At 67.9% G+C, this 47321-nt stretch carries 38 protein-coding genes and 1 pseudogene; 18 read left to right on the top strand and 21 right to left on the bottom strand.

What is annotated here, in order from left to right; translation table 11 throughout:
• Positions 1 to 151 (bottom strand): biotin/lipoyl-containing protein (locus tag ENSA7_RS08570; protein WP_342352817.1); only part of this gene is annotated, 151 nt, incomplete at its 3' end.
• A gap of 39 nt (positions 152 to 190) precedes the next feature.
• On the bottom strand, positions 191 to 2956 hold the full coding sequence (locus tag ENSA7_RS08565) for a 2-oxoglutarate dehydrogenase E1 component (RefSeq protein WP_106088730.1): 2766 nt from the start codon (positions 2954 to 2956) through the stop codon (positions 191 to 193).
• A gap of 89 nt (positions 2957 to 3045) precedes the next feature.
• Between ENSA7_RS08565 and ENSA7_RS08560 the strand changes: the two genes are divergently transcribed.
• From ENSA7_RS08560 to ENSA7_RS08535, 6 genes are all read left to right on the top strand, one after another.
• The gene (locus tag ENSA7_RS08560; protein WP_106088729.1) at positions 3046 to 4284 is read left to right on the top strand and encodes a pyridoxal phosphate-dependent aminotransferase; all 1239 of its coding nucleotides are present in this window, start codon (positions 3046 to 3048) and stop codon (positions 4282 to 4284) included.
• A 51-nt stretch (positions 4285 to 4335) separates the two neighbouring features.
• Complete coding sequence (locus ENSA7_RS08555; RefSeq protein ID WP_106088728.1) at positions 4336 to 5424, top strand: hypothetical protein; 1089 nt, start codon at positions 4336 to 4338, stop codon at positions 5422 to 5424.
• 7 nt (positions 5425 to 5431) lie between these two features.
• On the top strand, positions 5432 to 6505 hold the full coding sequence (locus ENSA7_RS08550) for a hypothetical protein (RefSeq protein WP_106088727.1): 1074 nt from the start codon (positions 5432 to 5434) through the stop codon (positions 6503 to 6505).
• Positions 6506 to 6623: 118 nt separating this feature from the next.
• Positions 6624 to 7301, top strand: coding sequence for a hypothetical protein (locus tag ENSA7_RS08545; protein WP_106088726.1), 678 nt, complete (start codon positions 6624 to 6626; stop codon positions 7299 to 7301).
• Between the two features lie 85 nt (positions 7302 to 7386).
• Positions 7387 to 8067, top strand: a complete 681-nt coding sequence (locus tag ENSA7_RS08540; RefSeq protein ID WP_146157474.1) for a hypothetical protein — start codon at positions 7387 to 7389, stop codon at positions 8065 to 8067.
• Positions 8068 to 8198: 131 nt separating this feature from the next.
• Complete coding sequence (locus ENSA7_RS08535) at positions 8199 to 9119, top strand: hypothetical protein (protein WP_106088724.1); 921 nt, start codon at positions 8199 to 8201, stop codon at positions 9117 to 9119.
• A gap of 40 nt (positions 9120 to 9159) precedes the next feature.
• Here ENSA7_RS08535 and ENSA7_RS43385 read toward each other — a convergent pair whose 3' ends face one another.
• The 3 genes from ENSA7_RS43385 to ENSA7_RS08520 form a co-directional block, all read right to left on the bottom strand.
• A complete protein-coding gene (locus ENSA7_RS43385) occupies positions 9160 to 9678 on the bottom strand; it encodes a hypothetical protein (protein ID WP_181233477.1) in 519 nt (172 codons plus the stop codon).
• A 246-nt stretch (positions 9679 to 9924) separates the two neighbouring features.
• Positions 9925 to 10932 carry a lysyl oxidase family protein gene (locus ENSA7_RS08525; protein ID WP_146157473.1) on the bottom strand — a complete coding sequence of 336 codons (1008 nt, stop codon included), beginning with the start codon at positions 10930 to 10932 and terminating at the stop codon, positions 9925 to 9927.
• Positions 10929 to 12314, bottom strand: coding sequence for a tetratricopeptide repeat protein (locus ENSA7_RS08520; RefSeq protein ID WP_181233475.1), 1386 nt, complete (start codon positions 12312 to 12314; stop codon positions 10929 to 10931). The genes ENSA7_RS08525 and ENSA7_RS08520 overlap by 4 nt, the downstream gene beginning before the upstream one ends.
• A gap of 156 nt (positions 12315 to 12470) precedes the next feature.
• Here ENSA7_RS08520 and ENSA7_RS08510 point away from each other — a divergent pair, with 156 nt between their 5' ends.
• Both ENSA7_RS08510 and ENSA7_RS08505 read left to right on the top strand, forming a co-directional pair.
• Positions 12471 to 14528, top strand: coding sequence for a RecQ family ATP-dependent DNA helicase (locus ENSA7_RS08510; protein ID WP_106088719.1), 2058 nt, complete (start codon positions 12471 to 12473; stop codon positions 14526 to 14528).
• A 120-nt stretch (positions 14529 to 14648) separates the two neighbouring features.
• A complete protein-coding gene (locus ENSA7_RS08505) occupies positions 14649 to 16418 on the top strand; it encodes a c-type cytochrome (RefSeq protein WP_106088718.1) in 1770 nt (589 codons plus the stop codon).
• A gap of 17 nt (positions 16419 to 16435) precedes the next feature.
• Here ENSA7_RS08505 and ENSA7_RS08500 read toward each other — a convergent pair whose 3' ends face one another.
• From ENSA7_RS08500 to erpA, 5 genes are all read right to left on the bottom strand, one after another.
• The gene (locus tag ENSA7_RS08500; RefSeq protein WP_244923756.1) at positions 16436 to 17293 is read right to left on the bottom strand and encodes a CAP domain-containing protein; all 858 of its coding nucleotides are present in this window, start codon (positions 17291 to 17293) and stop codon (positions 16436 to 16438) included.
• 126 nt (positions 17294 to 17419) lie between these two features.
• Entirely contained in the window at positions 17420 to 18523 is a 1104-nt protein-coding gene (gene queG / locus ENSA7_RS08495; protein WP_106088717.1) for a tRNA epoxyqueuosine(34) reductase QueG, read from the bottom strand.
• Between the two features lie 68 nt (positions 18524 to 18591).
• A complete protein-coding gene (locus ENSA7_RS08490) occupies positions 18592 to 19404 on the bottom strand; it encodes a hypothetical protein (protein WP_146157471.1) in 813 nt (270 codons plus the stop codon).
• Positions 19405 to 19583: 179 nt separating this feature from the next.
• The gene (locus ENSA7_RS08485) at positions 19584 to 20153 is read right to left on the bottom strand and encodes an NUDIX hydrolase (RefSeq protein ID WP_181233473.1); all 570 of its coding nucleotides are present in this window, start codon (positions 20151 to 20153) and stop codon (positions 19584 to 19586) included.
• 891 nt (positions 20154 to 21044) lie between these two features.
• A complete protein-coding gene (gene erpA / locus ENSA7_RS08480; RefSeq protein ID WP_106088714.1) occupies positions 21045 to 21449 on the bottom strand; it encodes an iron-sulfur cluster insertion protein ErpA in 405 nt (134 codons plus the stop codon).
• 313 nt (positions 21450 to 21762) lie between these two features.
• Here erpA and ENSA7_RS08475 point away from each other — a divergent pair, with 313 nt between their 5' ends.
• From ENSA7_RS08475 to ENSA7_RS08465, 3 genes are all read left to right on the top strand, one after another.
• A complete protein-coding gene (locus ENSA7_RS08475; protein WP_106088713.1) occupies positions 21763 to 23238 on the top strand; it encodes a hypothetical protein in 1476 nt (491 codons plus the stop codon).
• A 133-nt stretch (positions 23239 to 23371) separates the two neighbouring features.
• Positions 23372 to 25456 carry an NAD-dependent DNA ligase LigA gene (gene ligA, locus ENSA7_RS08470; RefSeq protein ID WP_106088712.1) on the top strand — a complete coding sequence of 695 codons (2085 nt, stop codon included), beginning with the start codon at positions 23372 to 23374 and terminating at the stop codon, positions 25454 to 25456.
• 260 nt (positions 25457 to 25716) lie between these two features.
• Complete coding sequence (locus ENSA7_RS08465) at positions 25717 to 26994, top strand: ADP-ribosylation family protein (protein ID WP_106088711.1); 1278 nt, start codon at positions 25717 to 25719, stop codon at positions 26992 to 26994.
• A 297-nt stretch (positions 26995 to 27291) separates the two neighbouring features.
• Here the strand turns inward: ENSA7_RS08465 and ENSA7_RS08460 are convergent, their stop codons facing one another.
• Genes ENSA7_RS08460 through ENSA7_RS43380 form a run of 3 tightly spaced genes read right to left on the bottom strand, consistent with a single transcriptional unit; the run spans position 27292 to position 30049 of the window.
• Positions 27292 to 27828: an SET domain-containing protein gene (locus tag ENSA7_RS08460; RefSeq protein ID WP_181233471.1), complete on the bottom strand. Its 537-nt coding sequence runs from the start codon at positions 27826 to 27828 to the stop codon at positions 27292 to 27294.
• A gap of 5 nt (positions 27829 to 27833) precedes the next feature.
• A complete protein-coding gene (locus tag ENSA7_RS08455; protein ID WP_219907929.1) occupies positions 27834 to 29462 on the bottom strand; it encodes a bifunctional GNAT family N-acetyltransferase/carbon-nitrogen hydrolase family protein in 1629 nt (542 codons plus the stop codon).
• Positions 29459 to 30049, bottom strand: a complete 591-nt coding sequence (locus ENSA7_RS43380) for an SET domain-containing protein (protein WP_181233469.1) — start codon at positions 30047 to 30049, stop codon at positions 29459 to 29461. Before ENSA7_RS43380 ends, ENSA7_RS08455 begins: the two co-directional genes overlap by 4 nt.
• Positions 30050 to 30519: 470 nt before the next feature.
• Here ENSA7_RS43380 and ENSA7_RS08445 point away from each other — a divergent pair, with 470 nt between their 5' ends.
• From ENSA7_RS08445 to ENSA7_RS08430, 4 genes are all read left to right on the top strand, one after another.
• A complete protein-coding gene (locus ENSA7_RS08445) occupies positions 30520 to 31161 on the top strand; it encodes an eCIS core domain-containing protein (protein ID WP_181233467.1) in 642 nt (213 codons plus the stop codon).
• Positions 31162 to 31204: 43 nt separating this feature from the next.
• A complete protein-coding gene (locus tag ENSA7_RS45730) occupies positions 31205 to 31930 on the top strand; it encodes a LuxR C-terminal-related transcriptional regulator (RefSeq protein ID WP_106088706.1) in 726 nt (241 codons plus the stop codon).
• A 193-nt stretch (positions 31931 to 32123) separates the two neighbouring features.
• On the top strand, positions 32124 to 32477 hold the full coding sequence (locus ENSA7_RS08435) for a nuclear transport factor 2 family protein (RefSeq protein WP_106088705.1): 354 nt from the start codon (positions 32124 to 32126) through the stop codon (positions 32475 to 32477).
• Between the two features lie 84 nt (positions 32478 to 32561).
• A complete protein-coding gene (locus ENSA7_RS08430) occupies positions 32562 to 32960 on the top strand; it encodes a TIGR02996 domain-containing protein (protein ID WP_181233463.1) in 399 nt (132 codons plus the stop codon).
• Between the two features lie 86 nt (positions 32961 to 33046).
• Here ENSA7_RS08430 and ENSA7_RS08425 read toward each other — a convergent pair whose 3' ends face one another.
• Positions 33047 to 33943, bottom strand: a complete 897-nt coding sequence (locus ENSA7_RS08425; protein ID WP_146157470.1) for a HEAT repeat domain-containing protein — start codon at positions 33941 to 33943, stop codon at positions 33047 to 33049.
• Between the two features lie 158 nt (positions 33944 to 34101).
• On the opposite strand from ENSA7_RS08425, the gene ENSA7_RS08420 reads away from it, so the two are divergent.
• Together ENSA7_RS08420 and ENSA7_RS43370 are read left to right on the top strand one after the other, a co-directional pair.
• Positions 34102 to 34722 carry an RNA polymerase sigma factor gene (locus ENSA7_RS08420; protein ID WP_244923755.1) on the top strand — a complete coding sequence of 207 codons (621 nt, stop codon included), beginning with the start codon at positions 34102 to 34104 and terminating at the stop codon, positions 34720 to 34722.
• A 247-nt stretch (positions 34723 to 34969) separates the two neighbouring features.
• Complete coding sequence (locus ENSA7_RS43370; RefSeq protein WP_181233461.1) at positions 34970 to 35512, top strand: hypothetical protein; 543 nt, start codon at positions 34970 to 34972, stop codon at positions 35510 to 35512.
• Positions 35513 to 35539: 27 nt separating this feature from the next.
• Here the strand turns inward: ENSA7_RS43370 and ENSA7_RS08405 are convergent, their stop codons facing one another.
• The 6 genes from ENSA7_RS08405 to ENSA7_RS45725 form a co-directional block, all read right to left on the bottom strand.
• Positions 35540 to 36439, bottom strand: a complete 900-nt coding sequence (locus tag ENSA7_RS08405; protein ID WP_106088700.1) for an efflux RND transporter periplasmic adaptor subunit — start codon at positions 36437 to 36439, stop codon at positions 35540 to 35542.
• Positions 36436 to 38592 carry a peptidase domain-containing ABC transporter gene (locus tag ENSA7_RS08400; RefSeq protein WP_106088699.1) on the bottom strand — a complete coding sequence of 719 codons (2157 nt, stop codon included), beginning with the start codon at positions 38590 to 38592 and terminating at the stop codon, positions 36436 to 36438. Before ENSA7_RS08400 ends, ENSA7_RS08405 begins: the two co-directional genes overlap by 4 nt.
• Entirely contained in the window at positions 38589 to 40538 is a 1950-nt protein-coding gene (locus ENSA7_RS08395) for an HlyD family efflux transporter periplasmic adaptor subunit (protein ID WP_106088698.1), read from the bottom strand. The genes ENSA7_RS08400 and ENSA7_RS08395 overlap by 4 nt, the downstream gene beginning before the upstream one ends.
• Positions 40535 to 41989, bottom strand: coding sequence for a hypothetical protein (locus tag ENSA7_RS08390; RefSeq protein WP_106088697.1), 1455 nt, complete (start codon positions 41987 to 41989; stop codon positions 40535 to 40537). The genes ENSA7_RS08395 and ENSA7_RS08390 overlap by 4 nt, the downstream gene beginning before the upstream one ends.
• A gap of 20 nt (positions 41990 to 42009) precedes the next feature.
• Complete coding sequence (locus tag ENSA7_RS46325; protein ID WP_244923754.1) at positions 42010 to 43197, bottom strand: hypothetical protein; 1188 nt, start codon at positions 43195 to 43197, stop codon at positions 42010 to 42012.
• A gap of 76 nt (positions 43198 to 43273) precedes the next feature.
• The gene (locus ENSA7_RS45725) at positions 43274 to 43408 is read right to left on the bottom strand and encodes a hypothetical protein (protein WP_280523986.1); all 135 of its coding nucleotides are present in this window, start codon (positions 43406 to 43408) and stop codon (positions 43274 to 43276) included.
• A gap of 152 nt (positions 43409 to 43560) precedes the next feature.
• On the opposite strand from ENSA7_RS45725, the gene ENSA7_RS08380 reads away from it, so the two are divergent.
• Positions 43561 to 46434: a serine/threonine-protein kinase gene (locus ENSA7_RS08380; protein ID WP_106088695.1), complete on the top strand. Its 2874-nt coding sequence runs from the start codon at positions 43561 to 43563 to the stop codon at positions 46432 to 46434.
• 167 nt (positions 46435 to 46601) lie between these two features.
• On the opposite strand, the pseudogene ENSA7_RS43365 reads toward ENSA7_RS08380, so the two are convergent.
• Positions 46602 to 47321, bottom strand: a pseudogene (locus tag ENSA7_RS43365) (hypothetical protein); the annotation flags it as partial.

Genomic DNA, 47321 nt, shown 5'->3' with positions numbered 1-47321 from the left:
CGGGAGCGGGCACCTCGACGGTGATCTTGTCGGTCTCGAGCTCGACGATCGGCTCGTCGGCGCTCACGCTGTCGCCGGGCTTCTTCAGCCACTTGGCGACGATCGCTTCGGTGATGGACTCTCCGAGGGCAGGGACTTGGATGGTTGCCATGATGATGATCTCGTGGGGTTGGGGGATGCCTGGGCAAGCTCAGGCGAAGGCGTCACGCAGCAGGCGCGCGAGCTCGACCTTGTGGGCTTCAGACGAGCCGGTCGCTGGTGAGGCGCTCTCGACCCGACCGACGTACTCGATGACGAAGCGCTGACCAACCAGCGCCTGCAGGCGGGGCTGCATGAACGACCACGAGCCCATGTTCTTGGGCTCTTCTTGGACCCACCGCACCTGCTTGGCGTTGGGGTAGCGCGCCAGCGCGGCGCTGATCGCCTGGCCGGTGCGGGTGAAGGGGTACAGCTGCTCGACGCGCACCAGCGCGACATCGTGGCGGGCCTGATCGTCGCGGGTCTGGTCGAGGTCGTAGTAGACCTTGCCGGCCGACAACAGCACGAGCTCGACCTTGGCCGGGTCCGGCTTGGTGTCGTCGATGACGCGGTGGAACTCGCCGTCGGTGAACTCGCTCAGCGGGGAGAACGAGGGCCGGAACCGCAGCAGACTCTTGGGCGACATCATGATCAGCGGCTTGCGCCACTTGCGAATGACCTGACGCCGGAGCGCGTGAAACAGCTGCGCGGGCGTGGTCAGGTAGCAGACCTGCATGTTGTCTTCGGCGCACAGCTGCAAGAAGCGCTCGAGCCTGGCGCTGGAGTGCTCGGGACCCTGGCCCTCGTAGCCGTGGGGCAGCATCAAGGTCAGGCCCGACAGCCGGTTCCACTTGTCCTCCGAGGACGACAAGAACTGATCGATGATCACCTGGGCGCTGTTGGCGAAGTCGCCGAACTGGGCCTCCCAGATGATCAGACCCTCCGGGGTGATCAGCGAGTAGCCAAACTCGAAGCCGAGCACCGAGAACTCGCTCAGCGGGCTGTTGTAGATCGAGAACCGGCCCTTGTGCTCGCCGAGGTGCTGCAGCGGACACCACTTGGCGTTGGTCTCGGTGTCGGTGAACACCGCGTGGCGGTGACTGAAGGTGCCGCGCTGCGAGTCCTGGCCGGAGATCCGCACGGGCGTGCCCTCGGCCAGCAGCGACGCGTAGGCCGTGAGCTCGGCGGTCGCCCAGTTGAAGGGCCGCTCGCCGTCCGTCATCTTGCGCGACTCTTTTGAGAAGCGGGCGATCTTGGAGTGGACCGAGAAGCCCTCGGGCAGCGCGCCCAGCTTCTCGCCGTAGGCGCGGATCAACGCGGCGGAGACCCGGGTGTCGACGTCGGGGATGTTGACCTCCTCGCCGCCGCTGTACTCCTTCCACTTGCCGTGCATCGGCGCGAGCGCCTGCTTGGGATCGCTGGCCTTGGCTTGATCGAGCGCGGCCTCGAACTCGGCCTCGAACTGCTTGCTCATGCGCTCGCAGTCGGCCTCGCTCACGGTCCCCCGCTCGATCAGGCGGCGCTCGTACTGATCCCGAACCGAGGGATGGTTCTTGATGATCTCGTACATGCGCGGCTGCGTGAACGTGGGGTCGTCGCCCTCGTTGTGGCCGAACTGGCGGTAGCACACCACGTCGATCACGACGTCACGATGAAAGCGCGCGCGCCAGTCGACGGCCATGCGCGCGACGTGAGCGGCGGCCTCGGGGTCGTCACCGTTGATGTGGAACACCGGGACCCCGAGCACCTCGGCGACGTCGGTCGCGTACAGGCCCGAGCGAGACTCGCGGGGATCGGTGGTGAAGCCGATCTGATTGTTGATGACCACGCGGATCACCCCGCCCGCGTCGTAGCCCTCGAGCGCGGACATGTTGAGGGTCTCGGCGACCACGCCCTGGCCGGCGAAGGCCGCGTCACCGTGCAGCGTGACCGCGAGGCTGGCCGTGCGCCCGAGGTTGGGCTGCGCGTCTTGCCGGGCGCGGACCCGGCCCTGAATCACGGGCGTGATCGCCTCGAGGTGACTGGGGTTGAACGCCAGCGCCAGGTAGATCTCTTTGCCGCTCGCGGTCGTGTGGTAGCGGTGGTAGCCAAGGTGATACTTGACGTCGCCGGAGCCCATGTAGCTCTCGGCGTCGGTGTTCGAGAACTCCGAGAACACGTCCTTGGGCGCCTTGCCGAGCACGTTCATCAGCACGTTGAGGCGCCCGCGGTGGGCCATGCCGAAGATCACCTCGCCGACCTCGTGATCGGCCGCGCCCTCGATCAGGCAGTCGAGCAGCCCGATGATGCTCTCGGCCCCGGAGATCGAGAACCGCTTCGCGCCCAGGAATTTGCTGTGCAAGAAGTGATCGACGGTGTCGACGTTGATCAGGCTGTGCAGCAAGCGAAGCTGCTCCTCGCGCGCGGGCACGACCTCGTTGAGGCAGCCCTCCATGCGGGCCTGCAACCACGCGCGCTGAGTCGGATCCGCGAGCTGCCAGTACTCGACGCCGACGTGGCGACAGTAGGTGTTCTGCAGTCGCTCGATGATCTCGCGCAGCGTCGCCTGGCCGGGCGTCAGGCCGTTGGAGTGGAACAGGCGATCGTAGTGGGCCTCGGTCAGCCCGTAGTGGGCGGGGTCGAGCTCGCTGACGTCGGCTCGGCGGGGGCGTGAGAGCGGATCGATGTCGGCGCCGCGGTGGCCGTGCAGCCGGTGAGCCTCGATCAAATTGTCGACCTGGCTCTGCAGCGCGATCTGCTGGGCGTCGCCGGCCAGCGCGGGAGCGGATCGGAACGCCGCCGAGGCGCGCACGCTGGTGTTCACCGCGGGAGGTGGCTCACCCTCGAACAAGATCCGCAGCCACTGCGGATCCACGCTGGTCGGATCCTGCTCGTAGGCGTCGTAGAGCGCCTCGAAGAAGGCCAGGTTATGGATGCTGAGCGCGGCGTCGGCGGTCATGCGTGCGCGGAGTGTACAGCTTGTCGTGCGGCCCTCCCACACCCAACGGCACTCAGTTACGCGAATCCAGACCGTGTTAGTGTGCCCCAGTGACGCAACCAGAGCGCGATGTCCTCTCGACCCGCATCGCCGACTGCATTCTCGGCCAGCATGAGTCCTGGACCCGCCGCATGTTCGAGCTTGGCCGCCAGCTGCGGGCCGACGGCGGCGGTCCCGTCTGGGATCTATCCCTCGGTAACCCGAGCCTCGAGCCGCCCGAGCTGTGGGCCCAGGCGATCGTCGAGACCCTGCGCGACGAGCCCGCGGGCATGCACCGCTACATGACCAACAGCGGGTTCCTGGAGGTCCGCGAGTTCATCGCGCAGCGTGAGGGCGCGCGCTACGGGATCACCGGGCTCGAGGCCCACGACGTGACCATGACCGTGGGTGCGGCCGGGGCGATCAACGTGCTGCTCAAGTCGATCGTCGACGACGGCGACCGCGTGCTGGTCCCCGCCCCGTTCTTCTCCGAGTACGAGCACTACTGCGCGAACCACGGAGCCACGCTGGTCCCGGTTCCAACCGCGCCCGGCTTCGAGCTCGACCTCGACGCGATCGAGGCGGCGATCACACGAGATCCCGCCAGCGCGCGCATTCTGCTGCTCAACTCGCCCAACAACCCGACCGGAACCATCTACAGCGCCGCCTCGCTCGACCAGCTCGCCGCGCGGCTCACCAAGCTCGCGCTCCCCCGCCCGCTGTGGGTGATCGAGGACTCGCCGTACCGAGATCTGGTCCACGACGAGCGCGCGGCGACCGTGCCCTCCATGCTCGGGCGCTGGCCCAACACCGTGCTGGTCACCAGCCACAGCAAAGATCTCGGCCTGGCTGGCGAGCGCATCGGCTACCTGATCATCAGCCCCGAGGCGCGCGGTCGTGAGCTCCTGCACCGCGCTGTCACGTTCTGCAACCGGACCCTGGGCTTCGTCAACGCGCCCGCGCTGATGCAGCGGGTCCTGCCCAAGGTCCTCGGCCAGCCCGGCGGGCGCGTCGAGGTCCAGGTCTACGCCGCCAACTGCCACAAGATGGCCGCCGGGCTGCGCGAGCTCGGGTTCGAGCTGCCCGCCCCACAGGCCGGGTTCTTCCTGTTTCCGCGCCTGCCCCCCTCGCTGCGCGAGTCGCTGGGCGAGGCCGCCGATGTCACGCTGACCCACCAGCTTCGCGAGCAGCGGGCGCTGGTCGTGCCTGGCGTGGCGTTTGGTGTCCCCGGGCACCTGCGGCTGGCGATGTGCGTCGATCCGCCCGTCGTGGACGGCGCGCTAGACGCATTCCGCGCCGTATGCGCTTAATCACCGAGGCGGGAAGACTCGCACGCTGACACGTGGCACCCTCGCCTCGCCATGAGCGCCGGTAGCAAGAGCCTCTCAGATGTCTTGGCCCGTGACGTCGCGTACAGCGGCGAAGGAATCTCGGTCCGCTCTCTCGAAGACAACATCCAAGAAGAGCGCAACGTCCAGGACACGAAGGTCTCGGAGCTCAAGGTCCTGCGCGATCGCAACGTCGTGATCCAGACGGCGATGGCCGACGAGCTCAAGAAGCTCCGCAAGTTCAGCGACTACATCGACGGCACCGCGACCAAGGGCGGGTTCTGGGCCGGCTTCAAAGAGGTCGTCTCGTACATCCCGGGGTTCAAGTCGATCGCGATCTCGAAGCGCTCGATCGAGGAGCTGCTCAAGCAGCAGTACCAGGTCTCAGCCAAGCGCGTGAAAGAAGCCGCGGGCTACTGCGACGTGCTCAAGCAGTCCGAGCAGGAGCTCTACACCGAGATCAACCGGATCAACGGCAAGATCGTCGAGTCCGCCGAGAACGAGAAGCGCGCGCTCGACTACGTGCTGGATCTGCGGACCATGCAAGAGGAGCTCGAGGCCGAGCTGCAGACGATCGAGGCCGGCAGCGTCGAGGCGCGCAAGATCGAGACCGACCAGGACCGGATCCGCGCACTCCTGGCCGAGCACTCGACCAACGTCCAACTCTACGGCGCGGCCGAGAACCGCTACGCCAGCCTCAAAGAGAACACCCGCAAGCTGGCCGAGACCATCCGCAACCTCGCGCAGGACATCCAGCAGTACACCACGGCCGCCAGCATCAAGCTCGACATGGCCTCGGCGCAGATCCAGGCGATCGGTCGGGCCGCCGACGCCTCGGTCGTGATGCTCGAGATGAAAAAGTCGCTCGATGTCATGACCGAGTCGATGAACGTGACCACGCAGTTCGTCAGCGACACGCAGATCTTCTTCCGCCAGAACCTCGACAAGCTGGTCGAAGAGCTCGAGACCTTCGACGAGGGCACCTCGGCGCTGCTCGACGAGAACCTCAAGAAGTCGAAAGAGATCGAAGAGGCGCGGATCCAGTCGGCGATCGACAAGGCCATGAAGAGCCGTGAGAAGCAGGCCGAGGGCGGTGGCGCCAGCGCGCCCGCCGAGGGCTGATCCGGTCATGAACGAGCTCGTCACGCTGCACACTCAGGCGTTGCGGGGCGCGGTCGTCCCCGCCTACCTCGACAAGCTCATCGCGGCGCTGCGAGCTGCGCGGCTCAACAACACCTACCCGGATCGCCGTCGGGTCCAGGGCAGCCTCGAGACCATGAAGTTGGCGATGGAGGCCGGGCTCTACGAGCAGGTCTACGTCGACGCGCGCGCCGGGCTGCCGAACATGGCCAGCTTCACCCGCGTGCTCACCGATCATGAGCTCGCGGGCGGGTCGCTGGCGCGCATGAGCGAGACGGCGCACTACGAACAAAAGCGCGACGAGGCCGAGGTCTACGCGCGGCTGCTCGACAAGCGCCGCTACTTCGAGGCGATCCAGGGCCAGCCTCACGCGCCGCTCGACGAGCATCGCGTCCAGCTGCGCCGCCACGACCCGGCCACGGGGACCGCCGAGTTTCGCCTGGATCTGACCAAACTCGACGCCACCGGGCTCTACGTACGGATCACGATCGAGCTCACCCAGGTCGCCTCGGCGTGGCGGCGCAAGGTCATCGATCTCGACGCCGACGGTGAGAGCGCCGCCGCCAACGAGGCCTTCCACGCGACCGTGTACCGCAACGCCAGCTACGACGCCGAGCACCTGTTCATCCACATGCACGACATCGAGGGCGTGAGCGTGGATCGGGTCCAGCGCGGCGTGATCGGGCCCGTGTTGTTCCGCCTGCCGCACGAGCAGGGCCCCGTGGTGCCCGCGGAGCCGGACCAGGGCAACCCGCGCCTGGGTCACGCGTGGCGGCGCTGGCTCGAGTCGGCGAGCAGCGACGAGCCCGAGCTGCTGATGTGCTTTCAGAGTGACATCGCCGCCCGTGACGTGCGTGAAGAGAAGAGCAACGACCCAATCGAGGATCTGCTCTCGAGCAGCATCCAAGCCAGCGAGCGGGCCCGCTATCAGCACACCCGCGAGCGGTTTCCGTTCAAGGTGTTCAAGGACCGCAAGTTCGTCGTCACCCGCGGAACCGAGGGTCTGGTCCGCGCGGTCTGCCAAGCGGCCGGGACCAAGAACTTGATCTATCGATTGCGGTAGGCCGCGCCGCGCGACGGCCTACATGCAATGTCTGCATGGGCCGCATTGTGCGTACGCAATCAGTCGCGAGGCAATTATTGCCACGTGACAAGTGGAATTGATCGGCAACGCTCGAAGCATGCGTCGCGTCAACACATTTCATCGGTTGTGCCCAATCGTCGTGCCCGCGCTGGTGGCAGCGCTGTATATGGGCGTCCACCAGTCCGAAGCAGAGGCCGCGCCGCCGCCTGGTGCGGGCTTCAACGACGGTGGAGGCTACGTCACGATCACGCCTGGTGCGCTGGTGCTCACCGGTCAGAACGACTTCACCGAGGTCAACCCAAGCTACGGATGGGGCCTCGGTGGCGGCTACATGTTCGCGCCGGGAGCCCTGTTCAAGGGCACGATCGGGGTCGGGTTCGAGCACAACGTGCTCATGCTCGACGGCTACCGCTTCAACGAATTCGGCGCCCACGCCCTGCGTGTCATGCCCGAGCTGCGGCTCGGCCTCGGCGGCAACACGATCTGGGCCTATGGCTTGGTCGGCGCGGGATTCGCGGCCACGATGTGGTCGTGGGATACGGACATCGGCTTCATCGACCGTCCGCGCGGACGCGACTCCGCGAGCGGCCTCGCCGTGCAGGCCGGCGTCGGCATGCAAGGGTTTGTCTACAGGAACTTCTTCCTTGGCGCAGAGGTCGACTTCGACGCCGGGTTTTTCTACGAGAAAGACAATGACACCTGGGGTAACAACGACGACGACACGTTCTCGCTGTACCAGGTCGGAATCGAGTTCACGCTCGGCTGGAAGTTCTGAGGCATTTGAGTAGGCCTGCTTGCAAAAACGGCACGCACCCGCGTGCCAGGTGACAAGGCGCGCGGTGTCGGTGAAGATCGGGTCGATGCATCGCGCCCGTTGGACCCGCAGGCTCGCTCCGATCCTCACGCCCATCCTCGCCGCTGCTGTCTACGCTGGGCTTCCGCAGGCCCAAGCCAAGGCCGCGAAGCCCCAGCGCGGTGGCGGCTTCGACGAGGGCGGCTACATCATGCTCACGCCCGGGTCGTTCGTGCTCCCGTTCTCGCACCGCGACTACCTGGACCTCGACCCCAGCTTTGGCTGGGGGTTTGGCGGCGGCTACATGTTCGCGCGCGGCAAGCTGTTCAAGGCCACGGTCGGCGGCGTGCTCGAGCACACCGTACTGGTGTTCGACGACTACGACTTCAACGACTTTGGCACCCACGTGGTCCGCTTCATGCCCGAGGCCCGGATCGGCCTGGGCACCAACAAGGTCTGGGGCTACGGCATGTTTGGGGCGGGGTTTGCGGGCGCGTTCTGGACCTGGGACTTCGACGTGCCCTTCTTCGACGACCGCCGCGGCGGCGACTCGGCGCTGGGCGCCAACGTGCAGGTGGGCGGTGGCGTGCAGGGGATCGTGTACAAGAACCTGTTCTTGGGCGGCGAGATCGACGTCGACCTGGGGTTGTTCTTCGACGACGACAACCGGGACTGGCGAGATAACAATGACGATGACTTCTCGATCTATACAGTCGCGTTCGAGTTCATGATCGGTTGGTATTTCTGATCTGAGATCAGCCGCGGAGGTGGCCCGCTGCCGGGCCACCGTCCCGCTGGCGGGCCACCTTCTATCCTCGCCTCGCCCGACATCATTGACGAATCGCCGTGGCACGTCGCTTGCCTTGGTGGTGCGTCACGATGCCAAGCACACTGCACCAGGGAGTGGTCTCGCTGTTCGCCGATGACCCCAAGCTCGCGTTTGATCTGCTGCAGTCGGTGTTCGATATCGAGCTGCCGCCGCTCACGAAATACACCGATCGCAGGGGGGAGCTCGATCGCTATCTGCCTCTCGACGGCGATACGGGGGAGATCCGCTTGGATCTCGCGCTGTCCGCCGAACTCCAACGACCAGAACATCGCCGGGCTGGGATCGCGGTGATCGTCGAGGTCCAAAAGCGGATCAGCTCGGTCAAGCGCTGGCGCCTGTGGGTCTACTGGGCGCTTCTCGCCGAGCGCCTCAAGCGTAACACCGCAGTTCTCGTGGTCCCGCTGTCCAAGTCCGTGGCGCGCTGGTCGCGAGGACTCGGAAAGCTGGAGATCCCGATCCGTGAAGGTTTGCTGGTTCTCGACCACGAGAACATGCCGCGCATCACCGATCTCGAGCTGGCCCGTCTGCGCCCAGCGCTGGTCGTGCTGTCGGCGGTGATCCACGCGATCAACGGCGATTACGAGATCGCACAGATCGCCTGGGATGTGGCTTTGGAGCTCGCGGACGAACGCCGATGGCGCTACGCTGCGATCATCCTGAGCGCCGTACCCAAGCACGAACGCGAGCGCATGATCGGAGACCTGAAGATGGAAGAACGCCACGAACTCACCGAACTCGAACTCAACAGCATCGCCTATCACGACGGGCGAGATGACGGCAAGCTCGAGGGCAAGCTCGAGGGCAAGCTCGAGGTCCTCGTCGAGCTCGTGTTCACGATGCTCGAGCTCCGCGAGCTCCCCGTCGATGCAGCGTCCAGCGCCAAGATCCGGGCGTGCAGCGACCCGGACCTACTTCAGCGCTGGGTCACCCGGGCCTCGCAAGCAAGCGAGACCGCGAGCATCTTTGGCTGAGCTGGGCGCGGCGGCCAGATCGGGTCTCCGATCAGAATCACTAGTTATGACATTCCATCCACTGGTCGCCCTTGTCCTCGATGGGCACGCAGCTGTAGCCGTTGGGACACTCGCAGCTGTCGGTGCAGAGGATCTGGCATGACTCGGTGAACACGAACCCGTTGAAGCCTTTGCAGGTATAGCCAGGTCCACACATGTTGAAGCTGCAGTCGTTCCCGATTTCGGAGGGGTCATCGGTGAACGGCATGCACTCGTCCCCATCACCATCCCCATCCCCATCCCCATCACCATCACCATCACCATCACCATCACCATCACCATCACCATCCCCATCACCATCCCCGGGGTCACCGTCACCGTCCCCAGGATCCCCGTCACCGTCACCGGGGTCACCGTCACCGGGGTCACCGTCACCGGGGTCACCGTCACCGGGGTCGCCGTCCCCATCACCAGAGGTCGTCGACTCGGTCGAGGTCTCGCCCGTGGGCACGTCATCGCCACAGCCAAGCGAGATCAAGGTCAGCACGAAGGGCAAGGTAAGTGAGGATCGGCTCCGCATTGGTAGACCCTACCTTTCTCCAACAGAAAAATGTGGGATGCCGGTAGGGCCCCCGTTCAAACCGTGCGTGCGATTTTCCCGCACACGGCTTACCAGTGGCCTCTCCGAGACGGGACTCGAACCCGCTGGAGCGGTGCAGCGTGAACGACAAACTCGCCTGGCTTTCGCCAGCCGCGCTCCCCGTTCGTCAGGACGCACCATCGCGTCAGTCTAGCTGATCACGTCCGCGTCGACAGGGCACCTCGTTCATTCGCACATCGCGTTGTCGTTTGGCGCGATCGAGCTGCAATCGGCCTCGTCCTGTGCGCAGGACCCAACTTGGTTGCACACCTCACACGCGGCGGCGGTCGGGTTGGGGCAGTCCGGATCAAAGGCCCCGCAGCCACAGTCACACACGTCGTTGGCGCCATACGTCGGCAGCGGACAGCTCCAGTCATCGGGCGGTCCGGGCGGCCCGCTGTCCACGTCGGTCAGCGAGATCGGGATCAGCAGCGTGTTGTCGCCATGGTCGCTCTCTTGGATCACCGCGTCGGGGTTGACGGTGATCTCGAGCTGGTACTCGCCGGCCGCGAGCCCCGTGATGTCGACCCATTGACAGTCGATCTGGCTGACGTAGGCGTCGGCCCAGCCCACGCTGATGCCCTGGGTCCCGTCGTGCAGTGGGTACTTGCCGGGCTCGGCGTCTGCCTGCCATGGGGCGAGATCCATCAGCGAGAACGACATCTTGTGGCCGCTGGCGACGATCTTCCCCCGCTCGTCGAGCAGCCGGTACGCGGCGTAGTTCAAGAAGTGCCAGTGCTCGTGGCACTCGTCCCACGTGAAGCGCTCGGGCTCCAAGGTGGGGCTGCCCCCGACGAAGTCGGCCACCCCAACGTTGGGCGTGTAGGTCGAGAACCGCAGCAGTCGACGCGCGCCGGGCTGATCGATGCAGCCCTCCACGATCGCGCAGTCGTCAGGCGCGAACTGTTGGGTGGTCGTCCACACCGAGTCCTCGACCAGATCCCGGGTCATGAGCACGTCGATGTTGGGCAGCGGACCTCCAGGATCGCCGTCGCCGTCGCCGTCGCCTGGATCACCGTCGCCTGGATCACCGTCGCCCGGCGCCGTGGTCCCGGTCGTGTCCGCGGCGGTCCCGAGCTCACCCCCTGGCGACTCGCGGTCGGTGCAAGCCAAGCCAGCGGCGCTCGAGCCCACGAGCACGACGGTCGCGGCAAATCGCCGTCGACCCGCCCGATCCATGCGTCGACCACTCAAGGCGCGACCGGCAGCCCGAGCAGCTTCGTGAGCGGGTAGCGCCCAGCCGCCAGCACCCACCCAGGAACGACGACGTTCGGGCCCGTGCGGTCGTACCCACCTTCGACCTTCGTCCACGTGATCGACAGCCCGCCCTCGTCGAACTCGAACGACGCGACCAGACCCTGGCTGGTCGGCACCCCGTCGTGGTCGATGCCCGCGAACTCGCCGTCCGCGTCCTCGTCCTCGAACTCGATCTCGCGTGAGTAGCGGTACTCCTCGACCAACGCCCGCGTGCAGTAAGCCCCGAGCTCATCACGGGCACACACGACGGTCGCGGCGTAGTTCTCGAATTCTATCTCGTTGAGGCCCATGTCGCGATCCATGCGGTCCTTGCGGACGTGCATGACCAGCTGGCTCCCCTTGGCCAGCAACGGCTCGATCGTCGACTCGCCGATCACCACCTCTTCGAACACGCCAAACGCCCCCGGGTTGTACTCGTAGAGCACCTCGACAAACGCGGTCCAGCCCGCGTCCGTCTGCACGACCGGGAACCACGCCGCTTGCGAGGGCATGCCTTCGCTGTGCAGGCTGAGCAGCCCCCAGCTCTGGTCGGCACCCGGGGCGGCGAGCAGCTGGGGCTCACAGGTGCATGACTCGCCCTCCTCCATCGTGTAGTCCTCGCAGCGGGTCGCGACGAGCAGCTTGCAGGCCGCGCTGAGGTCAGCGAGCTTGATGCCAAGGGTCTCGAGCGGGCGGTACATGTCCTCCGCGATGATCGGCGCGGCTGGCTGCGCGGTCGTGCTCGCGGCCACCAGCGCGTCGAGCCGCGCCTGCACGGTCGCGTTGCCAGGTCGGGCCGCGAGCGAGTCGCGGTAGTGCGTGATCGCAGCCGGAGCGTTGTTGCGGTCCTCTTCGACCCGGCCAAGGTTGTAGAGCAGCATGCCCCGCTGCTTGTCCTCCCGCACGAACTTGAGCGCGCCCACGGTGGTGCGATGGGCCAGCTCGAGATCGCCCGACCTGTACGCTGCCCACCCCAGCTCGCCGAGCACCGCCACGTCGCTGGCGTCGATCGCCAGCGCCTCGCGGTACTTGGCCATCGCCGGACCGTACTGCTCTTGCTTGGTCAGCTTGCGGCCCTCGTTGAGCAGCGCGAGCAGCTCGCGGCGAAGCTCGAGGGCCTCGTCGGGCTTGGGCTTGGCGGGCTCGGACTTGGGCTTCGCCTCGGGCGTGGACGCGGGCTCGGGCGTGGACGCGGGCTCGGGCTTGGCGTCGGCGCCGGACTTGGCGTCGGCGCCGGGCGTGGCCTCGCGTGTCGCAACCTTTTCGTCTGTCGTGGCTTCGCCGTCGCCGGGCTTGCACGCGAACAGCAGGATCAGTCCCATTGGCCAGAGGCGTCGCATCGGAGGAGCTTAGAGCAAGCCGAGATCGGCGGCGAGTGTGGCGGCGCGGCTGCGTGGATGTGACCAGTGCACCCATCGCCCCGCGCGATCGACGATCAGCGAGTTTTTTTGCCGTCGCTTGCAAATCCCCCTGACGGTGGCCGATACCGGACCACGATGGCTGATCCTCGTTCCAACCTCGAGCCACCTGATTGGCTGGATCAGGTCCCACTCGACGACTTCGACGAGGTCTTCGAGCACGCAGACGCCCCTGATCCGTACACCCCCGAGCGCGCCCCCCAGCGCGCGGATCCGCTGTTGCCTGCCCTCGAGGGCGGCGCACTCGATCTAGACGCAGGCCTGCAAATCTTCCATCACGAGCAATTCCGCCCCGGCCAGCGCGAGGCCGTGCAGGCGCTGCTCGAGTCCCAGCGCCTGCTCCTGGTCGCCCCGACCGGCGGCGGCAAGAGCCTGACCTACCAGCTGCCCGCCGCGCTGATGCCCGGCACCACCTTGGTGATCTCCCCGCTGATCGCCCTCATGCACGACCAGGTCGCGAGCATGCAGGCCTGCGGTGTGCCCGCGACCTTCCTGGCCTCGACCCTCGACAGCGACGAGCTGCGCCAGCGCATGCGCGACATCGCGGCCGGCGCCTACAAGCTGGTCTACGTCGCCCCCGAGCGCCTCACCTTCGGTGGGTTTCGCGGGCTGTTGTCGCGCATTCACGTCCCGCTGGTCGCCGTCGACGAGGCGCACTGCATCTCCGAGTGGGGTCACGACTTTCGCCCCGAGTACCTGCAGATCGGCGAGTTCATCCGCTCGCTGCCCGGCGGCACCCGGGTCTTGGCCTGCACCGCCACGGCCACGCCGATCGTGCGTGACGAGATCCTGGCCAAGCTCCACCTCGACGCCAACACCCCGCAGATCGTGCGGGGCTTCGCGCGTCCCAACCTGCGCCTGCGCGCGATCGAAGCCGGGCGTCCCAGCGATCGCCGCGACCAGATCGACGCGCTGCTGGGTCAGGCGCTCGGGCAACCCAGCGACCACAGCCCCAGCAGCTCCCCAGGCGCGGCGATCATCTATGCACCAACCCGCAAGATCACCGAGCAAGAGTCCGAGCGCCTGCAAGAGAAAGGTTGGAAGTGCGGGGCCTACCACGCCGGGCTCGACGGTGGCCTGCGCGAGCGCGTGCAGCAGGCGTTCTCCAGCGGCGAGCTGCAGGTCGTCGTCGCCACCAACGCGTTCGGTATGGGCATCGATCGCAGCGACGTCCGGGCGGTGATCCACTGGTCGCCGCCCGGCTCGGTCGAGGCCTACTACCAAGAGGTCGGTCGCGCCGGCCGTGACGGCGAGCCCGCGTACGGCCTGATGATCTACTCGGCCCAGGATCTACCTCTACGCCGCCGCCTGCTCGAGTACGACATCGACGGCCGCGCCCCCGACCCCGACGTGGTCGACCACAAGTGGGGCATGTTCCTCGAGCTGATCCGCTGGGCCGAGAGCGGCACCTGCCGCCACGACGCGATCCTCCGCTACTTCGGCGACGAGGACGAGCTGCTCGAGGGCTGCGGTCACTGTGACGTGTGCGAGGCGCTCGGCGACGACGACCAGGCCGAGTTTGACGACGAGCAGACCACCTTGATCGTCCGCAAGGCGCTGTCGGGGGTCGCCCGGATCCACCGAACCTACGGGCTGACGGCCGCCGTCAAGCTGCTCGCGGGGGTCGACGACAACCGCCTGCAGCGGGGCGGGCTCGATCGGGTCAAGACCTTCGGCGCGCTCTCGGAATTCCCGGAGCACTGGATCAAGAAGCTCATGCACCGCTGCGTCGCCGCCGGGTGGGTGGAGTACACGCCCGGTGATCGCCCGCTCGCGGTCCTGACCGACGCCGGCCGCGAGGTCATGATGGCCGCGCGACCGGCCCGGATCGTGCTGCCACCGACAGACCTGCCCGAGCGCCGCAGCCAGCCCCGGGAGCGCCGCCCCAACACCGACGGCAGCGAGCTCGACAAGGCCGCGCAGGCGCTGTTCGAGCGGCTGCGCGCCCATCGGCTCGACGTCTCCAAGGCCGAAGAGGTGCCGCCCTATGTGGTCGCCAGCGATCGGACCCTGCGCGAGATCGCCCTGCTCAAGCCGCGCAACCTCGCCCAGCTGCAGCAAGCCCACGGGATCGGCCCGACCAAGGCCGAGCGCTACGGCGAGGGGTTGCTCGACGTCGTCCGCGAGCACGGCTGAACCAGCCCGCCGGCTCGGGCCGATCAACCTAGGAACATCGACCCAAGTTCTGGTGAAAGATCCACGGCGCTGGACGGATGTCACAAAATCCGGTCATGCTACACCGGAGCTGGACTTCATATGCGCACGCACTTTGGTCTCGGACTGTTCGTTCTCCTATCTGCACTGACCGCCTGCCAGAGCCAGGATCCCGAGGTCCCGATCATCGTCGACAACCAGGCGCCGGTTGTCAGCGAGGTCCCGCCGCCCGCGATCAGCGGGGGCACGATGCTGGTCCTGTCCGACGGCCGGGTCCTGATCGCCGACGCCGATCGTGATCGGGTTCACATCGTGTCGATCTCGCCCGCGCGGTTCGAGGCGGACGCCTTGTTCGAGGAGGGCGCGGAGCCAGGGCGCAGCGTCGAGGGCAGCGAGGGGCTCGCCCACGTCGTGCTGCGCCAAGCTGGCGATGTCGCAACGATCGACATCAACTCCGGCGAGATCCTCGAGCGCCGTCACCTGTGCACGGATCCCCGCGGCATCGCGTTCAATGACGCGAACGCGCAGCTGTACGTCGCCTGCGCCGACGGCACCCTGGTCACCATGCCCGAGCACAGCGACGCTGGTGAGGTCCAGCGCCGCTTCCTCGAGCCAGACCTGCGTGACATCGTGATCGACGGCGACACCCTGCTGGTCAGTCGGCTCCGGTCCGCCGAGATCCTCGAGGTGGCGATGCCGGGGCTGTTCGTGACCGGGCGGCGCGCCCCTCCGGCGGCCGAGGCCGCGGTGCCGACCGTCGCGTGGCGAATGCTCGAGGTCGAGCCCGGCCGCGTCGCGATGCTCCATCAACTCTCGGCGACGACGGAGGTCCGGCTCTCCACCCCGCCCGGCGGCGAAGAAGGCGGCGACGACGACGGTGGCGGAGACTCGGGCGCGCCCTATGGCGGCGGGAGCTTCTGCCAGCCTCCAATCGTGACGGCCAGCGTCAGTACCTGGGTGGACTCGAACTCACCCACCACCACGCGGATGGCCGGCCCGACCCCCGCGGTCGATCTTGCGATCAGTCCAGACGGAGAGATCGCTATCGCCGTGGCCGGCGCGCGCGAGGGCGAGGGCGACGTCCACTTCAACAACGACGAGGACTTTTGCTTCGAGGGCTTCGGCGCCCTGTCGACCCCAGGCCAGCCAGTCTCCGTCGCCTACCTCCCCGATGGCCGGCTGCTCGTCCAAAGTCGCGAGCCGAGCGCGCTGTATGTCTACAACTCCTCGCGCGAGCACGAGCTCACGCTCGAGCTGAGCAGCAAGAGCCGGTTCGACACTGGCCACGACCTCTACCACCGCGTCACCGCGGCCTCGATCTCGTGCGCGTCTTGCCACCCCGAAGCCACGGACGACGGGCACGTGTGGAGCTTCGAGGACATTGGCCGGCGGCGCACGCAGAGCCCCGAGGTCGGCCTCGAAGGGTCGGCGCCGTTTCACTGGGACGGCGACATGACTGACTTCCAGACCCTCAGCAATGTGGTCTACAGCCATCGCATGGGCGGCGCGGTCCAATCCGACGCCCGCGCGGCCGCGTTCGAGCGCTGGCTGTTCTCGACCAAGCGCGCCCCAGCGGGCACGGACGTCGACGAGAGCTTGCGCGCCGAGGGTGAGGCCCTGTTCGTCGACTACGGGTGCACCACCTGCCACTCGGGCGCGCGCCTGACAAACGACCAGACCGTGGCGTTTCGCGGCAAGCCCCTTCAGGTGCCAAGCCTGCGACGCGTCGCCCTGCGGCCGCCTTACATGCACGACGGTCGCACCGCGGACCTACGCTCGGCCGTGCTCGACATGCTCGAGGCCACCCGGTCCGACAGCGAGTACTCGGGTCACGACGTCGACGCGATCGTGGCCTACCTGCGCACCCTGTAGGCCACGACTCAGGCCAACTACTTGCCGAAGTTCTGGGTCCAGTAGCTGCCGTACTGGCCGTTGCCAGACGCGTACCCAACCCCGATCAGCGTGAAGCTCCCGTTGAGCATGTTCGCGCAGTGTCCGTCGGAGTCGAGCCAACCCTGTACGACGTCGCTGGGGCTCGGGTAGCCAGCCGCAATGTTCTCGCCCCAGCCGCCGCCGTCGTAGCCGGCCTGGCCCAGACGCCACCCCGGGCCGTTGCCCTGCTGGTTGGTGTGCGAGAAATAATTATTGTCCGCCATGTCCTTGGAGTGGACACGCGCGGCGCAGGTCAGGGCGGCTTCCCAGGTCAGCGGCCCGGAGGGCGCAAAGTCGCCTTCGCTGCCACAGTTTCCGCCCTGGGCCCGAGCCATGTTGACGAGCTCGATGACCTCGAGCTCCTTGTCGACCCAGCTCTGCGCCCAGTCGGAGACCGGGTTGCAGTACGGGTTGTTCGGGAGCGGATCGCCTTCGCCGTCGCCGTCGCCGTCGCCCGTGCTCGGTCCTCCGGTCGTCGGATCGCCGTCGCCGTCGCCGTCGCCGTCTCCGGTCGTCGGGTCGGGATCGCCATCGCCGGTCGTCGGGTCGGGATCGCCATCGCCGTCGCCAGTCGTGGGATCGCCGGTCGTCGGATCGCCGTCACCGTCACCGTCGCCAGTCGTCGAGCTTGGATCCCCGTCACCGTCTCCCTGAGCACTGTCGGCCGCCTCGCTGCCATCCGTCTCGCCGAGCGTGTCTCCAAAGCCGCCGTCGAGGTACCACGTGTCGGGGTCGATCCCCGAGTAGCAAGCGCTCGAAGCCATCGCGCCCATGAGCACGACCAGGGTCTTCAACGGAGCAATTCGACGGGACACAGCGATCTTTTATAGCCCACACAAATATGATTCAAGCCAAACCTATCTCCCGGGCAATGATAGTGAAGCGAATGGAAATCGTAATGGGTTAGGCCACACATGTGGCTGCTAACTGCGTGTGCACAATTACTCTGGCGACTCGACACACCTGCGCGCCGCTGCCCACCGAGCCAGCGCGGCCAGCTCGGGTGACGGGTCGGCCATGGCCAGCCGCAGCGCCTCGGCCTCGTGCTCGTTCGCGGGTCCATCTCCATTTCCGAGCGCCAGGATCGCGTTGCGGCGCAGCGCGGCGCGGGGGATTCGATTGAGCGCGGTCTGCTTCACGAACTGCCGATGCTGGTTGTTGCCGACGTTCGCGAGGCGCGGCAAGTCGGGCACCCGCGCGTGTCCGGGCGGGGGGTCGAGCCACGCGGAAGCGGGCACGCGATCCTCGCGAGTGCTCGAGCGGTTGTAGGGGCAGACCTCCTGGCAGACATCACAGCCGGCGATCCGCTGGCCCATGCGAGTGGCGAGGGCCTCCGGGATCGGGCCGCGATGCTCGATCGTGAGGTACGAGATGCAGCGGCGCGGGTCGAGCTTGCCGGGCGAGTCGAACGCGTCGGTTGGGCAGTGCTCCAGGCACAGGCGACAGCTCCCGCACGCGTCCCATGGCGGGTGGCTGTGATCGTGCGCGTAGGTTGGGCTGCGATCGGTGCCAGTCCACTGCGCGGTCGTGAGCAGCACGGCGATCAGCACGTAGCTGCCCAGCCCCGGCACGATCAGGCAGCCGTTCTTGCCGAGGAACCCGAGCCCAGCCAGGACCGCGACGGCGCGCTCGAGGACCGGCTTGGTGTCGACGCAGATCAGGCTCTCGATGTCGGGCACGCGCGCGTGCAGGTGCTCGCTCAGGCGCTCGAGGCGACGGTGGATCTCCGTGTGGTAGTCGCTCCACTGCGCGTAGCGAGCGACCGGGCCCGGCTCGCCGGCGTAGGGCACGACGGCGACCAGGGCCGAGCGAGCACCCGGGAGCATTTGCGCGGGATCCATGCGGACCGCTCGGGTCCGCGAGAGGAACGCCATCTCGCCCTCGGCGCTGCGGTCGAGGTAGTCGGCCAAAGTCGCGCGGGCCGGGGCGAACCCGGGGTGATCGAGGCTGACCGCGCCAAGTCGGAGCAGCCCGAGATCGGCGGCGAGCTCGGCGAGCGCCGCGAGTTCGTCGTCGTCGAGCAGAGGATCTGGACGGGGAGTCATCGCCGACCCTCAGTCTAGCGGCGATTCGCAGCGGTCGCCGTTGACCCCCCAGTCCCCCGCTAGCGGGCTCAGGGCGGGGTCTGATCCGTGTTGGTCAGCCAGATCCTCGACAGCGCATAGGCCTCTTGCGGCCGATACCCAATCGTGAACGTGTGCGCGCCAGCGTCCCAGGTCTGAACCCACGGATCCTCGACGTACTCACAGCTGGGCTCCATCTGGTCGCGCCAGTTCAGCTCAGCCCACAGATACTCGGGACCGTTCGGTCCGGGGGTGCAGTCGATCTCGAAGATCGGCACGGGCATGGGACCGCCATCGACCAGCACGAAGTAGGAGTCGGCGTCCTGGTTGTCGATGCCGCGCACCCAGATGTGCCAGTCGTCGTCGCACGGGATGTCCAGATCGAACTGGACGTACGCGTTGGGCGACTCGTTGTCGTACGCCAGGATCAGCCCTTCGCCGAGCTGGCTCATGGTCTCATTCCAGCCGACGATCTCGTTCGCGTCCACAGCCTCGATCGCGATGAACTCGTCGCCGTTGCAGGCCGTGCCGCCCGTGTCGCCGTCGCCGTCACCGGTGTCGCCGTCGCCGTCGCCGTCACCGGTGTCGCCGTCGCCGTCGCCCGATGCCGGCACACACTCGCCGCCTTCGCACATCAGGCCAAGGTCACACGAGCCGCCGCCCGTGCATGGACACCCGAGCGAGCCGATCGGGCAGCTGGTGTCGGCGTCACCGTCGCCGGCAGGATCGCCATCGCCATCGCCCGTGTCACCGTCGCCATCGCCGTCGCCCGTGGGCTCGCCAGTCTCGGTGGCGGTCTCGCTCCCCGCGGTCTCGTCGTCGCCCGCGTCGGCCGAGCTATCGCCACAGGCAGACAGGCTCATCGCCAGGGCGAGAGGCAGCGACAGCAATACAGATTCAGTTGTTCGAAGTGTCATCGGTGTACAAGTCTCCAGTGCAGTGGTTGGTTGCCGCCGCACTCTAACCGAGCCGCCCTGACTCGTCACGAATCATAGCCTCGATGACATCTTGGTTCGAAAAATATGAAAGCCGGATCACCCTCTCAAGCGCGAATTCGTTCGAGGAGATCCCAGACCATCCGCGCCGTGGCACCCCACAGGGGTGGATCGGCGATGTCGAATTGATGCAGGTCGTAGCGCTCCCCTTCCCACTCGACGCTGCCCGTGAGCCGATGGATCGCCGGGTCCATCAGCGTGCGCAGTGACGGCATGAGGATCCGCTCGACCTCACCGCTCGCGGGCCGCGGCTGCCAGTCACCCAGCACACGCCCAACATATGGCACGATCATATAGCCGGTCGGAGTCGGCACCGGAGACAGCCGCCCCAGCACCCGCACCTGCTCCCGCGGCAGCCCGACTTCCTCCGAAGCTTCGCGAAGCGCCGTGTCGAGCAAGTCCCGATCCCCCGGCTCGACCTTCCCGCCCGGAAACGCGATCTGCCCCGCATGCTGGCGCAGCTTGCTCGAGCGCTCGATCAACACCAGCGCCGGCCCATCGAGCCCGGGATCACCATCGAGCAACAGCCCAATGACCGCGGCAAACCGAAGCCGCCCCGGGTCGCGCAGCTCCTCATGAACCCCATCGAGCCGAAGCCCAAAATCCTCCGTCAGCATTGTTTGTGACCCCCACAGGCAATTTGGCACTTCGGGGTCACTCGCTTCGCTCGCTCCCGCTTGGCCGTTTGTTCGCATCCGCATGTGTGGCCCCCTGGGAGGGGGCTCCTTCGTGTCTTGGACCCCCACAGGCGGCTTCCCACTTCGGGGTCACTCGCTTCGCTCGCTCCCGCTTGGCCGTTTGTTCGCATCCGCATGTGTGGCCCCCTAGGAGGGGGCTCCTTCGTGTCTTGGACCCCCACAGGCGGCTTCCCACTTCGGGGTCACTCGCTTCGCTCGCTCCCGCTTGGCCGTTTGTTCGCATCCGCATGTGTGGCCCCCTAGGAGGGGGCTCCTTCGTCTCTTGGACCCCCACAGGCGGCTTCGCACTTCGGGGTCACTCGCTTCGCTCGCTCCCGCTTGGCCGTTTGTTCGCATCCGCATGTGTGGCCCCCTAGGAGGGGGCTCATCTCCTCGTGAGCGGGGGACTCGTTGCTCGCGGGACTCGTTGCTCGCGGGACTCGTTCCGTTTGTTCGCTATTCCTGACTGATCGGCGCTCTAGGTCTAGGAGGAGGGCTCTGACCGCATTTCCGAGCAGCGAAGAAGCCTCGAGTCACGCAAGCAACGAGTCCCACGAGCAACGAGTCCCGGAGTCCCGCGAGCAACGAGTCCCCCCCGCTCACGAGGAGACAAGCCCCCTTCCAGGGGGCCACACATGCGGATGCGAACCATCGGCCAAGAGGGAGCGAGCGAAGCGAGTGACCCCGAAGTGCGAAGCCGCCTGTGGGGGTCCAAGACACGAAGAAGCCCCCTTCCAGGGGGCCACACATGCGGATGCGAACAGTCGGCCAAGAGGGAGCGAGCGAAGCGAGTGACCCGAAGTGCGAAGCCGCCTGTGGGGGTCTAAAACCTCACACGGAAAAGCTGCTGCCGCAGCCGCAGCTGCCGGTCGTGTTGGGGTTGCCGAACTTGAAGCCCGCGCCCTGCAGACCCTCGACGTAGTCGATCTCCGTCCCCATCAGGTACATGAAGCTCATCTGGTCACACACGAGCTTGACCCCGTGGACCTCGAACTCGTTGTCGCCCTCGGCGGACTCATCGAAGAACAGGTCGTACTGGAACCCGGCACACCCGCCGCCGATCACCTTCACGCGCAGCGAGTAGCTGTCTTCGATGTCTTCGGCCTTGCGGATCTCGGCGACCTTCTCGGCGGCGACGGTGGTCAGCGTCAGGCCGCCGGCCATTGGGTCCATCTCCATCGCATCCGGGCTGGGCTGGGTAAGCTCGGGGCTGCTCTGCGTTTGCGTCTCGGACATCGTGTTTCTCTTTCGATCCGCAACTCTTCCGTGCACGTGCGAGTTGCGGGGCAAGCATGGTCCCACGGGTGGCCACGGTCAACCGCCCAAACGGTGTAGCCGTACGTGTAGAGCCAGTTAGGTCAGGTTGCGCGCTGCACGGCAGGGGGTGACGGTTGCACGGCGCGCGGACGCCCCCGGCGTGGCGCAACGGCTCGAAAAGCCGTGTTATCGCAGGAACTTGTGGTTTGACAGCGCGGCCAGCGTCCGCCTAGGGTGAACGCGTCCACGCCACCTGATCGCGGGTTCTGGCCCGCCCCAAGACGAGTCACGAATGCAACGAATTAGCTCGATCGCGCTCACGATGACGGTGCTGACCGCCGTCGCTTGTACCAGCCGTGAAGATCGCATGCGCCAGCAGATGGCGTTCGACAGCATGACGCCCGACGACGGCAAGACCGCCGACGACGTGCCGAAGATCCCGCCGCACCCAACCCGCGACGCGCTCGAGCCGGTGCTCACGCTGCTCTACGCGGCGGACTCGCTGCCGGCCGTCCAGGAGGCGTCGGACGCGGTGCCCGAGGGGCAAGACTTCGCGATCACCAACCCCGGCGTGCTCGCGATCGTCAACATTCGCTCGGGCACGAGCAAGGCCGAGCAGGCCAAGGCGATCATCCGCGGCGTGGCCGAGGCCGACGCGTTCGCGGTCCGCAACGACGCGGAGCTGTACTTCCCCGAGCAGCTCAACAAGATCAAGTACGCCTTCAGCCCCGAGGAGCGCGATCTGATCCGCGTGGTGTACGGCGATCTGCGCCTGCTCGACTTCTTCTCGTCCGAGGGCGCCGACACGGCGATCAACGCGCTCGACGGCGAGCTGAAGACCGCAGCGACCGAGCTCAAGGCCGACTATCTGGCTCGCAAGGACGAGATCTGGGACAGCTGGATGGGCGTCAAGATGTACGCGCGGCGGGTCGTCGCCTACGACCAGCCGTTCAAGCCGGTGCTTCGCAACCTGCGCAAGACCTTCGAGATGAAGGAGCCGGAGCCTATCACCTGGGAGGCCGCGCACGACGCGGAGTTCGCCAGCTGGGCCAAGACGATCAACGGCGACGACGCCCTGTTCAAGATGTTCAACAACCTGGACAAGCTGCGCGAGCAAGAGGAGTTCCGCGGGGACACCCACGCGCGCTGGGCGATGCAAGGCTCGTCGCTGATCCCCGAGGGCGTCAAGGTCAAGCCCGAGCCCGAGCTCGGGTTTGGTATCCACCGCGAGGACCTCGGCGGCGGCTACCAGGAGATCACCTTCGTGTTCGACAAGAAGCTGCGCGGCGACGCCCTGCGTGAGGCTTACCTGCGCTCGCTGATCTACCGGCAGGTGTTCTCGGACTTCGCGACCTTGTCCGCAGCCGGCGGCGACTTCGAGACCGGGCAGGTGCCCGACGAGAACGATCCCGACTACGCCTACTGCGCCTCGCGCATGGCGCTCGACGGGGCGATCAACGACTTCGCCGACACGCAGCCGTTGCTCGCCGGGCTCAACTCGACCGAGAAGAACGAGGACAAGCTGGTGAGCGCCGCCGTCGACTGCGTGCTCGAGCGGATCCCCAAGGGCATCAACCGCGGCGTCGAGGGCGACGACGCGCGCCCGCCCGCCATGTACACCCGCACCGCCCTGTTCCAGATGCTGGCCCGGTTCACCAAGGTCGACGTCAACCTCGACAACATGAAAAAGGACGTCGAGAAGCCGGCCGAGGTCGAGGACGCCGAGGCCTTCCTCAAGGCCTACGACAAGAAAAAGCGCGGGCGCTGAACCCTGGTTGAATGAACCACCAAACGCCCGGATTCATACGAATTCGGGCGTTTTCGCGTGATCCAGGCGAGACCATGCAGACCGCGGAATTCGCTGGCTCGCGACGGTGCTTCGTTGGTATCGAGGTTCCGCAATGGCGAGCGCTGCGACCCCCGAACAGATCGAGTCCATGGACGAAGCCGCGATCGCGGCGGGGCTGGCAAGCTTCGACGCCGCCACGCTCGAGGCCCTGATTCGCCGGACCAACCGCGAGTACTGGGACAACAACGCGCCGACCATCTCGGACCCGCTCTACGATCGCCTGGTCGAGACCCTGCGCCGCGTGCAGCCCGACAACCCGGTGCTGAACGAGCTCGGCGAGACGACCCCGACCGGCCCGGTGATCGAGGCCGACGCGACCCGCAACATCCCGCCAGCGCAGCGGCTCGGCGCGCCGGTTCGCCACACCCGCAACATGCTCTCGCTCGACAAGGGCTACAGCATCGAAGAGCTGGCCGCGTGGGCCGACAAGTTCGAGGGCGACATCCTGTCGATGCCCAAGATGGACGGCGTCGCCTGCTCGCTGCGCTACACCGACACCGGTGAGCTGTTCCTCGCGGCCACGCGCGGCAACGGCAGCGAGGGCGAGGACATCACGATCAACGCGCTCGAGGTCGCCGACATCCCCAAGCAACTCGACAAGAAGGCGCTGGCCGGGCTCGCGGGCAGCCAGCTCGGGTTCGAGATCCGCGGCGAGCTGTTCATGCGCCTGTCGGTGTTCGAGCGCTACAAACAGCAGTACTCGAACCCGCGCAACCTCACCGCAGGCGCGATCAAGCACAAAGAGCGGGGCCGGACCGGCGCCTACACGCTCAGCTTCTACGCCTACGATCTGCTCAACCACGGCCTCAGCCACGAGCGCGAGAAATTCGAGCTGCTCGAGCGGCTTGGCTTCGCGATCGAAGAGTGCGAGTTCGTCGCCCGCGCCGAGCTGCAAGCCAGCTTCGAGTCGTGGTCGGCCCGCCGCGCCACGCTCGACTACGAGATCGACGGCGTGGTCTATCGCGCCGCCGACGCCGGCGAGCAGGCCCGGCTTGGCGAGACCGGGCATCACCCGCGCTGGTCGATCGCCTACAAGTTTCAGGGCGACACCGGGACCACGACCTTGCAAGAGGTGCTGTGGTCGGTCAGCCGCACCGGCACGATCACGCCGGTCGGCCTGTTCACGCCGATCGAGCTGTCGGGCGCGATGATCGGCCGCGCGGGGCTGCACAACCTCAACCGCTTCGACGAGCTCGACCTGACCGAGGGTGCGATCATCGAGGTCACCCGGCGGGGCGGGGTCATCCCCCATGTCGAGCGCATGATCACGCCGGGCCCCGGCGCCAAGAAATTCGAGGTCCCCAAGCGCTGCCCCGCCTGCGGGAGCGAAGCCGAGCGCCGCAAGAAGCGCGACGGTGAGTTCTTGTTCTGCTCGAAGCCCGAGCAGTGCGTGTCGGCCCGGCTCGGCGAGCTGCAGCACTTCGCTAAGGTCGTCGACATCCAGGGCTTCGGCCCCAAGGTCGTCACCCAGGCCGTCGACGCCGGCCTGCTGTCGAGCCCCGCTGATTTCTACACCCTCACCACCGACGACCTCGAGGGCCTCGACCGGCTCGGCCGGCGCAGCGCCCAGAACCTCGTCGACCAGGTCGAGGCCCACAAGACCATCGAGCTGTCGGTGTTTCTGCAGGCCCTGGGCATCGACCATCTGGGCAAGCAAAACGCCCTGCTGCTCGCCGACGAGTTCCGCACGCTCGCGGCCGTGCGCAGCGTCGACCGTGACGCGCTGCTCGGCGTCAGGGGCATCAAAGACGCGATCGCCGACGCGATCCTCAGCGGCCTCGAGACCCGCAGCGAGCTGATCGACGCCCTGCTCGCGCATGTGACCGTCGTCGACATGCCCGACAAGTCCGAGACCGAAGCGAGCGACGCCCCCCGTGAGGGTGTGCTCAACGGTAAGAGCTTTCTGTTCACTGGCACGCTCGAAGGCTTCACGCGAAAAGCGGCCCAGGAAATGGTCGTGGCACACGGTGGCATCACGGGATCGGCCGTCAACAAGGCCCTCGACTACCTGGTCGTAGGCGCTGGCAAGGGCGCCAAGTCGAGCAAGCAGAAGAAGGCGGAGCAGCTGATCCAGGCCGGTGCTCCGCTAAAAATCATCACCGAGACCGAGTTCCTCGAGATGCTGGGCGAATCGTGACCACGGGCGGATGACGCGATGCGCGTGGGACAGTGTGAGAACCTACTTACGATTCCACCGCGCCGAGCGCGGTTCCTGCAAAACGTACACTGCTGATCACAAAAGCTGCACGAGCCACACCTGCATCGGGCGCAACCGACCAGCGCATCGCGGGAAGCGACCGACCGACCGCGAGCGGTTGGCACGTGCGGGGCTGGCAGGGTTGTAAAACAACCCGGGGTCCAAAGCAGCCTCGGGTCAAAAACAGCTAGGGTGTTCATGTGGGGCAGTCGGACGACGAACAGCTCGAGGCGCTGCGGGAAGCCTTCAACCTCGAGGCCGAAGACTGCAAGCTCGCGTGCTGGGATCCGCCGTGCAAGGTCGAAGGTCTGGGTTGGGTCGCGACGATGTCGCTCATCGACGCCGAGACCTACCGTGGTCCGTCGGCGGATCTGGTGCTCGGCGACGCCGACACCACGCTCGAGGAAGCCCTCGAGATCGCGCTCGAAGCCGTCGGTCGGCTGGTCTCGATCGGTCTGCAAAAGGGCCTCGAGTTCGGGCTCGAGATCGCGTTGGACCTGCCGGCCCTCGATCACGATCAACCGGGCATCGTCGACATGCTCTGCGGGCCCGATGCCGAGCAGCGTCGCAGCACCGCGCTGCGGATCTGCACCGAGCGCTTCGACGCGGTCGCGGCCAAGCTCCGCGACGTGTTCGGCTTGATCGCGCCACGCCACTTGATCGGCTGGGCGGCGCTGGTCCGCAGCCTCAACAGCTTCGAGCGCCGGGGCCTGACGTACATCGGTCGCCGGACCGGCGGCATCATGATGTGGTTCGAGGACGGCGGGCTCGAGCGCACCCCCGCCGACGGGCTCGATCCGCGGCTCGACTGTCGGTTTCGCTGCGATCCGCCCGAGTTCGTGACGATCGCCTGGGGCGAGAGCGACGGTCTCCACTACGGACTCTGGTACGACGACCCCTCGCAGCCGCCATCCACGATCGTCGCCAACTATGCCCGCGACTCGGCCGAGACCTGGGACCAGCGCCAGCCAAGCATGATCCTGCTGCTCCGCAAGCAGATCGACGAGATGATCCGCAACGCCAACGAGCCCAAGCAGGCCAACCTGTCTGCGCTCGCGGCCGCCGTCGAAGCCTTCCTTCAGCCCGACGCGCGCCTGCGCGAGGCTGACCCCAAGTCGATCTGGGCCGGCGTTCGCCGTCCGCAGATCCTCGGCGACATGGGCCCCGCGCTGCGACCCAGCGACGGCGACCCGCGCGGGCGCCACGTCGACTCGCGCCAGCGCGCGGCCGCGTACCAGGCGCGGGGGTTTGAGGTTCAGGGCTGGATCAAGCGGGCGCGCGCGGAGCTCGAGGCCGGCAAGCCAGCGTTCGCGCTGGTGCTGGGCCGCGAGCTGCACTGGTTTGATGCGGATGATTATCGCGAGGTCGGGCTGGAGCTGTTGGTGGGTGCATACCGAGCCCTCGGCCGCGACGCGCTCGCCGAGATCGCCCTGGTCCACCACGCCAACCGCTCCCTAGGCTCTGTCGGCGTGTACTGACTTAGACCCCCACATACGACTTCGCACTTCGGCTGCACTCGCTTCGCTCGCTTGCTCTTTGGCTGGTTGTTCGCGGTCGTATGATTGGCCCCCTCCAAGGGGGCTTCTTCTCGTGCTTGCGGGCCCTTGCTTGGGGGTGCGGGAAGTCATACTCTTGCTTGGGGCTCCTTTTTGGGGGGTGCGGGAAGTCATTCTCTTGCTTGGGGCTCCTTTTTGGGGGTGCGGGAAGTCAATGTTTGCTTAAGGGCGCTTCTCGTGGTTGCGGCGAGTATCGGTTGTGGTGCGGTTTAATGTGCCCTATGAGATTGCGGCCAAATTTGGTTGGGTGGTGACTAGGCCGGCGATTCGGGCGGCTAGGTAGGTGGAAAAGTGGCCTTGGTAGCGGATCCATAGCTCGGGGATTTGCCAGTCGGAGCCGCGGACTCGGCCTCGGCAGCGGGGGGTGCCGCACTGACAGTCGAACTCGTCGTAGGGGCTTCCGTCGGCCATGGCGTAGTCGAAGCAGATCTCGTCGCCGGCTGGGATTGTGTGCATGGCGACGAGGCTGACCTGGCCGCGGAAGCCGGCGTTGGGCTGGCACGAGTGGTTGATCCAGTCGCCGGGGCCGTCGCGGTCGCTGAGGAGGTAGAGGTCTTCGTCGACCTGGAGGGCGTAGCGGCCGGCGCCGGGGCCTAGTTGGGCGATCTGTTGGGGGGTGACGATGCTGCCGCCGAACACGGCGATCAGCTCGCCGGGGTTGATCCGTCGGGCCGCGTAGACCGATCGCTGATCCGAGCGCGGGTCGACCCGCCCGATCGCGCAGTCTGACAGGAAGCTGGACGCGGATTTGCGCATGTTCATCATTCCACCGAAATGATCTCGACAGGCACTTTTGCCCTGACTTCGTAGAGGTCGGAGCGACGATCTTGGAGGGGGCGGACGGTTCCGTCTTGACGTAGCACACTCAGCGCGTGGAGATCGAGATCGGCGACGACGACGGTCTCCACGTTGGGGTCGGCCTCGGCGATGACGGCGTCGTCGGGGAACCCAAAGTCGCTAGATGTCAATACGGCCGAGCGCGCATAGTTGAGTAGATAATTGCGCGCGGGCAGGTTGCCGGCGTTGCCGGCCAGGACCACGTAGACACAGTTCTCGATCGCCCGAGCGGCCGACGCGTAGCGGACCCGCTGGTAAGCTTTGCGCTCGTCGGTGCTGAACGGGACGAAGATGACCTCGGCCCCAGCCAGACCCAGCATCCGCGAGAGCTCGGGAAATTCGATGTCGTAGCAGATCTGGATGGCGACGCGGCCGAGCGGCGTGTCGAACACCCTGAGGCCCTCGCCGGGTCGAATGCCCCACGCGCTGCGCTCGCCTGGAGTGACGTGCAGCTTCTCTTGTGCGTAGGCATGTCCGGTGGGCGAGACCAGATATGAAACATTGCGCATCTCACCGTCGGTGACCACTGGGATCGACCCAGCGACGATGTAGAAATTGAATTCGCGGGCCAGGCCCCGCACGAGCTCCAGGTAACGCTCGGCAAAGGTGGCGACGAACCGGAAGGCCTCGATCTCGTCGCAGCCGCGTGGCGCCAGCGGCAACAACACGGCGATCACGAGCTCCGGCAGGACCAGGAAGTGTCCGTTGTACTCATCGGCGACCTCGGCGAAGAACCGTATACTCGCCGCGAACGCGTCCCAGTCGTCCACGCGTCGCATCAGGTACTGGGCCGCGCAGACCCTGAGCTTGCGGACCGGTCGGCGCAGGGGCGGCGCCGCGATCCGGCGTCGCTGTGGGTTGAACTCGAGGTTCTCGAGCTCGAGGAAGGTCGCCCAATTCAAGCTCGGGGCGTCGTGCATGATCTCCAGGCTGACCCGCTTGACCCGGTAGCCAGCCTTGAGGTGCGCGTTCAGGGCCGGGTCGCGCAGCTCGCCGCGCTCGACCGCGGCGACGTACTCGGCCGCGGTCATCTTCCCGGCGTGCTCGGGGTACCCGGTGATCCGCCCATACGCGACCATCCGGCGCAGGTTGTACTTCTTGAGCAGCTTGTGGCGGTGAATGTAGAGTTTGCCCGCGACGCCCTCGCCACGAAACGCCGGGTCGACGGCGATGTCGGCCCCGTACAGGGTGTCACCGCCGGGCGTGTGGGTGCTGAAGGTGCCCGAGCCGGTGAGCTCGTCGTATTCGTAGGCGCCGGGTAGATCCTCGAGCTGGACGATCAGAGAGGTCGCGTAGCCAACGACCTTGCCGCCGATCTCGGCCAGAAACTGGCCCTCGGGGAACGCGTGCAGCTGCATCTCGTAGTTGCGCGCGTCGTACATGCCCGATGATGTGTAGTCGTCGTAGGCCTTGCGCTGGCACTCGACGATCGCCGGGACGTCCTCGACTCGCCAGCGACGGACCCGGACCTGGACTTCCTCGTGCTTGGGTGCGGGTGTGGCTTTGGATGGTGGCTCGGGCTTGGACTTGGACTTGGGCCTGGGCTTGGTCACTTGCCACCTTTGTACGCGCATTGATCCCGAAACGAGATCGGATCCTGCTGCCCCTCACGGAGCGCCTCCGCTTGGGCTGGATCGAGCAAGTAGGGCCACAGCGGCTGGTTGACGGTGCGCAGCAGCCCGGCGAGCTCCCGGGCCTCGGCGTCCCAGGGCCCGGCATGGCGGAGCAGGTCCCGGCCGTGAACCTGGCCGCGGCACGCTGGATCTGCGCACTCGCACATCAGCGCCTCGTCGAGGTTGCACTCGGCGTAGTCACAGGTGATCTCCTCGCCGGCCGCGATGTCGCGCCGCGCGACCATGAACCACGGGCCGACCCCACGCAGCGCCGGGTCGCAGTGGTGGTTGACGTAGCGGCCGGCGTCCCAGCACAGCACAGCGCGACCCAGCGCGTCGCGGTGGGCGTAGCGATCGACCTGGGCCCGAATGGCGGGCGGGAATCGGTCTAACGCCGCCTGATCGAACACCTGGTCGAGCGCGTCTTGGGTCCACACGATGGTCCCGCGGGGAATGTCCGCGAGCGCGAGGACCCCGTCGCAGACCAGCTCGGAGATGAAGCTGACGCGAGTTCGTGGATGGATCACGAGCCGGCCAGGCTGCGCATCCAACGCAGCTGATGGAGGGGGTCGGAGCCAGTGGGCCGCAGGCGGGCCCGGGGAGGTGTCGGGGTGGGATCGGAGAGCACCTTGGCTGATGTAGAGCCACGGTCGGAGCTTTTGGGTGCAGGAGAAATGCTCGCCGGAGGCTGACCGAGTTGTGCGGGTTCTCCGTGAGTCTGGAGACGTGGGCGGCGGGAGCCGTCGCTGCCGCTGTGCTCGCGGCGCGACATGGCGCGCGGGTTCAGGTCCGACCCGCCGGACCTGGGCGGACGATTCGGGGGTGCTCGGCGCTGGCGTGGCAGCGGCTCGCGTCCCAGTGGCGCCGTGTTGGATCGGAGACTTCAACAATGCCGTGCTGGCGTGACAGCCCAGAGGTTGTGCTCACCCCCAACCGCCAGCCAGGTTGACCGCCAACGACCGGCAGCCCATAATCGCCGACCATGGGATTCGTCGCGTTGAGTAAGCTAGGAGGCTGGAAGCCAGATCAAGCCAATCACGCCGCGGGTCGCAACAAACAACCATTTGCGCGTTCGTGGTCACCGGCGTTCAACGTGGACCAGCTCTACACGGCTCCAATCGCACCGCAGTATAAACTCGAGATCGGCGCCGCTGATGATGCCTATGAGCGCGAAGCCGACGCCGTCGCCGACGCCGTCGTGAACGGCGGTGAGCTCGAGGGTGATCTGAGCGGCGGGGCCGCGGGCATTCAGCGAGCCTGCACAACCTGTGAATCGGAGGAGGACCTACGTCGCAGCCCACACGATGGGGCCGGCCCCACCCCGCAGCTGCAGCCTGACACGAGCGCAGAGATCTCGAGCGCCCGAGCCAGCGGCGGCCAGGCGCTGCCGGGCTCGGCGAGGTCCTATTTCGAGCCGCGCTTCAACGCGGACTTTAGTGACATCCGGATTCACCGCGACGCCCAGGCGGCCTCATTGTCCCACGGCCTCGGTGCGCGCGCGTTCACGGTCGGGCGAGATCTCTTCTTCGGCGCCGGCCAGCTAAACTATAGTAGCCATCGCGGGCGTCACCTCCTCGCACACGAGCTCACACACACGATCCAGCAGAGCGGCGCGGTCCGGCGTAAACCCAACGAGTGATCCAGATCGTTGTATCGGAGCGAGCCCGGGCGTCCTCGATATCATGCATTCCCTACCAATTCTCGAGCGCGCGGCCGTGCGGATCATCTCTGACGATCGCGCGGGCGAGGATGACGTCAGCGCAGCGCTCGAGGGGCAGGGTTGCGTGATTTCGCGGACTTCGCCTGGGTTGGGTCTCGACATCACCACATCCTGCGACATTGGCGTCATCACCGTGCACCGCAGCTGTGGTTGGAGCGCGGGTGTCATTACGACATTGCGCTCGTCCGAGATCGCCTGTGCCACGGTCGTGGTGCTTGGTGGGGGTGGCCCTCCGGACATTGCCCAGGCCCTGCGAGGGGGTGCCGTCGATTGCCTCGTGAGGCCCATACCCCCCGCTGCCCTGCTCGAGAGCCTCGTCAACGCGGCCGCCTGCACCCTCAGATGGCGGCGGCGACTAGCGCTCGTATCCGATATATCGTATGGCGCTCGTCTCGCTAATGCGAACGCGCTGCTGTTCGAGCCGGCCCGCGAGTCCACCACGCGCGGTGAGCTCGCGCCAGGCTACATTAGGGAGGTCGTTGGTAGGCTCGCGGGTGAACATCAGCTGACTCCACGGGAGCGCGAAGTGCTGTATTGGATGCTGCAGGGTCATCGCCATGACGACATCGCTACCGTGCTTGGGGTGGTGCCGAGGACCGCGAAGTTTCACGCGGCGAACTTGCTGCGCAAGCTCGAGATCGACTCCCGCAACGACCTCGCGCGGCTGCTCGTGCGGGGGCGTGACTGACGGCGTGCGCTACTTATTCGGCCAACCCGCGCCGCAGGAGCAGAATTTGCCGATCATCACAGTTTGGGCGGCGTATAGACTGCTGACAACCGATGCCGCTCAGATCCGCGCAACCTGTGCCGTTCGCCCATGATTTCGAGCAGCCCATCCGCGAACGTCGCCCCCACAACCGACGCTCGAGGAGCACCCACCCATGTCCGACACACGCAAGCACGATACCGACCTCAACGACTTAATCCGCCGAGGCAAAGCCCTCGAGGGCTTCGAGCAGTACTACGCCGACGACGTCGTGATGATGGAGAACGATCAGATCTTCGAAGGCAAACAAGTCAACCGCGAGCGCGAGCTGGAGTTCTTCAGCAACGTCGAGCAGGTCCACGAGTTCAGGATTGGCGCTTCCGCTGTCGAAGGCGACACCAGCTTCTGCGAGCAATTCATCGACGTGACCTTCAAAGACGGCAATCGCATGACAATGGACGAGATCGCCGTGCGCACGTGGAAGGACGGCAAGGTCGTCAAAGAGCGCTTTGTCTACAAGGGCCTGTGAGGGGCTGATGACCGGCGAATCGGTCGGCAGCGCCTGACTCACTCGACCCTCGACGCGTTCGTCCCTGTCCGCGAGGATCCGGCGGTGCCCAACCGTGAGGAGCTCCTGGCGGCGATCTGCGTGGCGCCCGACGACGATGGTCCTCGACTCGCCTACGCGGCGTGGGGCGAGGAGCACGATCCTGCGCGCTCCGCCATGATCCGCCGGCAGTGCGAAGCCCCCTCGGAGCAAGTCGCGGACGCGCTGGAGCGACGCTGGCTCGCCCCTCTCGGTCTCGCCCGAGGCGAGGGGGCGATGCGCCGCGGCTTCCTCGAGGAGATCGATCTCGGGGATCTGATCTGCAAAGGCCTCGCCACCGCGCCCTGTGCCGCGACCATCGAGCGGATCGAGCTCACGGGCACAACGATCAGCGATCGCGGCGTCGAGGCCCTCCTCGACGCCCGCGCGCACCTCCCCAGCCTGCAGACGCTCGCCCTCATCTAGCCCCTCGACGTCAGCGATGAGGCCTGGGCCCGCCTCGTCGCCGCGCTCCCAGTCGACGCCCGCGACGGCTGAGCGAGGTGTGCACGCTACGTCGGGACTTCGTGCCCAAAGAAGTAGCGCACCCCCGGTCGAAAGCGGCCCGGGGCGTCCGAATTGAGGAAGGCGCCGATGACCTCCTGGACCACCTGAGGTCGTAGGAGTCGGTTCTCGCCGCCGTAGAAGCCGCTGCAGTCGATCCCGGTGAAGGCCTCGAAGAGGATGCGCTCGCCAGACGAGAGCCGACCGTACTTGGTCTGAGCGAGGAGACGACGCGCCATCGCCCCGAGGTCCACGGGTCCGCCCCGACGCACCGCGACGTCGGGGAAGTCGCGTCGGAGCTGCTCGGCGCGTGTCTGCACGTGACGGTCCCACGCAGGATTTCGAACCGCGTAGGCGTGACGGTCCGGGGAGACGTCCTGCATGTGAAGGTCCAGGGACTCGGTGGGCTGGTCCCACTCGTCTTCACGCACGACGACCGTGTGCTCGAGGTCGTCGTCCACCGTGTTCTCGCCAGGACGATCGAGCAGTCCGCTGAGCGCGCGGCCGAGGTGGTACAGCGGGGTGTCTTGCTCCCAGTGCGAGGTGGCGCGAACCATGGCGATCAACGGCTCCACGGCCCACGCTCCGCAGCTCAGGTGCAGCGCGTCCGAGACGTGGAAGCGCGCATCTCGATCGCTTGGATCGTCGAAGCGCTTCGACCAGGTCTGGAGCATCTCCCAGGGCGCGAGGAGGCCCAGCAGGGTCGTGCCGGCGTACCAGACGAAGTTGTCGTCGTGCGCGGCGAGAATCTGCGCGAGCCGGGGCACGGCCTCGAAGTCACCGCGGCGCGCGAAGGCGGTGATGGCCTCGATCGCAGCCCGCGGGTCTTCGCTGTCGAGCTGAGCCGCGGGTACCCGACTGGCGTCGACCGGATCCCGAGAGAATCCGTGCAAAGGGGACCACATGGTGGTGCGAGAGTCTCGCTCTCGGCGGCGAAAGGGAAGCGTGTCGCTACGCCTTGGCCCCACTCCAAGGCCATCGGCGCCTCTCCAGCCCAGCAATGACAACGTACACAACCTGATCGACGCTCCGGGAGGCCCGCACGTGAACTATGATGGCGAGCGTGACTCGGGACGAGGACTGGCAGCGCGACGCGGAGCTGCTCGCGCGCTGGCGCGAAGGTGACACCGAAGCGGGCGCCGAACTCTACGACCGCCACAGCGCCACGGTCTATCGCATGTTCCGAACCAAGGTCCCCGACCAGGCCGAGGAGCTCATGCAGCAGACCTTCCTCGCGCTGGTCGAGGGCCGCGACAAGATCCGCGAGGGCACGAGCGTGCGCGCCTTCGTGCTGAGCATCGCCCGCTTCAAGCTGATCGATCAGCTCCGCTCACTGACCAAGGGTCGAGCCTTCGACGCCGAGCTCGAGTCGGTCGCCGCGGTCGCGCCCGGGCCCTCGACGGTGCTCGCCAAAAAACGCGAGCAGCGGCTCCTGCTCGAGGGCTTGCGCCGGATCCCCATCGAGCATCAGATCGCGCTCGAGCTGCACTACTGGGAGGGGCTCAAGGCCAACGAGATCGCCGCCGTGTTTGGCATCTCCCACTCGGCCATGCGCAGCCGCCTGAGCAAGGCGCGACAGCTGCTCGAGCAGGCGATCGTGGCGTTCGCGGCCTCGCCAGAGGAGCGCGACAGCACCCTTGGCGGGCTCGAGGCCTGGGCGGCGCAGGTTCGTGATCTGATCTGATCTGATCTGATCTGATCTGATTTGACCTGATCTGACCTGATCGGATCGGGTCGCGAAGACACTTGGGTGTGTCGGGCGACTTGTCGAGGACCAGGATCACCATCTCGGCGCTGCGGTGTGAGACCGCAGCACCGCTGCGTGTCTTGCGCACGTTCGTCGAAGGGAGCGCCCGCCGACGCACGGGAAAAATTTGTCTGCCGCCGTGGACAGTCTCGAGCGATGTCCGACATCACAGCAGAGGCCAACCATGCACCTGTTCCAAACGCTCACCATCACCACCGCCACCGTCCTCGCCCTCGCCCTCGGCGCGGCGCAGCCGGTGTGGGCCAAACACGCGTCGCCGTCGGCCGGATCCTGCACCGAGGTCGGACCCGTCCACGAGATCTACATCACCGATACCGGGCGAGTGTGGTCTCAGAACCTCCGCGCCCCCCTCGACAGCTGGGACTGGTTGATCAAGTTCGACCTCGATTATCCCCGGCTTGCGACCAACGAGACATCGAGCACCCCCGCGGAGCTGCTGATCGGCTTCTACGGCGATCGCTATGTCGTCGATATCTGGACGACCGACGCAGACGGCGAGTTCGTCAAGCTCCACGACTCGCTGCTGCCCAGCGCGGGCTTGCACGTGGTGACCCTGAGCGTCGACCAGCCCTATTGGATCGATCCGATCGCGGTTCGCCCCTCGGCGAAGACGGTGTGGGGCTACCCCTACGTCGAAGAACAGATCCCGCACCTGCCCCCCACGAGCAACGCCGCAGTGATCAAGCCGGTTGGAAGCTGCAGCTGATCCGCCGCGCGCTCGAGGGCTCGACGCTCAGCCAGGTATGCCTGGGGCCACGACGCAAGCTTGTCCGGACGAGAGCTGCGCGCTGCCATCCAGCAGCGTGGCTTCGACGATCACCAGCTGGGAGACGGGGTCGACCTCGGGAGCGACGCGCTCGACCCTCGCCGACCACTGCGCGTCGGCGTTTGCAGACGGACGCACCTCGACGGTCGCGCCGACGCCCCCGAGGTGGTCGAGCTCGGCTTGGGGCACGGCGAAGCGCACCTCGGGCGGCCGCTCTTCGATCAGACGCACGAGCGGCGCGCCCGCGTCGACGTGCTGCCCCACGCTGGCCCCGACGGCAGCAACCCGAGCAGAGAAGGGAGCGCGAAGGCGACCCGCGGCCAGTCGTCGCTCCAGGCTCTCGATCTCGACCGCGACCGCGTGGGCTTGCGCGGCGGCGATCGAGCGCCGACTGGTGGCATCGCTTGCGCGTTGCTCGGCGGCCCACAGCTCGCGTGCGGGCAGCACGGCCTTGGCCTGCTCATCTGCGCGAAGTACTCGTCGATGGAGACCCTCGTCGCGCCGGGCGGCCTCGAGCTCGGCGCTGGCTTGGCGCAGACGACTGCGAGCTTGCTCGAGCTCGGTCTCGAGCTGAGGCTGTTCGAGCTCGACGAGCAGCTCGCCGACAGCGACGACCGAGCCGAGCCCGATGTGGACCGCCGCGATCTCGCCGTGATCGGGGGCCACGAGCTCCAAGCTCGGGCGTCGCACGATCCCAGTCCAGGGCACGACAGCCACGGACGTCTGCTGCGGCGGCGGGCCCACGGCCACCGAGGCCGCGGGGACGCCCGCGACGGGACCGTCGACCTCGCAGGCGCTGGCAAGGGCGAGCGCGGCCGTGAGCAGGCGCGCGCGCCCGCGTCCCCGTCCCCTTCCCCGGTGCTTCATGACGACTGGGCCTCCACCTGAGCCGCGACGAGCCGAGCGTAGGCGCCAGCGCTGGCGAGCAGCTGTGAGTGCGTCCCCTGCTCGATGACGCGGCCTCCCTCGAGCACGACGATCTGATCACAGGCGACGACCGTGCTGAGGCGATGCGCGACGATGATCCGCGTGCACGCCAGGCGCTCGAGCTCGGCCATGACCACGCGCTCGGTCTGGGTGTCGAGCGCCGAGGTCGCCTCGTCGAGCACGAGCACGGCCGGCCCGCAAACGAGCGCACGGGCGAGGGCGAGGCGCTGAGCCTGGCCGCCGGAGACCGAGCCCCCATCGTCATCGAGCATCGTCTCGTAGCCCATCGGCATGGCGCTGACGTCGGCGTGGATGCAGGCGCGGCGACAGGCGGCGAGGACCTCCTCGTGGCCGACTCCTGGGGCGCCGAGGGCGACGTTGCTGCGGATCGAGTCGCCGCCGATCAGCACGGGTTTTTGCGGGACCATCGCGACCTGGGCGCGGATCGTGCTCAGGGACAGCTCGCGCAGCGGATGGCCGTCGTAGCGAAGCTCGCCGTCGTCTGGCTGGTGGAGACCCACGAGCAGCTTGGCCAGCGTCGACTTGCCCGAGCCCGAGCTGCCGACGATCGCCACGCTCGAGCCTGGGTGGATGTCGAGCGAGACCTCGTCGAGGATGCGCGGGCCGTGAGCCGAGTATGCGAACGAGACGCGGTCGAGCTCGACGCGGCCGCGCATGCGCGGGAGCTCACGACCCTCGCTGCGCTCGGACTCGGCCTCGAGCACGTCCTCGACGCGGTCGACGTAGCAACCGACGAGCTGCAGGCGCGAGGCGCTTGCGAGCAGATCGTCAACGGGGATCAGGAAGCTCGCGGCCAAGGCGTTGACGGCGATCATCGTGCCAAGCGAGAGGCGACCCTCGATGGTCTCGACGGCGCCGACGAGCATGACGAGCAGCGGGGCCATGCGCAGGGTCAGCGTCCGAGCGGTCGTCAGCAGGATCTGCAAGTGATCGCGGCGGACCGCGGCGTTGAGCTCGTCCACGTAGAGGTTGGCCCAGCGCGAGACGGCCCGGGCCTCGGCGCCAGCGGCCTTGAGCGTCTCCATCGCGTGGAGCAGCTGCGCGAGCAGCCCCTGGGCCCTGGCTTGCTCATCGAGGACCTCGGCCATGCGATCGCGGGCGCGGCGTTGGGTCAGGACCACCAGCGCGGTCAAGGCCGCAGCTGCACCGACCACGAGGGCGCACAGGGTCGGGCTGACGACAGCCATCAGCACCAGGTAGAGGGTCACGAACAGCCCGTCGAGCAAGCCGGCCAGGACGTCGCTCGTCAGGACCTCGCGGATCGTCGCGTGACTGTTGGCGCGCATCAGCAGGTCACCGGCCGAGCGGCTCTGAAAGAAGCTGAACGGCAGGCTGGCCATGTGCTGGATGAAGCCAATGGTCATCTCGGCGTCGAGCACGGTGCGCAGCTGCAGCACGAAGCGCTCGCGCAGATACTTGGCGATGGCGTCGAAGCCCACGCTGATCCCCAGTCCGAGGCCGAGCACCACGAGCAGCTCGATGTCGGCGCGAGGCACCACGCGATCGATGATCACGCCGGTCAGCAAGGGCAGACCCAGGGCGAAGCCGCGCAAGAGCATGGTCGCGGTCAGCAACCGGACGACCTCGAGCGGGCGCTGCTCGAGCAGCGCGAGGTAGCGCCGCCAGTTGCGGCGGCGGGGCTGGCCGCCCCGCATGAAGCGCTCGCCCGGCTCGAGCACGATTGCGAGGCCGGTGAACGACCGGCGGAGCTTGGCTGTCGAGACCCGCCGACGCCCATCCCCGGGGTCCACGACTCGGATCCCCCCGCGGACGCTGCCCTCGTAGACCACGAAGTGGTTGAAGTCCCAGAACAGCACGGCGCCGCGGGGCACGAGCTCGAGCTGGTCGAGCTCGAGCGCGACCACGCGACCGTCGAGGCCGTAGCGCCTGGCGGCGTCGAGGATCGTCGCCGCGCTCGCGCCGTCGCGCCCCGCTCCGGTCCGCGCCGTGACCTCGGTGAGCGACGCGTAGCAGCCGTACATGTGCAAGACCATGGTCAGACACGCGGCTCCGCAGTCGCAGCCTTGGACCTGCGCGACGAATGGAATCCGGCGCCGCGGCGACCAACTCATCGCGGGGTCTCCGTCTTCGTGGCCGCGAGTGACTCGACTCGATGGCCGGCCGGCTGCGAGGCGGGGGCGCGGTCAAACCGGCGCAGCCAGGGCAGCAGCGCCAACGCCAGGGGCTCGCTGTGGGTGCGCAGCTCGGCCCGACCCAGCATGCCATCGCGGAGCGGGAGGGCGACGCCGTCGACCGCGAGGTTCGGCTGCTCGAGCTCGGCACGGACCACGACGACGGGCCCGCGCAGGTCGAGCTCGGCGGCCCCCGGGCCGAGGTGACGCTGGGCCTCGCGCGCACCCAAGGCACCGTCCGAGACGGTGACGACCCGCGCCGCGACCGTATTGAAGGGGTAGCCCTCGACCGCGAAGCGCAGCTCCACGCCCGGACCGATCCGGGGCGCGTCGGTCCCCGGCAAGAACGCGACCAGCTCGTCGACGGGGCCGCTGTCCACGACGGCGGCGATGACCTCCCCGGCCTCGACGTGCTGTCCCGGCTCGACCCTGAGGTCGACCAGGCGTCCAGCACGGGGGGCCCGGACCACACGCTCTCGGAGCTGGGCCTCGAGCTCCACCAGCGCCGCGCGCAGCTCGAGCAGCTCGGTCCGCGTCGCGAGGTCGTCGGGCTCGGCGAGGTAGCGGCGCAGCGCTGCCTCCCAGCGAGCCGCGAGTTGCTCCCGGCGCGTCGCCTCTCGCTCGCCATGAAGCTCGGCGACGATCTGTCCCGCGTGGACCTCTGCGCCGGGAGCCACGAGCACCTCGCGGATGGTCCCGCCTGCGAGCGCAGTGAGCTCGCTGCGCGCGCTGGCCTGGACCACCGCCGGGCCCGTGCTGTAGCGAGACACCTCGGCGACGCTGGCCAAGACCGCCGCCGCGAGGCTGAGCGCGAGCACGACCAGGAGCAGCGCGCCGGGCCAGCGCGCGCCGACTCGCAGCAGATCCCCGCTCGCGCCACGGGTCAGGTGGCTGCGCCAGGCCTCCTCGCGGATCGGAGCGCTCGGCTCGGCTCGCGCCCGCAAGCTGGCCTCGACGCGCTCACGCAGCGCGACCCGATGGAGCACGGCTCCGAGCTGCTCGGCGAGCACCCCCAAGGCCGCGGCGTCGGCTTCGTCGAAGGGCGGCCGCCCGGCATCGGCCACGACGCTCAGGATCGCGTGGACCTGTTCGCGCGGCGAGGTCACGGCCTCGATCAGGAGGCTCACGCCGGCCCGCGCTCCCGAGGACGCAGGTGCGTCGGGATCGTCGACGGAGGGGGTGAAGTCCGGTTCGGCGTCCGCTCGCGCGAGGCGTAGCCCCACGCCGGTCCGAGCCACGCAGCCCACGAGCCCCGTGACCGCCGAGACCGTCGTGGTCTCCGGGTCGATCGGGCGCCACAGCTCGCCGCCGTGCTCGTCGAAGAACTGGCAGTAGGCCCGGGTCGCGCCGCTGAGCTCGATCGCGAGCGCCTCGGTGTGCGCAGCCACGGTCCACGGCTGCTGGAGTCCGCCGAGGCGCTGCGCCCCCGCGAGGATCCGCGCGAGACGCTGGGCGTCCGCGGCGGCGAGTGGCTGCTCCTCGCTCGCCGTCGCTCGCTCGGCGGTCGCGAGGGCGTGGAGGATCAGCTGCCGCAAGCGCGCGTGGTCGGGCTCGCGGGCGGAGGCGAAGAACAGGCCCGCAGCGTCGGTCTCGCCCGACCCTGCTGGACCTGCTGGAGGCACCGCACCGAGGGAGAGGATCGGCGCCCGCGCGTGCTCGACCAAGGTCGAGAGCTCGGCGATCGGCCCGAACACCACGATCGCCGCTGGCGCGTGGGCGCGATCACGGTCGCTGCGGAGGGCCGCGCCGACATCGTGGCCGTGGTGCGTGACGCGAACCGACGCCTCGAGCGACAGTCGCAGCGCGTCGGCCCGCGCCACGTCACCAAGCACGATGATCAAGCCGGCGTCGGCCTGAGTCTCTCGTTGGCCGCCGTGTTTGCTCATGGCACGACTCGCGCGGGCACGAAGGGCGCGCCGGCCCAGGCTGTCTCGGGCTGGTCCGCGCGCAGGCGGGCGAGGATCGTCGCGGGCTCACACGCCTCGACGGCCCGCGCGTTGGCCCGAGCGAACGCGGCGCAGCGATCGTCGTCCTCGACGAGGGGGGCGAGGACCGCTGGCAAGTACAGCGTGGGCTCGAGCGCCGGCTCCGGCGCGGGCACGGCCAACGGCTGCCGGACGAACTCGCCGGCAGGCGCGAGCGGGTCGTCCCCCCAGGCGAGGCGCAGATCGAGCAAGCGCGCGAGCTCGACCGATTGCGCGCGAGACATGGGCAAGCAGGCCCCGAGGCAGCCGAGCACCTCCCGCCGCCAGCGCGCAGGGCCGAACCATGAGCCTGGATCGGACAGCCGCGCGTCGAGCAGGCTGACGAGCTGGCCCAGATAACCTCGCAAGGCCGCGCTCGCCGGCCGGGCGTCGCGGCGCAGCTCGGTCAACCTCCGGCGCAGATGCTCGGCGAAGCGGCGTTGTTGCTCGAGCAGGTGGACCACGCCAAAGCCAACGAACTGACGCAGGTCGCAGCGGCGCACGGCGTGTGTGGGACCAGCGCGGCTGATCAGCAGGCCGGGCGTCGGGCGCTCGAACACCGTGCAGACCTCGAGGTCGAGGAAGCGCCCGTCGAGGGTGAAATTGTTGGCGAAGGATCCCCAGTACACGCCAAGCTCGACGAAGCGGCGGAAGTGCTCCGCCCCCCGGGCGACCCCAGCCTCGAGCCGATCGACGAGCTCGGTCGGTGTCAGCGTGGGGTCCCCGGAGCCGCCAAGGCCGTGATCGAGGGCGCGCAGGAAGCCGCGCAGGCGGACCATCGCGTCCTCGCAGCCGATGTCATCGAGCAGCCACACGAGATTGCTCGCGCGCATGAAGTCGCCGGGCTTGCTGGAGATGGCCTGGCAGCGGCGATCGGCTGCGACCAGGATCGCCGCGCCGCCGTCGTCGGCGAAGGCGACGTCACCAAAGTCGACGAGCGCAGCGTCGAGCGGCGCCACGAGGATCCCCTCGCAAGGGACGATGGTGTGCTCGGCACCCGCGCCTGCCAGGTAGCGGGTCACGAGCAATTCGCGAACCGCTGCCGAGACCAACATGTGACCGCTGTGGTGATAGCAATCGTCGAGCCACACCCAGTTGCCGGCCAGGGGCGTGCGACCGACACCCTTGAGGTAGCGCCCGCCAACGTACACGGCGCGCCCGGAGCCAAGCCGCCCCCGACTCGAAGCGTTCGGACAGCGCTGGAGGTCCGCCCACCCCAGGGCATCGACGGGTCCGCGCGCACCGACACCGAACGCTCCGATCGCGCCCAGGTCGACCTCGACGTTGGCCGACGCGAGCTCGGGCGCGAGCGCGGTGTACCGTGAGCGACGCAGCGGGACGGGGATCATCCAGGGGTAGGTCTGTGGGTGCATTTCAGGCTCCGCTGTGAAGATCAGCTGAGGAAGAACAGATCGCGGGGCTCCGAGCTGGCGACCACGTCGAGGCCAGCACGCAGCGCGAGCTGGGTGAGCAAGTCGAAGGCCAGGTCGTCACAGCCCCGGCTGAGCAGTCCCGCGATCAAGCGGCGCTGCTCCGGCTCGACGGCCGCGAAGTCGCAGCGGCTCAGGAGCTGGCGTAGCAGGTAGCGGAGGCTCGTCGGGCTGAGGCCCTGGTGTCCGCGCGCGAGCACTTCGGTCGCGGCGTTGAGATTCGAGAACCGGAAATCGGGCCAGCTGCACGATGGCGCGGACCAGCTCGCGTCGGGGTCGTGGCGCCGGGGCCACGCGCGCGCCTCGTGACCATGGACCTTGTGCCACAGCGCCTCCTGCAGCTGAGCGATCAGCCGTCGCTGCCAGCGCTGATCACAGGCCACGGGCGCGGCGAGATCGTCTCCGTAGGCGACCTCACCCAGCAGCGCGAGCAACCATGCGCGAGTGTGGCTGCGCTGCGTCGCGCCGTAGCTGAGCTCGTGCTCGAGCCAGCGGCGCAGCACCGGAGACGTCCGCAGGGCCTCGACGCTCAGCCCCGGCCACTCGCCCGTGCAGTAGAACTCGGCCAGGTGGCCAAAGAACCCAGGCTCGCTGGGGTCGAGGGTCGCATCGAAGCGGTGCAGCTCGCGTCGGTGGATCTGGCGGTAGCTGGTGGTCAAGTTTCGGACCGCCGTACCGATCGGCACGAGCTCGCAGAGCTCGACCTGACTCAGAAACCAGTAGTCGAGGCCGACGGTCGCCGCGGCCTCCGTCAAGAGCAGGCAGAAGGTCCAGCGCTCGAGGTCCTCCCGCGCGAGTCGTCCGACCCCGAAATCGAGCTCGGGGGCGAAGGCGTCGAGCGCGAGCCGTGCCCAGCCGTGGAGGTGATCATGGACGGCGAACAACACCTCGTTCACGAGCAAGTCGCGATCGTTGAGGGCCCGGGCGTCGCCTTCAGGGGCCTCCAGCCAGCTCGCCAGGCGGGAGCGGGCGCCGTAGTAGAGCTCCGCGCGAAGGGGGTTGAAGCCGGCCACGGATCCGGGCACGAGCCCCTCGTAGCTCCAGCGGCGATCGATGGCGCGCTCGACCAGGGGGATCGCCGGATCGCCGAGCATGTGGCGAACCAGGGGAATGTTCAGCAAGCTCCCGGGTGCGGGCGTATCGAGCTGCATGGTCATGGTCATGGGCACGGACCCGAGTCGAGGCGACGCGGACAGCCGACCGTGGAGGCCGACTGTCCGCGACGGATCACAGCGTTTGTTCGGTCTTGTTCTTGTGTGCCTCGGCGCCGCCAGCGATGTTGCGCGCGAGCTTCTCGTCGATCTCGAGATCGGCGAGGGTGAGGGGCTTCTTGGGTTGATGGGTCTGCTTGTTGCGTTTCATGATTGCCGGTTGGTGCGTGGGATTCACGTGCACCGCACAGCTTCAGTCGACGCCGACTCGAAAGTGTCCAAGCCAATTCACCGTCGCCCGGCTGCGCGGACACGCGGCCGTGGCCCCCGACTCGTGTTGGACCTACCCTTGCCCAACGCCCCATGTGTCCGCCATCTGAATCCGAGCTCAGCCGTGCGACGAGGCCGTCTCACAACGGACTCGACACGCCGATCCACGGCCGCGGCCTGCTCCCCCCGACCAATCCCGAGCAGCGCCGGGCGATCGCGTCGGTCCGCGGCAAGCTGTTCGGCGAGGCCCCAGTCGTCCGCGTCGGCCGCTACGAGATCGAGCGTCAGCTCGGCGTCGGCGGGATGGGCGAGGTCTACCTCGCGTTCGATCCCGAGCTCGAGCGCAAGGTCGCGCTCAAGCAGGTCCGGGCCGAGCTCGCGGGCGGTGCCGAGCAGGACCGGCTCCGCCGAGAGGCCCGGGCGCTCGCGCAGCTCTCCCACCCCAACGTCGTGCAGGTTCACGAGGTCAGCCGGGCCGAAGGGGAGACCTACGTCGCGATGGAGTACGTCGAGGGCCAGACCCTCGAGCGCTGGCTGACGCGCCCGCGGGCCTGGGCCGAGATCCTCACCATGCTCGTCGCCGCGGGCCGCGGGCTCGCAGCGGCGCACTCGGCCGGCGTCGTCCACCGCGACTTCAAGCCCGCCAACGTGCTCATCGGTGGCGACGGGCGGGCACGCGTCGCGGACTTCGGTCTCGCGCTCGCGTCCGGCGACCCGAGGCCGCGGCTAGAGGTCGCGGGCACCATCCGCTACATGGCCCTCGAGCAGCTGCGCGGTGAGGCCGTCGACGCCCGCAGCGATCAGTTCAGCTTCTGCGTCACCCTCTACGAGGCGCTGTGGGGCACGTCTCCGTTCGCGCGTGGACAGCTCGAGCTCCGCGTCGAGGCCCTCGCCGCCGACAGAGCGATCCCTCCGCCGCGCAACGTAGGCGTCCCTCGGCGACTGTGGACGCTGATCCGTCGAGGCCTGCGGGCCGATCCCGACGCGCGCTGGGGGACCCTCGACGAGCTGCTCGAGGCGCTCGAGGGGGTCCCACGTCGGCGCCAGCGAGCGGCGGCGGCGAGCCTCGTCCTCCCTTTGCTCGGGCTCATGGCCTGGGCGGGCGCTGGCTTGTCGAACCCGACGCCGCTTCACCCCTGCGCCGCGGTCGAGACCGAGCTAGCGAGCACCTGGGGCCCCACGCACGAGGCGGAGCTTCACGCTGCGTTCATCGGTCTCGGCCCCGGTCACGGACCCGACAGCGCCGAGCGTGTGAGCGCGCTGTTGAGCGCATGGGCCACGAAGTGGACCGACGCGCGGACCCAGCAGTGCGAGGCGAACGAGCGCGACGGCGAAGCCCTGGCCCGCGCCCGCCGGGCCTGCCTCGAGCGCCAGCGCCGACGGTTCTCGATCCTCGTCGAGGGCATGCTCGAGCCCGAGCTGGCGACCCTCGACCGCGCGATCGAGGCCACGTTGGCGCTGCCCGATCCGCGGTCTTGCGCGGCGGCCTCGCTGCTCGACGGACCGCTGCCGCCGACCGAAGCGCAGCGCGAGGCCGTCGAGACCCTGCGCCTGAAGCTCGCTGAGGCCACGGCCTGGCGCGAGCTCGGCCACGGGCGCCTCGAGCCCGTCGTCGCGCTCGAGCGCCAAGCTCGTGAGCTCCGCTACCGCCCGCTGCTCGCCGAGGTCGTCGCCGAGCTCGGCCACACGCAGATCGCCGTGGGCTCTCCCAAGCGCGGCCTGGAGCTGTTGGATGCGGCGGGCAAACAGGCGCTCGCGGTCAACCATCGGCGCTTGCTCGCGCAGACCTGGACGAAGCTGGCGCTCCATGGACTGACGGACTTGCCCCGCGAGGACGCCGCGCAGCTGCTCGAGCTCGCCGAGGCGACCTGGACCGAGCTCGATCCCGACGCCCAGACCCGCGCGTGGCTGACCTTCGCTGGGGCCAAGGCGGCGGCGCAGGCCGGCGCCAACGAGACCGCCGAAGCTGAGCTTCGCGCCCTGCTCGAGCGCGAGGGCGCAGAGGCGCTCGGGCCCGCTGTGCTCGACGCTCTCGCTGCTGTGGCCTCGGGCCGACAAGCCATCGAACTGCGCGAGGCCGCGCTGGGTCGCGCCGAGGATCTCTACGGACCCCGACACCCGCTCACGGCGCGCCGGGCCTACAACCTCGGCGCCGTGCTCCACGATCGCGGCGAATTCGAGGCCGCGCGCCCGCTGCTGATGGGCGCCGTCGAGATCTGGAACGCAGCCCACGATGGCTTCGCCCTCGACCTCGCCCGGGCCCACCTGGTGCTCGCCGACCACGACATGCGCGTCGGCGCCGTCGATGACGCCGAGGCCCACGCGGAAGCGGTGGCCCGGATCCACGCGCGAACCTTGCCGCCCGACCACCCAGAGCAAGGCGACGCCGCCATGCTCCGCAGTCGGATCATGGGTCTGCGTGGGGATCGGGCCAGGTCGCAGGCCTACGCGGTCGAGGCCCTCGCGGCCTACGAGCGCGCGAGCGGACCCAGCGACGATCGGGTCCTGGCGCTGCGCCTCGACGTCGCGGGCAACGAGCTGGGCCTCGGCCGGATCGACGCGGCCACGCGCGAGTACGAGGCCGTGCTGGCCAGCGATCCTCGGCCCAAGCGGGCGGCCCTCGCCCACGTGGGCCTGGCCGAGATCGCCCTGCGCCAGGCCCAGCTCGAGCGCGGGGTCCAGCAGCTCGCCGCCGCCGAGCTGCTCGGCGTGGAGGTCCTCGCCGAGCAGCGCGTCGCCTACGAGATCGTTCATGCCCTCGTCGAGCTGCGCGGCGGTTGTCGGGGCTGCGCCTCGACCCTGCGCCAATCCGTGCGCGAGGCCATGGACGCCGCGCAGTGGACCGACGAGCAGCTCGCGCCCTGGCTGCACGAGCTCGAGCTCTCGGCCGTCGAGGCCGCGCAGCTCGGCTTGACGATCGCCGGAGTCGAAGCGCGTGGACACTCGACGCCCGAGCCAGACTTGTAGAGTCCACGCGCGACTTCGAGTTCGTCGACGACAGTCCTGAGCGTTGCCCCGCGAGCCGTCACCTCGCTACGCGTGGTCCTGGACGACGTCGCGACCGTGCCCAGCACCCATCCCAACCCCGGCATCGGTGAGATCGTCGTCTACTGACGCTCGCGCGCAGGTCGCGATCACTCGAAGTAAATAGGCGTGTCCATGCCGTCGGTCACGACCACGTACACGATCGTATCGGCCCGGGTGTCCGCGTCGAGGTCGTTCCACGCGGCCTCGATCAGCTGGGCGTGCATGTCGGCGTAGGCCATCACCACCAGGATCTGCTTGACCCACGCCTGCTCGGGCACGACGTTCTGCGAGCTGACCTGGATGTCCGCGAGCTTGCTCGCCAGCAACGACGCGGCCTGCATCGGCGGATACGGGTTCTCGGGCGGAAACCCGACAGCCCGCGTGACGCTGACGCCGACCTCGTGCATGTCCAGCTCGACGAGGATGTCGGTCTTCTTGCTGTCGGGCGGGTCGTAGTCGATCTCGGTCTCGGTCGCGAGCAGCTCGACGTCCTCGCAGCGGGCCAGCACCTCGTACGCGAACGCCTCACTGATGATCGAGCTGCCGCCCGCGTTGCGGCTGGTGAGGATCACCTGGGCGCCCGGCGTGAGCAGCGGGAGGTCCTCGGGGTCGTAGGGGTCGTCACCGAAGTCGAGGTGAACCTTGAACAACGAGGGCGTCGGCAGCTCGAGCTCGGCGCTGATGAGGCCACAGGTACCGAGGATCTCGGCGAACCCGTCGTCTCCGTCTCCGTCTCCGTCTCCGTCTCCATCTCCGTCCCCATCTCCATCTCCATCGCCGTCCCCATCCCCGTCGCCTTCCCCGTCTCCATCTCCATCCCCGTCCCC

Source organism: Enhygromyxa salina (genome assembly GCF_002994635.1).
Classification (GTDB): Bacteria; Myxococcota_A; Polyangia; order Nannocystales; family Nannocystaceae; genus Plesiocystis; species Plesiocystis salina_B.
The sequence above is the reverse complement of the archived record's forward strand: the minus strand, read 5'-3'. Positions and strand labels throughout refer to the sequence as shown.

Coding starts and splice junctions, on each gene's coding strand:
- ENSA7_RS43370 (WP_181233461.1), top strand. CDS start 34,970: ATGCACCTGTTCCAAACGCTCACCATCACCACCGCCACCGTCCTCGCC.
- erpA (WP_106088714.1), bottom strand. CDS start 21,449: ATGTCCGAGACGCAAACGCAGAGCAGCCCCGAGCTTACCCAGCCCAGC.
- ENSA7_RS08380 (WP_106088695.1), top strand. CDS start 43,561: ATGTGTCCGCCATCTGAATCCGAGCTCAGCCGTGCGACGAGGCCGTCT.
- ENSA7_RS08555 (WP_106088728.1), top strand. CDS start 4,336: ATGAGCGCCGGTAGCAAGAGCCTCTCAGATGTCTTGGCCCGTGACGTC.
- ENSA7_RS08490 (WP_146157471.1), bottom strand. CDS start 19,404: ATGAGCCTGTCTGCCTGTGGCGATAGCTCGGCCGACGCGGGCGACGAC.
- ENSA7_RS08425 (WP_146157470.1), bottom strand. CDS start 33,943: ATGTGGTCCCCTTTGCACGGATTCTCTCGGGATCCGGTCGACGCCAGT.
- ENSA7_RS08460 (WP_181233471.1), bottom strand. CDS start 27,828: ATGCGCAAATCCGCGTCCAGCTTCCTGTCAGACTGCGCGATCGGGCGG.
- ENSA7_RS45725 (WP_280523986.1), bottom strand. CDS start 43,408: ATGAAACGCAACAAGCAGACCCATCAACCCAAGAAGCCCCTCACCCTC.
- ENSA7_RS08485 (WP_181233473.1), bottom strand. CDS start 20,153: ATGCTGACGGAGGATTTTGGGCTTCGGCTCGATGGGGTTCATGAGGAG.
- ENSA7_RS08510 (WP_106088719.1), top strand. CDS start 12,471: ATGGCTGATCCTCGTTCCAACCTCGAGCCACCTGATTGGCTGGATCAG.
- queG (WP_106088717.1), bottom strand. CDS start 18,523: ATGACTCCCCGTCCAGATCCTCTGCTCGACGACGACGAACTCGCGGCG.
- ENSA7_RS08565 (WP_106088730.1), bottom strand. CDS start 2,956: ATGACCGCCGACGCCGCGCTCAGCATCCATAACCTGGCCTTCTTCGAG.
- ENSA7_RS08540 (WP_146157474.1), top strand. CDS start 7,387: ATGCATCGCGCCCGTTGGACCCGCAGGCTCGCTCCGATCCTCACGCCC.
- ENSA7_RS08545 (WP_106088726.1), top strand. CDS start 6,624: ATGCGTCGCGTCAACACATTTCATCGGTTGTGCCCAATCGTCGTGCCC.
- ENSA7_RS43385 (WP_181233477.1), bottom strand. CDS start 9,678: ATGCGGAGCCGATCCTCACTTACCTTGCCCTTCGTGCTGACCTTGATC.
- ligA (WP_106088712.1), top strand. CDS start 23,372: ATGGCGAGCGCTGCGACCCCCGAACAGATCGAGTCCATGGACGAAGCC.
- ENSA7_RS08505 (WP_106088718.1), top strand. CDS start 14,649: ATGCGCACGCACTTTGGTCTCGGACTGTTCGTTCTCCTATCTGCACTG.
- ENSA7_RS08535 (WP_106088724.1), top strand. CDS start 8,199: ATGCCAAGCACACTGCACCAGGGAGTGGTCTCGCTGTTCGCCGATGAC.
- ENSA7_RS08400 (WP_106088699.1), bottom strand. CDS start 38,592: ATGAGTTGGTCGCCGCGGCGCCGGATTCCATTCGTCGCGCAGGTCCAA.
- ENSA7_RS08390 (WP_106088697.1), bottom strand. CDS start 41,989: ATGCACCCACAGACCTACCCCTGGATGATCCCCGTCCCGCTGCGTCGC.
- ENSA7_RS08520 (WP_181233475.1), bottom strand. CDS start 12,314: ATGCGACGCCTCTGGCCAATGGGACTGATCCTGCTGTTCGCGTGCAAG.
- ENSA7_RS08550 (WP_106088727.1), top strand. CDS start 5,432: ATGAACGAGCTCGTCACGCTGCACACTCAGGCGTTGCGGGGCGCGGTC.
- ENSA7_RS08475 (WP_106088713.1), top strand. CDS start 21,763: ATGCAACGAATTAGCTCGATCGCGCTCACGATGACGGTGCTGACCGCC.
- ENSA7_RS08435 (WP_106088705.1), top strand. CDS start 32,124: ATGTCCGACACACGCAAGCACGATACCGACCTCAACGACTTAATCCGC.
- ENSA7_RS08405 (WP_106088700.1), bottom strand. CDS start 36,439: ATGAAGCACCGGGGAAGGGGACGGGGACGCGGGCGCGCGCGCCTGCTC.
- ENSA7_RS46325 (WP_244923754.1), bottom strand. CDS start 43,197: ATGCAGCTCGATACGCCCGCACCCGGGAGCTTGCTGAACATTCCCCTG.
- ENSA7_RS45730 (WP_106088706.1), top strand. CDS start 31,205: ATGCATTCCCTACCAATTCTCGAGCGCGCGGCCGTGCGGATCATCTCT.
- ENSA7_RS08395 (WP_106088698.1), bottom strand. CDS start 40,538: ATGAGCAAACACGGCGGCCAACGAGAGACTCAGGCCGACGCCGGCTTG.